We start from the raw sequence: 56,046 nt of genomic DNA, 5'->3' as shown, positions 1-56,046 counted from the left end.
TCGCGCTGCATACGCTCCGCAGCCTGCGGATCGCGCTCGCCGATATTGGTAGCGATGCTATCGAGATCGGCCCTCGCTTGCCGAGAGAGCCGCAGTTTCACGGCACACGCGACCGGAACGAGGCGGCCACGAGCTCTTCTGGCGTGCCCTCAACGAACTCGCCGCGTTCGAGCTGCGCCAGCCCCTCCAGGACGAAGGGTAGGTGCTCGGGTTCGATATCGAGCGGAAGCCGTCCCTCCGCCACAGTAAGGATGGCCTCGGCCATGCTGTCGCGGTCTTCCGGTGGCATCCGCCGCAGGGCCTCGACAGCCCGGTCCAGAACGTCGGTCATGGCTACCTCCGACGTCAGCCTAGCACGAACTCGGCTCGGACCTGAGAGGCGGCTCGAAGCGTCAGGCCGCCAGTTCCGCCACCACTGCGTTCAGCACTGGCGCCCCCCGCGGCGTCACCGCGATGCGTCCCGTGTCACGCTGCGCTACGAGCCCGTCCGCGACGAGCGCCGCGAGCCGGCTCGCATCGAGCGGGCGCCCCTTCAAGGTGGCGTAGCGAGCCGGGTCGATACCCTCGGCCAGCCGCAGGCCCATCATCAGGAATTCGTCGCCCTGATCCTCGGCCGACAGGCTCTCGGTCTCGACGATGCCGTGGCCGCCCTGCTCGACGCGGGCGAGCCACGCTTCCGGGGCCTTCTCGGTCAGCGTGCCGGTGCGGCCCTCGGGCAGGACGAGGCGGCCGTGGGCGCCGGGGCCGATGCCGGCATACTCGCCGTAGCGCCAGTAGAGCTGGTTGTGGCGCGACTCGGCGCCGGGTCGGGCATGATTCGAGATTTCATAGGCCGGCAGGCCCGCGCCCGCACAGATGTCCTGCGTCACGTCGTAGAGGGCGCGCGAGACGTCGTCGTCCGGCGTCACGAGGCGGCCGGTCTGGGCGAGGCCGAAGAACGGCGTGCCGGGCTCGATGGTGAGCTGGTAGAGCGAGAGGTGCTCGGCGGCGTGCGCGATGGCCTCGCGCAGTTCCTTCGCCCAAGCCTGCGGCGTCTGCTCGGGCCGGGCGTAGATCAGGTCGAACGAGAAGCGCTCGAAATGCGCCGCCGCGACCCGCACGGCGGCCAGGGCCTCCGTCACGGAGTGCAGCCGCCCGAGCCGCTTGAGGTCGGGGTCGTTGAGCGCCTGCACGCCGAGCGAGACGCGGTTCACCCCCGCCGCGCGGTAGCCACGGAAGCGGCTCGCCTCGACGCTGGTGGGGTTGGCTTCCAGCGTCACTTCCGCTTCAGATGCGACGCTCCAGGCGCCCGCCACTGCGTCGAGCAGGCCCGCCACCGTCTCGGGCGCCATCAGCGAGGGCGTGCCGCCGCCGAGGAAGATGCTGGTGACGGTCCGCCCCGGCGCCAACGCGGCGGCGTGGGCGATTTCCCGTCGGAAGGCCGCGAGGAAGCGCGGCTGGTCGACGCCGCCGTGGCGGACATGGCTGTTGAAGTCGCAATACGGGCACTTCGCCGCGCAGAACGGCCAGTGCAGGTAGAGGCCGAAGCCCGCGTCGCGGGTCGGATGGTCGGGCGGTGTCACGGAGGGCATTCTTTTGCTGGTCGAGCCGTCTCCCTTCCATCCAACCCCCTCATCCTGAGGTGCCGCGAAGCGGCCTCGAAGGAGGGCTTCCCAAGGATCGCGCGGCCGGCTGGAGCCCTCCTTCAAGGGCGACGCTGTGCGCCGCCACCTCAGGATGAGGGGGATGGTTGGGAGACGTGGATTCGAGCGTGATGTAGGCTCTCTTCGCCCCTACCGCAAAATACTATCCCGGCCGGCGCAGGCAGGCGGCGGCCAGCGTCACGAAGGCCCGCGCGCGGTGCGACAGGGCGTTGCCGCTCTGCCAATCGATGCCGTGCTTCTCTTCCGACGAAATCTCGCCGAAGGTGCGGTCCATGCCGTCAGGCCGGAACATCGGGTCGTAGCCGAAGCCGAGCGTGCCGCGGGGCGCCACGAGGTCGCCGAAGACACGGCCCTCGAACAGCTCGGTATGGCCGTCAGGCCACGCCAGCACCAGGGCGGAGACGAAGTGGGCGCGCCGGTCGGTGGCGCCGCGCTTGTCGAGTTCCGCCGCGATCCGGGCCATGGCGGCCGAAAAGTCCTTGTCCGGGCCGGCCCAGCGGGCGGAGAAGAGGCCGGGCGCGCCGTCGAGGGCATCGACGCAGAGGCCGGAATCGTCGGCGAAGGCCGGGAGCCCTGAGGCTTCGGCTGCGGCGACGGCCTTGATCGCCGCGTTCTCGGAGAACATCGTGCCGGTCTCGTCGGGCTCCGCGAGTCCGAGTTCGCCCGCCGAGACCGCCTCGACGCCGAAGGGCGCGAGCAGCTCGCGCATCTCGACGAGTTTTCCGGCGTTGTGGGTCGCGATGACGACCTTGCCGGAGAGGATGCGGTGTTCGCTCATGCGATCACCTTCCTCTGCATCTCGACCAGTTGAGCGATGCCGCCCTTGGCCAGCCCCAGCAACGCGATGAACTGCGCCTCCGAGAACGGCTCGCCCTCGGCGGTGCCCTGCACCTCGACGATGCCGCCCTTGGCCGTCAGGACGAAGTTGGCATCGGTCTCCGCCGCCGAATCCTCGGCGTAGTCGAGGTCGAGCACCGGCTGGCCCCGGTAGAGCCCGCAGGAGACCGCGGCGACATGATCCTTCAGCGGATCGACCGAGATGATCGAGCGCGACCGCATCCAGGCGAGGCAATCGTGCAGCGCCACCCAGGCGCCGGTGATCGAGGCGGTGCGGGTGCCGCCATCGGCCTGGATCACGTCGCAATCGATGGTGATCTGCCGCTCACCCAGCGCAGGCAAGTTGGTGACGGCGCGGAGCGAACGGCCGATCAGCCGCTGGATTTCTTGCGTGCGGCCCGACGGCTTGCCCGAATTGACCTCGCGGCGCGTGCGCTCGTGGGTGGCGCGGGGCAGCATCGCGTATTCGGCCGTGACCCAGCCCTTGCCCGAGCCGCGCAGCCACGGCGGCCCGCGCTCTTCGAGGGTGGCGGTGCAGAGCACGCGGGTGTTGCCGAAGCTCACGAGGCATGAGCCCTCCGCGTAGCGGGCCACCGCCCGCTCCAGCGTGACGGCACGCAACTCGTCGGGCGCGCGCTTGGACGGCCGCATCCGCGGGGTTCTCCAGGATCAGAAATCGGAAGTGGGCGCTCTTAGGCGCTGCGGCGACGGGCGGCAACTCCGGTTCGAATATGAGAAGGGCCGCCATCCCGGAGGATGGCAGCCCCGAAAGGCGTTTCCCAAGGGAAAGCGCCGATCCGCAAAGAAGCTTAGCGGTAGTGACGGTGATGGCGCATCATGTGGTGACGCATCATATGCCGGCGCATCATGTGGCGGCGGTGATGGCGCATGTGGTGGCCATGCATGTGCCGGTGACGGTGCATGCGGTGGCCGTAGCCGTAGGCGACCGGGGTGGCCTCGGTGGCGACCGCCGCCGTGGCCTCGGCCGGCACGGTGATCGGCGCCGCTTCCGCCTGATGCGGCGAGGCGACCAGGCCGAAGCCCGAGAGGGCGATCGCGACGGCTGCGGCCTTGAGAAGGTTCTTTGAGGCGCCGAACTTCACGGGCGTTCTCCACTTCCTGGGAATTTTATGGTGTCGGTCCGCCCGCCGGGAGGCGTTCGGTCCTGCGCTAACCGTGAGCGGGGGAAGAACGATCCCTCCGGCCGTCGAGATCGTTGACGGATCGTCGATCCCGTCGCGCGCTTTCGCGGCAAACGGGGAGGATTGATCGCAGGCGGCCTTGCGCCCACAATCGCCCCTTCAACCGAGTGCCCCGTGTCCGAAATCCCGTTCAACACCGTGCGTCACCCGCCCCAGGCGCTCGCCGCCCTCAACGAGCGCGCCCGCGAGATCTTCCGGCAGATCGTCGAGAGCTACGTCACCACCGGCGAGCCGATGGGCTCGCGCAACCTCGCCCGCATCCTGCCGATGAGCCTGTCGCCGGCCTCGATCCGCAACGTCATGGCGGATTTGGAGCATTCCGGGCTGATCTTCGCGCCCCACACCTCCGCGGGCCGCCTGCCGACCGAGCTGGGCCTGCGCTTCTTCGTCGATGCCATGATGGAGATCGGCGACGTCAACCACGAGGAGAAGGCGCGCATCGAGGCGCAGATGCAGGCGGCGGCCTCGCGCCACACCTTCGATTCCGCGCTTGCCGAGGCCTCGTCCCTGCTGTCGGGCATCTCGCGGGGCGCGGGCGTGGTACTGACCACCAAGGTCGATGCCGGCCTCAAGCATGTCGAGTTCGTGCGCCTCGACGCCGACCGGGCGCTGGTGGTGCTGGTCTCGACCGACGGGACGGTGGAGAACCGCCTGCTCGACCTGCCGCAGGGCCTGCCCGCGGGCGCGCTGCAGGAGGCCTCGAACTTCCTCAACGCGCGGCTGCGCGGGCGCACCCTCGACGCGCTCAAGGCCGACATCGAGGCCGGCCGCAAGGCGATGAAGCGCGAACTCGACGCCATCACCGAGCGGCTGGTCGATGCCGGGCTCGCCACCACGGTCGGTCCCTCGGAGGCGCGCCAGCTCATCGTGCGGGGGCAGGCCAACCTGCTCGACGACCTGCGCGCGGCGGAAGACCTCGAGCGCATCCGCCTGCTGTTCAACGATCTCGAGACCCAGAAGGACGTGATCGAACTCTTGGCCCGTGCCGAGCAGGGCGATGGCGTGCGCATCTTCATCGGCTCGGAGAACAAGCTGTTCTCGCTCTCCGGCTCGTCCATGATCGCGGCGCCCTTCCGGGACAGTGCCCAAAAAATCGTCGGCGTGGTCGGCGTCATCGGCCCGACCCGGCTGAACTACGCCCGCATCGTCCCGATGGTGGACTACACCGCCCGCGTGGTCTCGGGGCTCCTCGACCGGCCGCGATAGCCTGCCGGCCTCCGTCGATGACGGTGAACTGCGGCGGCGGTTTCGACGTTATCGCAACACCTTGCCATTCATCGACTTCGGAGACGCCGACGTGCGTTCCAACGCCACGACCCGCCTTGTCCTTGCCCTGACTCTCGGACTTGCGCTGCCCACGCTGAGCCTGAGCGCGCCGGCCCTCGCCGAGGGCCCCGCCGCGCCCTTCCTCGCCAAGGCGCCGGCCGGGACGCTGAGCGGCTCGAAATTCGTCGGCGTACCGGTGATCGGCATGGACCATGTCCGCGTCGGCGAGATCGAGGACCTGCTGATCGACGGCTCCGGCCAGATCCGCGCCGTGGTGATCGGCGTCGGCGGCTTCCTCGGGCTCGGCGAGAAGTCGGTGGCGGTGCCGTTCGAGGAATTCGCCTGGAACACCGGCGACGTCTCGCTCACCAGCGGCCCGTCCTCGGTGGTGAAGGTGGATTCGGCGCCGAGCCAGGCCGCCGCCGACAAGGCCACGCCGGACACCATGCCGGGCTCGCAGACGACGCAGGAGGTGCTCGGCGCGGTCCAGAACCAGCACAGCGACCGGGTGACCGACGCCACCGGCTCGGTCGAGCCGCAGAAGCCGCCGAAGACGCCCGCCACCGTGCTGGCCGGCGACAAGATCGTGCATGCCGAAGTGCGCCTGACGAAGGCGCAGCTTCAGGACGCGCCGGCCTTCAAGGCCAAGGGCGACTGACGCGGATCGGCCCGAGCGCCGATCCGGGACTTGCCGTTCGTCCTCACGAGACCGGGAGGTCCCATGCGTTCCCTCGTCTACACCGTGCCGATCTGGGTTTTTGGCCTCCATCAGGCACGCGCCCAACAAACCAACCCGGCGCCACCGATTCCCGAATCCGGCCCCTCCGGCTCGAACACGATTGCTGCGAACGCCGCTGCGACCGATTTCAACTGGATCTGGTTGAGCCTGCTGATCGCGCTGGCGGTGCTGGCGCTTTGGATGGTCGCCCGCCGCACCCAATCTCGGACGCCGCGATGAGTGTCTTGGGCACGACGCCGATGGATCACGATACTGTGTTCCACGCCGCGTCGCTTGTTCGCGCTGGGCTCCGCCTCACGCCGTCATCACGAGGCGAAGCCGAAGCAATCCGGGGCTCGGCCTTTTCGAAAGAGGGGCACCCTTACCGACATCGTGGCTGCGAGCGCGACCTTTTCTAAAGATGCGGAGCGCTGGATTGCTTCAGCTCCGCCGCGTAATGACGGGAGCTTGTCGGCTCGGTCCGAGCCAACCCGAGCCCGGCATGCGCGCAGCCGCGGTGCGTTGACGCTGGATGAATCCTGAAGTAGAAAAATTCCGCGCCGCGCAGCTGGCTCAGCTACTTGAGGTTTTTCGTTTCGGGTCTCTGGGTTTGTTGCAGCGCTCGATTTTAAAGGTGCCGTTCTTCGGCCGGTGATGGATACGTACCCGGTGCAGCATAGCATTCGGGTTCTGATTGCTCTCACGGAACCTTAGCTCTTCATGGGGCGGTACGGCCGACAATGGCCGTATCGCCCCTTTTCCTGTCATCAACCGGGCTTTGTCCCGTCGTGCAGGATGGTGGGGCCGCCGGCCCGATGGTAAGCCGGAGGCCGAGCTTGCCCGCGACTCGGGCGAAGCGCCTTTCGGAGACCGCTCACCCCATGACCGCCGCGCGGGAGATCGAGCTGAAGCTGGATTGCGACGCAGGCGATTTGGCCGCGCTCGCCGTCCATCCGCTACTCGATTCGGCCGACGCGGGCACCGTCGCCCTGCGGGCCACCTATTACGACACCGATGCGGGCGACCTGCGCGCCGCCGGCCTGTCGCTGCGGGTGCGCCGGGAGACCCGCCCGGACGGCGAGCGGGCGATCCAGACCGTCAAGGCGGGAGCCGACGGCGCCGGGCTGTTCGACCGGGCCGAGTGGGAGCGGGCGATCCCCGGTCCGGCGCCGGACCGCGGCACCCTCGACGATACCCCCGCGGGTAAGGTGCTGGCCGAGGCCGGCGAGCCGGAGATCGCGGCCCGCTTCTCCACCGTGATCGAGCGGGCGATGCGGCCGATCCGCTACGGCGCCTCGACGATTGCCGTCACCCTCGACCGCGGCCGGATCGAGACCCCGGGCGGCGCCGTGCCGGTCTGCGAGGCCGAACTCGAACTGACCGAAGGCGACCCGGCCGACCTGTTCGCGCTCGCCCAGGCGCTCGCCGAGACCGTGCCGCTGCGCCTCGGTGCCCTGGCCAAGGGCGAGCGCGGCGAGGCGGCCCTCGCCGGGCGCCTCGACCGGCCGAGCAAGGCCGAGCGGGTCGCGCTCGATCCCGAGGTCGACGCGGGCGAAGCCTTCGCCGCGGTGGCCCGCGCCTGTCTGCGTCACCTGCGCCTCAACGAAACGGTTTTTCTGGAAAACCGCGATCCGGAGGCGCTCCACCAGATCCGCGTCGCCCTGCGGCGGCTGCGCTCGGCCTTCACCCTGTTCCGGCCGCTCTTTTCCGCCGACCCCGCCGCCGCGACTTTGCGCGACGAGATCAAGCGCGTCACCGAGCCGTTCGGGCGAGCGCGCAACCTCGACGTCTTCCTCGACGAGACGCTGGCGCCGGAGATCGAGCGGCGCCCCGACGAGACCGGCCTGCACGATCTGCGCGCCCTGCTCCTGCCCGAGCGCGAGCGGGCCTATGCGGTGGTGCTGGCGATCCTCGACAGCGCGGCGTGGCGCGGTCTGATCATCGATCTCGTCGCCTGGATCGAGGCCGGGCCCTGGCGCCGCACCGGAACGGAGCGTGAGCGCCCGGCCCAAAAGTTCGCGGCGGAGGTGCTGGAGCGCCTGCGCCGCCGGATCAAGCGGCGCGGGCGCCGTCTCGACCGGCTGGAGCCGGAAGCGCGCCACCAAGTGCGGATCGAGGCGAAGAAGCTGCGCTACGGCGCCGAGTTCTTTGCCGGGCTCTATGCCGAGGGCAAGGCTCGTCGGCGTCACAAGGCGTTCGTGGCCGCGCTCGCGGCGTTGCAGGACCATCTCGGCGCGCTGAACGACATCAGCACTGCCCACGAGATCGGCGCCGGCCTGATCCCGCAGGAGGCCCGCTCCGCGGAGGGAGCGCCCGATCCGGCCGCCGTCCTGTTCTCCGCCGGCCTCGTCGCAACTGACGTCGAGGCCCGCAGCCACGCCTTGTTGAAGGACGCCGCAGAGGCGCACGCGGCGTTGCTGGAGGTGCGCCCGTTCTGGCGCTGATCAAGTATCTGAAGCGGGCAGCCGTGCCGCGACCTCGTTGCGGCGCAGAAAAGGAATCGAGAACGGCGGATCGTAGCCCATGAAGAAGGGCGGATCGGCCGTCCGCTTGCCCGCAGCGTCGAGCACCTGGGTCAGGATGCCGGATTGCTGCCGTCGCGCCTCCGGCGCCGCGCTGCCGGAGAAGCGCAACACCGCCAGCCGCTCCTGAGGGATGCGGACGATCCGCACCCCGGCCTCGGTCGGCTCGGGCGGGCCGGCTTCCGCCACCTTCCGCGGCAGGTAGAACCGCATCGTCCCGCTCGCGCCCTGCTCGACCGGCACCGTCATGGCGATCATCTGGCCGTCGGTCTCGACCGGCGTCGTCATGGCGATGCGGGCGCCGCCCCGGTTGGCGCCGGTGATGTAGCGAAACAGCCGCCCGAACGCCTCGCCGTCCTGCTGGCCCTTGGCGTCGGTCTCGACGGCGACGCGCGGCTCGTAGGCTCGCACCTCCACGCCGCGATCGAGACGTTCGACCACGGCATAGCGCGGCTCCTCGTAGGTCGCCCGGATGCCGACGACCGAGAGCGCCGATTCGAGGAAGGTGAAGAGGTAATAGAAGAGTTTTTCCAAGGGGCGGATTCCGGAGGCTCGCGCCCGATACGGGTGCGCGAACACGAAAAGATCGGGCGTCGATGGCCGTTCCCGCGGTAGGGGGGCCGGAATGCCGCGGGGTCGGTCGCGGCACCGACCCGGCTCTTCGGCATTTGTCGTGGACCGGCATTCAGGAGGCAACCGTGGCCCACGTCCTCGTCATCGGCGCAAGCCAAGGCATCGGCCTGGAGACCGTCAAGGCGGCGCTCAAGGCCGGCCATCGGGTGCGTGCCTTCGCCCGTTCCGCCGCCGGCATCGCGACCGCCGATCCCGGCCTGGAGCGCTTCGCCGGCAACGCGCTCGACGCGGGTGACGTCGCTGCCGCGCTGGAGGGGATCGACGTGGTGGTCCAGGCGCTCGGCGTCCCGGCCTCGAAGCTGCTCGGCCCGGTGACCCTGTTCTCGGAGGCGACCAACCGGCTGGTGCCCGCGATGGAGCGAGCCGAAATCCGCCGCCTCATCACGGTCACCGGCTTCGGCACCGGCGACAGCCGCGCGGCGATCGGCCTGCTGCAGCGGGTGCCGTTCCGCCTCGTGTTCGGCCGCGCCTACGACGACAAGGATGCGCAGGAGATGCGCATCCGCAAGAGTGGGCTGGACTGGACCTTCGTGCGCCCCGGCGTGCTGACGCCGGGCTCCGCCACCGGGCGCTACAAGGTGCTGGCCGACCCGAAATCCTGGCGCAACGGCCTGATCGCCCGGGCCGACGTGGCCCATTTCATCGCCGGCGAGATCGAGCACCCGGCTCACGTGCGGCAGGCGGTGGTGCTGGTCGGCTGATCGTCATCCCTCGGCGAGCAGCCGCGGAATGGCTGAGCGCAGCTTGAAGAAGCCGCGGGTCGAGAGCGGCCACGCCGCCTCGTCCCAGGTCCGGCGCACCCGCAGGCAGCCCTCCGGCAGCGCCTCGGCCGAGGGGCCGACGGGCGCCCAGGCCGCGACGACAGGCAACCCTTCCGTCCAACCGGGCCCGATGTTTTGCGCGACCTCGCAGCCGAAATGGGCGACGGCGCGCGCCAACCCGTCCGCCATCGCGGCCTCGTCCGCCGCTCGCACCTGTTCCGAGGCGCCCGGCGCGTGGGCGATCAACCCGCCGACGCGCCGGACCGTGGCGCCGTCGAGCGGCAGACTTTCCGGATGGAGGTCGTCGAGATGCAGCAGTAGCGCGACCTCCTCCGTCGGCGCAGGGTCGACGGGGCTAAGCCTTTCCTCACGCGGCGGCCTCTCTTCCTCAAGAGCGTCCGGGTATTCGTCGAGCCCGGCGGGATCGAACCGGCCCTCGGTGTAGCGGCGGATGTTGTCGGCCCGCGCGACGTAGTGCTTGCCCCGCGTGTGCAGGCCCGCCACCCAGCGCCAGGACAGGGTGTTGCTCGCCGGATCGCCGTCGAGCAGATGGCTCAGGAAGAAGTCGGCGCCGAGCGGCCAGGGCAGGCGCAGCGTAAAAATCCAGATCGAGGCGAACCACATCCGGGCGTGGTTGTGCAGCCAGCCGGTGGCGACGAGTTCGCGGGCCCAGTCGTCGAAGCCGTCGATGCCCGTGCAGCCCTCGACGGCCGCTTCGTAGGTGCGGCGTAGCCCCGGCTCGGCCTCCAGGCGCCGCCGCTGCGTCTCGACCTCTGCACGGTAGCCGGTCCAGGCCTCGGGATGGGTCTCGAGATGGCCCTTGAAGTAGGTCCGCCAAAACACCTCGGTGACGAATTTCTCGGCGCCCTCCGCGCCGAAGGCGGCGAGCGCGGCCTCCACCACCTCGGCCTCGGTGAGCAGGCGGCGGCGCAGGTAGGGCGACAGCGCCGAGGTCGTGGGGCTCTTCTCCGGTCCGCGGTCGGTGTTGCGGGCGGCGGCGTAGTCCGCGCCGGCACCGTCCAGGAAGGTCGCCAGCCGTTCGAGTCCGGCGGCGCGGGTCATGGGAAAGTCGCGGATCATGCCGCCGAGATAGCGCGGGACGCGGTGTGGGCCGTGCGACCCAATCGCCCTTCACCCGGCCTCCGTCCGCCCCTCTCCGCCTCGCAATAACGGGGTGAGGTGGGGGCCGTGGCGATCCGATCGTTGCGGCCCCGGCCGTATCGCGGCCGGGACCGTCGAAAAAACTACTTGTCGAGGGCGTTCTCGACCGTGTCCTTGGCCTTGCCCTGCTCCTGCTGGGCCCGGCCCTTGAGCTTCTGGGCGCTGCCCTCGGCTTTCAGTCTCTCGTCGTCCGTGAGGTTGCCGACGCCACGCTTGGCGCTGCCGAGCGCCTCGTTGCCGAGGCCTTTCAGCCGATCGACGGCACCCGCGGTGGTCGGCGTGTCGTCGGCGAGCGCCGGGGCGGCGGTCGCCAGCGCGAGGCCGAGGAGGGCGCCGCGAAGGGCAGAGATGCGGAGGCTGCTCATTCGGTTCTCCGTGGTTCGAGAGGGGAGCGTGGTCTTAACGGTCCGGCCCGGGCGAGCCATCGGATGCCCGTGCCGAATCGAGACATCGTGATGTCGCCTGCCGGCCGGTGCTTCGCCGGCTTACTTCTTCGGCTCGGAGCCGAGATAGACGTATTCCGGCGCGGCGCGGAGCTGGTCCTTGTCGGTGTCGATCACCGCGTCCAGCGCCCCGCCGTCCTTGCGGGTCAGCTTCAGCGTCTCGGAGGCGATGGCGACATATTTGGCATTGAGGCCGAGGAAGCCGCCGACGCTGACGACGTAGGACTTCACCGCGCGCTTGTCGTCGAACACGATGTCGGCGACCGAGCCGATGCTGTCGTTGGCGCCGTTGCGGATGGTGGTCCCGATCAGCTTGGAGGCGACCACGTCCTCGGGGGCCTGGGCAACGAACTTCGCCCGCAGGTCGTCGTTCATGGTCGCGGGCTGGGCCGGGATCGGGGCGGGCTCCTGCTTCGGTGCCTGCTCCTGAGCGACGGCCGGTGCGCCGGCCAGCAGGGTGAGGGCGCACAGGAGCGGGCGAAGGGTCATCGGGTCGGTATCCTCGTCTGGATCGGGAATCGGGTTCGGTCGGGCGCGGCGGCTCGGCTCGCTGTGAGCGGATCGGGCAACCGGGTGATGACGGTGGGGGCGGGTGGCGCCGCCCGCCCATGGTGCACCGCCGCATGAACGGATCGCGCGCGGCTCGGTTCCGGCGACGCTTGGGCGAAATCCGGTATCCGAGCACCATTCACGTCATCTTGAGAGACCGGTCGGCGCAGCAGCCGCTTATGCTGCGAGGTATGACCCGCTTCGCTCCCGGTGACGGAGCCGGATCGAGGCGGGCGTGTTGATCCCCGCATCCGCGTACCGACATCCGCACCACAGGACAGCCATGGCCGAGGGGCCCGAACTGACCGGCGAGGGTTGGACCCTCCAAAACTTCACCGGGGCGATCCATCGCGGCGGGGTCGGCCTGTGGGCGTGGTCGCCGACGCGGCGGCTCGCCCAGCTCGACGGCCTGTGCCGCGAATTCTGGGGCACCGACGCGACCGTGGTGCCGATCGACGCTTTGTTCGCCCGCGTCCACCCCGAGGACCGCGCGGCGATGATGCGGGAATGGATGGCGAGCGCCGACGACCCGCACGCCTACAGCTTCGATTTCCGCATCGGTGAGGGGCCGGACGCGCGCTGGATCTCGGCCCGCGGCGTCGGCGGCGAGACCGGGCGGGTCGGCGAATGGCTGCAGGCGATCTTCCTCGACATCACCGAGCGCAAGCGGGCGGAAGAAGCCGAGCGGCTGCTCGCCGACGAACTCGCCCACCGCGTCTCGAACATGTTCACGGTGGCCCGCGCGCTGACCGCCATCGTCGCCCGCGACGCGAAATCCGCGCCGCTCTTCGCCGAGGACCTGTCGCGCCGCTTCGGCGTCTTGCACGAGGCGACGACGCTGGCGACGCGTTCGCACCGGCTCGACCAGGGCAGCGTGCCGCTCCGGCACCTCGCCGAGCGCATCCTCACCCCCTACCGCGACGGCGCCGAGATCCGGGTCGAGATCGCCGAGGGCGCGGTCGTGGCCCCCAACCACGTCAACGACTACGCCATGATCTTCCACGAGCTGGCGACGAACTCGGCCAAGTACGGCGCCCTGTCGGGCTGCGGCACCCTGCGCCTCGACGGCCGCGTGGCGGACGGCACGCTGCGGCTGACCTGGGACGAGACCGGCACGCCTTCGGGTGGCCCCAAGGCCGACGGCACCGGCTTCGGCTCGCGCCTCCTGCGACAGACGATCGAGCGCAGCCTCGGCGGTCGCTTCGAGCGCGTCATCGACGCGGGCGGGCTGCATTTCGAGATGAGCGTGCCGGTGGAGTGAGGCGACGGCTTCACGCCGTCAGCCCGTCGTAGCGCGACAGGTCCGGCTCCGTGCCCTTCTGTGCGAAGAGTTTTGCGAACAGGCCGCGCAGGCGCGGCCGGCTGGCGAGACCCAGGCCGCCGTGCAGCAGGCGAATGCCGAGGCGGCTCTTCGGATGCATGATCCGCGGCCCGATCTTCGGCACGCCCGCGGCCTCTTCCACCATCGGCCGCATCGCCCGCTCGTAGGCATCCAGCCCAGCGACCACGTCGTCATTGCGAAAGAATTCGCCTGCGAGCACGGTGGCGCCGGTCACCGCCAGGGTCGCGCCGTTGCCGGCGAGCGGGGTCACGCACCACGCGGCGTCGCCCGTCAGCACCACGCGGCCGTTCGACCAGCGCGGCATCCGCACCTGCCGCAGGACGTCGAAGTAGAAGTCGTCGGTCTGTTCCAGTGCGGCGAGGATGCGCGGCGTCTCCCAGCCGGCGTCGGCGAAGCGTTCGCGTAGAAACGCTTTCTGGCGGGCGGCGTCCCAGTCCTGCGCGCCGGGCAGCGGCCCGTGCAGCGCCAGCATCGCCCGCGTGGTCCCGTGCGGGTCAGGCCGCAACTGCACGCTCCGGCCGCCGGGGGCGTTGTACCAGCGCCAGAACCGGTCGTCGGAGGGCGCACGGGGGATCGTCAGATAGGCGATGGTGAGGTCCATCGGGCGCGGCGTATTCTCGCCCGGAAACACGAGTTCGCGCGTGGCCGAGCCGACGCCTTCGGCGACGATCACCGCATCGAAGTTTTCGTTTCGGCCGCCAGCGAAGGTGACGGTCGCGGCCTCGGGCGTCTGCTCGATCCGCGCCACCGCTTCGCCGAACCGAAAGACCGCCCGCTCCCGCGCACCGTCGTAGAGCAGGCGGGCGAGGTCGCCGCGCAGGATCTCCATTTCGGCGGTCGGCCCGTCGCCCTCGGCGCCTCCGGCGGGGAAACGCGCGACGGGGCGGCCCCGGTCATCGACCCAGGCGGTGCCCTCCTCGCCGGTGCCGTGTTCGAGGGCGGCCTGTTCCAGCCCCATCCGGCGCAGGATCTCGCGGCCGACGCCGCGGATATCGACGTTCTGGCCGCCGTCGCGGAACGTGGACGAGCGCTCGACCACGGTGACGTCGAAGCCGTGCCGACCGAGCCACCACGCGGCGGTGGTGCCGGCGATGCTGGCGCCGGTGATCAGAATGCGACGCGCCACCGAAACCCTCCGTCTCGTGATCGGGACGGATAGAGGATTCGTCTCGCATCGCGGCAAGTGCGGCACTCGACCCCTTCCAACCCCACCCCCTCATCCTGAGGCGCGGAGCGCAGCATAGCCTCGAAGGAGGGCTCCAGCGGATCGCGCTATCCCTGAAGCCCTCCTTCGAGGCCGCTTCGCGGCACCTCAGGATGAGGGGGTTGGGGTTGGATGGGAGTGGAGCGGCCCGTCTCTCAGCCGCCGCGCGAGCGGTCCGAGACCAGCCGCAAGCCCGGCGACGCGCGGGCGGCCAGGGCGGTGGCGACCTTGTGCTCCAGTTCTCCGTCGCGAAACGGCTTGAGCACGATGGCGTCCGTCCCGTCGGCGCCGGCCCGGGCCAGGGCGTCGGTGTCGGCGAAGCCCGTGACGAACAGCACCGGCATGCTCGGCCAGCGCTTGCGGATCTCGCCCGCAGCCTCCGCCCCGTTCATGCCCGGCATGGCGAAGTCGAGCACGACGAGATCGACGTCGGAATCGGAATCGAGGGCGGCGAGCGCCTGGAGGCCGGAGGCCGCCTCGCGCACGGTGTAGCCGGCCTCCGCCATCCGGGTCGCGGTCACCTCGCGCACGCCCGCGTCGTCATCGACGACGAGGAGGACGGGCCGGCTCCCCGGCGGATGCGCCCGCGCGCCCTCCACGACGGCGGGCAACACGGGGGCGACCGTGTCCTCGGCCACCCGCGGCAGGTAGACCTTGATCGAGGTGCCCTCGGCCGGCACCGTGTCGATGCGGACGCCGCCGCTCGACTGCTTGACGAAGCCGTAGACCTGGGCGAGCCCCAGCCCTGAGCCCTTGCCGATCTCCTTGGTGGTGAAGAACGGCTCGAACACCCGCGCCAGCACCTCCGGCGTCATGCCGGTGCCGGTGTCGCTCACCGAGATCATCACGTACTCGCCGGGCTGGGGCTGCTCCGGACGGGTCGGCGCCTCGCTCACGGTGACGTTGGCGGTCTCAATGGTCAGCCGCCCGCCCACCGCCATGGCGTCGCGGGCGTTGATGGCGAGGTTGAGGATCACGAGTTCGATCTGGGTCGCATCGACGAGCGCCGGCCAGAGGTCGTCCTGCAGCGTAATCTCGATCTGGATCGCCCCGCCGATGGAGCTTTCCAGGAGGTCGCGCATCGACACGACCGTGTGGTTCAGGCTGACCGGCCGCGGCACCAGCCGCTGGCGGCGGGAGAAGGCGAGAAGTTGGGCGGTCAGCTTGGCGCCCCGCGCCGCCGCGCCGCGCATCATGGCGAGGCGCCGCTTCGAGCGCTCGTCGGTGACGACGCGGTCGAGGAACTCGATGTTGCCAGCAATGACGGTGAGCAGGTTGTTGAAGTCGTGGGCGACGCCGCTGGTGAGCTGCCCGACCGCGTCGAGGCGCTGGACGAGGCGAAGCGCATCCTCGGCCCGCTCGCGCTCGACGATCTGATCCTTCAATGCGGTATTGGAGGCGGCCAGTTCCTGGGTCCGCTCCCGGATGCGCGTTTCCAGCGTGTCGTTGAGCGCCTGAAGCGCGGCTTCGGCGGCGCTCTTGTCGTCGCGGGCGCGCTTCTCGGCCAGCGCGCGGACGATGGTGCGAGTCATGCGCCCGAGGCGCTGCTTGGTGACGTAGTCGGTGGCGCCGTTCTTGATCGCCTCGACCGCGACCTCCTCGCCGAGCGTGCCCGAGCAAAAGATGAACGGCGTGTCCGGGCATTGAAGGCGGGCGATGCCGAGCGCGCTCACGCCGTCGAAGGTCGGCAGCACGTAATCGGCCAGGATGATGTCGTGGCGGCCGGGCTGCGCGGCGGCCGCGAACTCTTCGCGGGTGATCACCCGTTCGATCACCACCGGATGGCCGAGATTCTCCAGCTCCGCCTCGATCAGCTCCGCGTCGAGGTCGCTGTCCTCCAGATGGAGGATGCGCAACGGGCCGGCGGCGGGTCCGATTATCCGTTCGATGGCCAGCCTCCCCGGTACGGCGGCGGCTCGTTCAGAAGCGCCCAGAACACGCCGATCTCCTTGATGGCGGCGAAGAACTCGTCGAAGGCGACCGGCTTCACCACGAAGGCGTTGACGCCGAGATTGTAGGACCGGATCACGTCGGTCTCCTCGCGCGAGGAGGTCAGCATCACCACCGGGATGTTGCGGGTGACGGGATCGCCCTTCACCTTCGCGAGCACTTCCAGCCCATCGACCTTCGGCAGCTTGAGATCGAGCAGGACCACGGCCGGGTCCTGCACCGCCCGGTTCTCGTGCGGACCGCGACGGTAGATGAAGTCCAGCGCCTCGGCACCGTCGCGGCAGATCACGATCTGGTTGGCGAGCTGGCTCGATTCCAGCGCCGCCAGCGTCAGCTCGATGTCGTTGGGGTTGTCCTCGACGAGGAGGATCGGCTTCAGGCTCGCCATGCGCGTCAGGCCTCCTCCCGGAGGGGTAGTGTGAAATAGAATCGGGCGCCGCGGCCCGGCTCGCCCTCGGCCCAGGTCCGCCCGCCATGGCGCTCGACGATGCGGCGCACGTTGGCGAGCCCGATGCCGGTGCCCTCGAATTCCTCGACCCGGTGCAGCCGCTGGAACACGCCGAACAGCTTCTCGACATAGGCCATGTCGAAGCCGACGCCGTTGTCGCGCACCACGAACACGGCTTCATGGTCCTGCGGCGGCAGCCGCTCGACCGCGACGACGGCGGGCTCGCGGCCACGGGTGTATTTCACGGCGTTGGAGAGCAGGTTCTCGAGCACGAGGCGCAGCATCACCGGGTCGGCATGGACGCGCCCCAAGGGGCCGATCTCCCAGCGCACCGTCCGGTCCGGGGGCACGTCGCGTAAGACCTTGCGCCGCACCTCCTCGACGAGGCCGTTGAGGTCGCCACTCACCTTGTTCAGCGCATGGCGACCCATCTGCGAGAAGGTCAGCAGGTTGTCGACCAGAGTGCCGGCGGAGAAGGCGGCCTCGATGATGGTCTCGACGTAGTGGCGGCCCTTGTCCGAGAGGTTAGCGCCCTCGCGATTCTTGAGCAGGTTCGAGTAGCCGACGATGTGTCGGAACGGCGCGCGCAGATCGTGGCTGACCGAGTAGGAGAACGCCTCCAGCTCCTTGTTGGAGCGCTGCAACTCCTCGCTCATCGCCGCGAGTTCTTCCGCGCGGCGCAGCACGATGCCGAGCACCGAGGCGCGCAGATCCTTGGCGGCCTCGACCTCCGGCACCGACCAGGGCATCGAGCGCCCCTTCACCGTCTCCTTCCAGATCTCGAAGGATTTTCGCGGGTGCAGGCGATCGGGACCGCCTTCCGGATCGGGATGGGCCGGCTTCACCGGGTTGCCGCCCCACTTGACGGTGCGCACCACCTCGGGGCGGAACCACAATACGTAGCTGGCGTATTTCTTCGAGATCGAGATGGCGAGCAGCCCGCTCGCCCGATCCGCAATGGCTCCGGCGCGCAAAAAGTCCTCGGAGAGGGCGTCGGTGGCGACTACGTCGTCAGCCTCGCCGCGCTCCGACAGCCACTCGTAGAGGGCGCGCACCTCGCGCTCGGGCGGGGTCGATCCGAGCAGGCGGCAGCGATCCGCCGTCACCACCGCCGCGCCTGACGCGTTGACGAGGGCCAGAACGTCGTCGGGGTGGTTGAGCAGCCCGTCGATGAAGCTTTCTTCCTCGGCCATGTAGGCCAGCAACCGCGCCTGCACCTGCCCGAGCGCGAGGCGCTGCTCGGCCTGCTCGCCGCGGACTTTCGCCGAGAGTTGAAGGGCGAAGATCTGGGTGAGGAAGTCGCAGGCGTTGCGGGCCTGGAGCGGCACCCGCTTCGGATCGTGGTTGTGGCAGGAGACGAGGCCCCACAGCGCGCCGTCGACGAGGATCGACACCGACATGGACGCCATCGTGCCCATGTTGCGCATGTACTCGACATGCACCGGCGAGACCGAGCGCAGCACCGACTGGCTGAGGTCGAGCGGCCGGCCCCCGGGCGTCGTGCCGGGGCGGATCGGCACGGGCCGGTAGCCGGCATCCGGGATGATGCGCAGGCGGTTGCGGCGGTAGAGTTCGCGCGCCTGGGCCGGGATGTCGGAGGCGGGAAAGCGCAGGTCGAGATAGCTCGGCAGCACCCCGTTGCCGGACTCCGCCAGCACGGTGCCGTGCCAGTCGCGGTCGAACCGGTAGACCAGCGCCCGGTCGAAGCCGGTGACGTGGCGGATGTCCTCGGCCAGCAACTGGCACAGATCCTCGACGCTGCCGGCGGCGTGCAGCCGCTCGACGAAGGCGCGCAGGCGCGGCGTCAGCGCATCGAGCCCGGCATTGCCCGAGGCGTCGTCGGTCTCCTCCAGTTCGAGCACGACGAGATCATCGACGCGGTGCGCGGCCACCTCGTAGAACAGCCGCGCCTCCTCCGATCCGAGCGCCACGGTGCGCAGGTAGGTGGCGCCGTCCTGGATCGCGCCGCCGTCGAGATAGCGGTGCACCAACGCATCGAGTTCGGGGAAGGCGGCCCCGAGCCGGGTGCCGATGGCGGCCGAGGCCGGGGCGTTGGTGCTGGCCTGGACGATGGTGCCCGCCGCATCGAGGGCGAGCAGGAAACCGTGCGGCTGGACGCTGCCGACGATGTGGATCGGCTCACGGTCGCACGCCGTCAGATCGAGGGAGAGCCGGGCCGCCGTGCTGTGCTGGTTCAAACCTGATTCCATCCCCGACGGATCGGTGCGGCGCCCTGCGATCGACGTGCGTCCCCGCGCGCCCTGATATCAGCCGGATGGGGGAGGGCGATATAGGCCAGAAGCACTGGTACGGCCGGTGATCCTCGGGCGGATCGTCCCAGGCGAGCCGTCCGGACTATGTCCCGGCCAACGGATTTGTCGCCGCCTTGGCGTCGATTCGCGCGACGGGTTCGGAGGGCAAGATGGTGGGCCCGGAGGGTAACCACCTTGCCCGTCTGTTCCAGGCCATCGGCCTGAAACCTCAGAAGCTCCCTGCCCCAAGTCCTTGATCGATCAGAGGACTGGAACCATGGGCACCGACCTTCCCCCGAACCTCCGGCAGCACTTTCCTACTTCCGCATCCCCGCCTCCGAAACCGCGGCGGCGTCCCGAGACGAAGCCATTCTGCCTGCGCTTCACGTAGGAAGCGCGCGCCCGGCTCGAAGCGGCGGCTGGCGGTCTGCCGCTCGGCACCTTCATCCGCGGCCTCGTTCTCGGCACCGAGGTGAAGCCGAACCGCACCCGCAACATACACCCCGTCAAGGACCGCGAAGCCATCGGCCGAGTGCTGGGGGCGCTGGGCCAGTCGCGCCTCTCCCAGAAGCTGAACCAACTCGCCAAGGCCGTCCATCTGGGCGTGCTGGAGGTGACGCCGGAGACCGAGGCCGAGATCGTCGCGGCGTGCGGCGGCGTCGCGCTCATGCGAGCCGATCTGATGCGGTCGCTCGGCCTGATCGAAGTGGGCTCCGCATGATCCTCAAGGGCAGTCAACGCGCGGGCGCCCGCCAGCTCGGCCTCCATCTCCTCGAGACGGAGGACAACGAGCATGTCGAGGTGCACGAGATACGCGGCTTCGTCTCCGACAATGTCGTCGATGCCCTGAAGGAGGCCTACGCCGTCAGCCGCGGCACGCGCTGCAAGCAGTACCTGTTCTCCCTGAGCCTCAGTCCGCCGGAGAAGGAGCGCGTGACGGTCCCGGTCTTCGAGAAGGCCATCGCCGCGATCGCAGCCAAGCTCGGCCTGTCCGGCCAGCCGCGGGTCATCGACTTCCACGAGAAGGAAGGCCGGCGCAACGCGCATTGCGTCTGGTCGCGGATCGATACCGATCGGATGCGGGCGATCAACCTGCCGCACTTCAAGGTCAAACTGAACGATCTCGCCCGCAAGCTCTACATTGAGCACGGCTGGGACATGCCGCGCGGGTTCGTGAACCGCGAGGAGCGCGATCCGCTGAACTTCAGCCGGCAGCAGTGGCAGCAGGCGCGCCGGGCGAAGCGCGATCCGCGTGCGCTCAAAGCGCTGTTCCAACAATGCTGGGCCGGGTCCGATTCGGCGTCAGCGTTCGGGCAGGCGCTGCGGACCCGCGGACTGTTTCTGGCCCGCGGCGACCGCCGCGGGATCGTGGCGGTGGACATGCAGGGCGAAGTCTATGCGGTCGCACGCTGGACCGGCATCCCGACCAAAGTGATCCGCACCCGGCTCGGCGACGGCGAGAACCTTAAGAGCGTCGCCGAGATGCGCGCGCATGTGGCGGCCCACATCGGCGAGCGGCTGACCGGCTTCGTCGCCGAGGCGACACGGGCGTTCAAGCAGGCGGCGGACGGCATCGAGGCGAAGCGACGGGCGATGGTCGCGCTACATCGCGCCCAGCGCCGGGCACTTGCCGGGATGCAGGCATTCCGCGCTGCCGAGGAGGCGCGCGAGCGGAACATTCGCTTGCGCAAAGGGCTGCTAGGCATCTGGGACCGCGTGACCGGTCGTCATGCCCGTTTGCGGCGACAGAACGAAACCGAAGCCGTGCTCGCGGAGCGGCGGGATGCCGAAGCGCGACAAGCGCTGATCGACCAGCAGCTTGCCACCCGCCGTCAGCTTCAGGGCAAGGTTCGCCAGACACGCGGCGCTCATCAGAGGGAGGTCGTGTCCCAGGGAGTGGTGTAGGAGCGGCCCCCCGGTGAGGTGGCCATCGCCGGACTTCGGGTAGGGTTCGAGTTGCGAAGCTTGAACTCACGCCGGAGGCGACGATGACCGAGGATAGGATGGCCTTGATCGATTGGATCGAGAAGGGGGCGGACGGCGACCTGGTGCGCGATCTGCTGGCCTACGCGGCCGAGCGGATGATGGAGTTGGAGGTCGAGGCGCGCACGGGCGCACCGACTGGCCAGCGCAGCGCAGAGCGGCTGAAGCAGAGGAACGGCTACCGAGAACGAGCCTGGGAGACGCGGGCCGGCCGGATCGATCTGGCGATCCCGAAGCTGAGGATGGGCAGCTACCTGCCCTCGTTCCTGGAGCCGCGGCGCACCGCAGAGAAGGCGCTCACGGCGATGATCCAGGAAGCCTACGTGCACGGCGTCTCGACGCGGGCGGTGGACGATCTCGTCAAAGCCATGGGCGGCTCGGGCGTGTCGAAGAGCCAAGTCTCGCGGCTGTGCGAGGAGATCGACGGGCGGGTCAACGCCTTCCTCGACCGGCCGATCGTCCTTCGAGAGCCTCAGGATGAGGGGCGCGTGGCCGTATCTCTGGATCGACGCGACCTACGTGAAGGTGCGCGAGGCGGGCCGGATCGTCTCGGTGGCGGTCATAGTGGCGGTCGGCGTCAACACGGATGGGCGGCGCGAGGTGCTAGGCGTCGCGACCGGTGCCTCGGAGGCCGAGGTGTTCTGGAAGAGCTTCCTGCGCTCGCTGGCCGACCGGGGCCTACGCGGCGTGAAGCTGGTCGTGGCCGACGACCACAAAGGTCTGCGGGCGGCCGCCGCCAAGGTGTTCTCGGCCACGCACCAGCGCTGCCGGGTGCACTGGATGCTGAACGCGCTGGCCCACGTCGCGCCCAAGCAACGGCCAGCTGTGGTGGCGATGCTCAAGACCATCTTCGCCCAGGACGGTGCGGCAGCCGCCCGAGAGCAATGCGCTACGGTGGCCGACACCCTGCGCGAGCGCTATCCGAAGCTGGCCGGCCGGATGGATGAGGCGCGCGAGGACGTGCTGGCCTACATGGCCTTCCCGCGCGAGCACTGGCCGCAGATCGCCTCGACCAACCCGCTCGAACGCCTTAACGGCGAGATCAAGCGCCGCTCGGACGTGATCGGCATCTTCCCCAACGACCAGGCCGTCCTGCGCCTCGTCGGGGCGCTGATGGTGGAACAGAACGACGTGTGGGCGGTCTCCCGCCGCTACATGAGCGTGGAAAGCCTCGTCGCCTTGAGCGATGATCCCGTCCTCAGGCTGTCGGCTGTGGCCGCCTGATCATCCTCGGACCCTGCCGAGGACCGGTGCTCCTACACCACATCACGGGATACGACCCTCACGGCGAGCGGCGGGCCCTACCGCTTTCGCTTGAGGACGTCCTGCAGCATGGAGCGGTCCAGCGTCAGATCGGCGACCAGCCGCTTCAGCTTGCTGTTCTCGTCCTCCAGTTGTTTGAGCCGTCGAATCTCCGGCACGCCCATGCCGACGAACTGCTTCTTCCAGTGGTAGAAGGTCGGCTCGGATACACCCATCTTCCGGCAGACCTCGTCCACCGGGGCACCGTTCTCCGCCTGCCGAAGGGCGAAGGCGATCTGTTCGTTCGTGAAGCGTTTGCGAGGCATGGCATCCACCCTCCTTCAGGGTGGAGGATGCCCGAAAAACTTGCGCTCAGCGCGGACCAGTTTGCTGGGTCAGGGTCACTCGTAGTCGGCGCCTACTGTGAGTTGGCCCACCTCGATGGTGCCGACTACGAGCAGGCCGGCCTGTGGACGCGCGGCCTGCTGATCCGCCGCAGCCTGGCTGACGGCGAGCGGGCGTACTTCACGACTTGGGGCCCGGCCGGCACGCCGCTCGCGACCCTTGCGGCGGTCGAGGGCCAGCGTTGGACGATCGAGGACGCATTCGAGACCGCCAGGACCGAACTCGGGCTCGCCCACAACGAGACCCGCTCCTGGCATGGCCGGCACCGGCACGTCAGCTTGGTGATGATGGCCTTCGCCCTGCTGACGGTCATCCGCCAACACGCCAACGCGCCGCCCCCAAAAAGTCGAGCCCGACCGAGACCGCGCGCCCGCTGATCCACTGGTCGATCCCAGAGATCCGCCGCATCGCCGTGCGGCTGGCACAGCGGCGCATCCAGCCCGCCCGCGTCATCGCGTGGTCGCTCTGGCGCAGGGCGCATCAGGCCGCCGCCCGGCAAGCCCACCTCGAGCGCCGTGCCGCGGACGTCCGAAGACGCCGACGCGCTGGAGGCCACAAGAAAGGGGGCAAACCTGCTCGCCCAAAACCGCAACTGTAATGCTAGGCCTCCTTGAAGCCGTATTCCGGCACGCCGTCGTCGTTGCCGTAGTACTTGTAGGGCAGGAACTTGCCGGACATGGCGAGCTTCACGCGGTCGCCCTTGTTGTTGGCCTCGCGCTCCATGGTCATGTTGAAGTCGATCGCCGACATGATGCCATCGCCGAACTCCTCCTGGATCAGCTCTTTCCAGGTCGTGCCGTAGACCATCACCAACTCGTAGAAGCGATAGATGAGCGGATCGGTCGGCGGCATCTGCGGGATCGAACCGCGATAGGGCGCTTCATTCAGCATCCGCTCTTCGGCCTCGGACAGTCCGAACAGCTCGGCGGCCTTCTTTGCTTGAGCCTTGGGAAGCTTCATCTGCCCCATGCAGGCGGCGGTGATCAGGATCGGCGAGATGCCGCCGATCTCGTCCTGGATGTACTTCCAGGTCCAGCCCTTCTCGCGCTTGATGTCGAGCAGCTTCTCGGTGAGGTCTTCGCGCTTCATCGGGACGTCTCCTTGGATGCGGACATGGGGGAACTCCCCCGCTTCCGGGCGGAAGCGAGTTCGAGGCGGTGCACTTGGGGCGGCTAGCTCAGGCCCGGCGGGCCGGAGGCTCGGTGGCGATGGCGGCGGCGTCCGCCTCGCTGAGAGAGGGGCGCACCACCGGCGGATGACGCGGGTCGTAGCCCTCCGGCATCGCGTCCCGCAGCGTCCGGGAGCGGGTCACGAGGAAGTCGATCAGGTGGTTGCGCAGGGCGTAGTAGCCCGGCGCGTGGTGGAGCTGCGTGCGGTCGCGCTCCTTCGGCAGCGGGTTCTCGACGATCTCGGCGACCTTGGCCTCCGGCCCGTTGGTCATCAGCACGATCCGGTCGGCGAGGTAGATCGCCTCGTCGACGTCGTGGGTGATCATGAACACCGTCTGCCCGGTCTCGACGCAGATCCGGCGCACCTCGTCCTGCAGCGTGCCGCGGGTGAGCGCGTCGAGCGCCGAGAACGGCTCGTCCATCAGCAGGATCTTCGGCTCGATGGCGAGCGCCCGGGCGATACCGACGCGCTGCTTCATGCCGCCCGACAGCTCCGACGGGCGCTTGTGCTCGGAGCCGGCGAGGCCCACCGTGGCGATCGCCTTAAGGGCGCGCGCCTCGATCTCTGCGCGCCGCGCTTTCCGCCAGCGCGAGGACACCGCGTAGGCGACGTTGCCGAGCACGCTGCGCCACGGCAGGAGCGCGTGGCCCTGGAAGATCACGGCGCGGTCGAGGCTGGTGCCGGTGATCGCCTGCCCATCGACGATGACGACGCCCTCGGACGGCGCGTCGAGCCCCGCGAGGATGTTCAGCACCGTCGTCTTGCCGCAGCCGGAATGGCCGATCATGCAGACAAACTCGCCGCGGCGCATCGGCAGCCACACGTTCTCGAAGATCGTGGTGGTTTTCCCTCCCGGCGCCCGGTAGCGCCGGGCGATCCCCTCGATCGAGATGAACTTTTCGGAATTCGGCATGCGGCTGGTCCCGGCCTCGGCCGTATCGGAAGAAGAACGGCGGGCGCGCCGCGCGAACGGGAGGAGCGTGCTCATCGGACGCCTCATTCGGGAAAGGTGACGAGGCGCTGAGCGCGGGCGAGCAATTGGTCGAGGACCATGCCGACGAGGCCGATCACGAGGATCGAAGTGATCACATTGGTGATCGAGAGGTTGTTCCACTCGTTCCAGACGAAGTAGCCGATGCCGGTGCCGCCGACCAACATCTCGGCCGCCACGATGACGAGCCATGCGATACCGATGGAGATGCGCATACCGGTGAGGATCGTCGGCGCGGCGGCCGGCAGGATCACCGTGAAAGCCCGCCGGACCGGGCCGACCTCCAGGGTGCGGGCGACATTGAGCCATTCCTTGCGGGTGCCCGCGACGCCGAACACCGTGTTGATCAGCATCGGCCAGACCGAGCAAATGAAGATCACGAAGATCGCCGACAGGCTCGAATCCTTGATCGTGTAGAGGGCGAGCGGCATCCAGGCGAGCGGAGAGACCGGCTTCAGGATCTGGATGTAGGGATCGAGCGCCCGGCTCATCAACGGCGACATGCCGATGAGGAAGCCGACCGGGATCGCCACCAGCACGGCGAGGCCGTAGCCCAAAGCCACGCGGCCGATGGAATAGGCCAGCTGGATGCCGATCCCCTTGTCGTTCGGTCCCCGGTCGTAGAACGGGTCCTTCAGGTGCTGCCAGATCGTCGCCCCGACATCGAGGGGACCGGGCATGGCCGATTTGCCGGTCGTCGCCGCCTGACCCATCAGGGCGGCGTATTCCGGGTCCATGGCCTGCGTGCTGGCGGTGCCGCTGACGGCGACCTGCCAGCCGAGCAGGATCAACGCGAGGAGCGCGAGCGAGAGGATGCTGGCGCGAAGCCGCAGGGTGCGTTGCATGGCACTAGCTCGCGCGCTTGATCTTGAAGGAGTCGAGATATTCGGCTGGCTTGGCCGGATCGAAGGTCTTGCCCATCACCACGAAGGTCTTGGTCGTCGACTCGGGCGGGGTGAGCCCGTCCTGCCGCATTAGCTTGGCCGCGTCGGTGGCGCGGTAGACTTGTTTGGCCACGCCCGCGTAATCGACATCGCCCTTGATCTGGCCCCAGCGCTTCATCTGAGTCAGCGTCCAGATCGCGAAGCTTTCGTAGGGGAATGGGTCGAAGGCGACGCGTTTGGGGTCCTTCTTCACGCTGCCGAGGCCGTCGGCATAGGTGCCGGTGAGCACCTGCTCCACCACCGTGACCGGCTGGTTGAGGTAGTTGGCCGGGGCGATGGCGGCGGCGATCTCCTTCCGGTTTTCGGCCTTGGCGGCGTAGGCGGTCGCCTGGAGGATGGCGCGCAGGAGCGCCGCGGTGGCGTTCGGCATCTCGCGGATCGTGTCCTGCGCCACCGAGAACGAACAGCAGGGATGCCCGTCCCAGATCTCCTTCGACAGGATATGGATGAAGCCGACGCCGTCGTAGACCGCGCGCTGGACGACGTTGTCGGGGGCGAGGAAGCCGTCGATGTTGTCGGCGCGCAGGTTTGCGACCATCTCGGGCGGTGGCACCGAGCGCAGCTGCACGTCGGTGTCGGGATCGATGCCGTGCTCGGCAAGGTAGTAGCGGAGCAGATAGTTGTGGTTCGAGTAATCGAACGGGATCGCGAGCTTGAAGCCCTTCCAGTTCTTCGGGTCGCGGTTGTCCTTGTGCTTGTTGGCGAGGCAGATCGCCTGACCGTTGACGTTCTCGATCGCCGGCACCGCGAACGGCACCGGGTTCGAGCCGAGGCCCAGGGTGATGGCGAGCGGCATTGGCGCCAGCATGTGGGCGGCGTCGTATTCCTTGTTCAGGGTCTTGTCGCGCACCACTGCCCAGCCGGCGGTCTTCACCACATCGACGTTGAGGCCCTGCTTCTCATAGAAGCCCATCGGCTTGGCCATGATGATCGGCGTGGCGCAGGTGATCGGTATGAAGCCGACCTTGAGATCGGACTTCTCGGGCTTGGTCTCCTCGGCGAAAGCCTCGGCTATGAAGCGCGTCGGCAGGAACTGACTGAGGGCCGCCGCCGCGGTCGCGGCACCAACGCTCCTCAGAAAGGCGCGGCGCTCGGGCGCGTGCGGGAACAGGGCGCGCAGCATCGTCGCTTCCACGGCCCGCTCGATCGCGGCGTCCCCCGTCGGCAGGGCCGCCTCATGGGCGGCTTGGCTGTCATGCGCCCCGCAGGAGCAGCCGCCACGCCCGAGGCGGCGTTTGGCGTCGAAGGGGTTGTCGAAGGGGGCCATCACGGTCTCCGGCAGGGCAGGTGAAGGTCTCTCAGCAACAGTCGCGCCAAGCGGTGGAATTTTTTATTTCTGTTGTTCGATCAGTGTCTTGCAGTTCTCGCGCCGGGCCGGCGGATCGCGCCTCTCCGACAATGTCGACCGATTGCCGACATTGTCGGCAGGCTCAGCGCACCAGCATGACGAGGCCGGCGGTGGCGATGAGCCCGGCCAGGACGGTGTCGAGCAGGCCCTTGCGGGCGGCGCAGGCCGAGCGCAGCCGCAATCCCGCGAGGCCGCCGCCGGCCCCGCCCGCCACGAAGGCCAGGACAAGGGGCCAGTCCACGAGCTGCGACAGGGCGTAGCTGAGGCCGGTGGTAAGACCGAAGGCGGTAATCACCACGAGCGAGCAGCCGACCGCGCTGACGAGCGGCATCCCGGTCGCGGCAACGAGCCCCGGCACGACGAGGAAGCCGCCGCCGATGCCGAAGAAGCCCGACATCAGCCCCGTGGCCCCGCCGAAACCGACGAGCTTCGGCACGCTCTCCCGCGCCGCGTTCGGCGCCGCGGCGGGCCGGAACCGGCGCCTGAGCATCATCGCCGCCGCCGCGAGCATGACAAGGGCGAACAGGGCCTGGAGCCGGGGCCCGTCGAACTGCTTGCCGAGATCGGCCCCGAGCCCGGCCGCGAGGATGCCGGCCATGCCGAACCATCCGGCGGCGCGCCACGGCACCCGTGCCACCTGCAGATGGCCAACGAGGTTGACGAGTGCGCAGGCCGCGACCGCGAACGCCCCAGTCCCAACCGCGACATGGACGTTCCTGAGCCCGACGACGTGGATCAGCATCGGGATTGCGAGGATCGAGCCGCCGCCGCCGGCGAGCCCCAGGATCAGCCCGACGACCAAGCCCGAGGTCGCTCCGAGCGCGTATTGGACGGGGTCCAGCATCGGCTCAGCCCCGGCCCGTGGTCAGCGGTATCTTGAGGTAGCGCGTGCCGTTCGCCTCCGGCTCCGGCAGGCGCCCGCCGCGCATGTTCACTTGGATCGACGGCATGATCAGCCGCGGGGCGGCAAGTGTCCGATCGCGGGCCTCGCGCATCGCCACGAAGTCGTCCTCCGCGGTCCCGTCGCGGACATGGACGTTGTCTCTGCGCTGGGCCGCGACGGTGGTCTCGGTGACGAAGCTGTCGCGACCGGGCGCCTTGTAGTCGTGGCAGAGGAACAGCCGCGTCGCGTCGGGCAGCGCGAGCAGGCGCCGGATCGAGCGGAAGAGGAGGCGGGCGTCGCCTCCAGGGAAGTCCGCCCGCGCCGTGCCGTAATCCGGCATGAACAGGGTGTCGCCGACGAAGGCGGCGTCGCCGATGATGTAGGCGAGGTCGGCCGGGGTATGACCCGGCACGTGGAGGACGCTTGCCTTGATCCCGCCCAAGGCGAAGCGGTCGCCGTCCTCGAACAGGCGGTCGAACTCGGTGCCGGCGCTGGCGAATGCAGTGCCCGCATTGAAGAGCTTGCCGAAGGTCTCCTGGACCTCGACGATACCCCGGCCGATCGCGAGGCGTCCGCCGAGCTTGCCCTGGAGGTAGGGCGCGGCCGAGAGGTGGTCGGCGTGAACATGGGTCTCTAAGATCCACGCGACTGTCAGGTTTTCGGCGCGGACATAGTCGATGACCTGGTCCGCCGCCGTGTAGGACAGGGTGCCGGCCGCCGGATCGAAACCGAGCACGGAGTCGATCACCGCCGCCTCGCGGCTTTCAGGATCATGGACCACGAAGGTCGCGGTATGGGTCGGCTCGTCGAAGAAGCCGTGGACGATCGGGCGCGGGGCTTGCCCCGAGAGGCTCGCGGTGACGTGTGTCCGCGCCCGGTCCAGAGCGGCGTCGGAGGGGGTCGGAGGGGTCATCGTCGTTTCCTCAGGCCGCGAGCCAAGCGGTGACGTCGCCGCCCTGCCGCTGCTCCATCGCGAGCCGGTGCTCGCTGTCCTCGACGACGTGCCAGGGCGCCCCGGCGACAGGCGTGCCGTGCAGGACGATCGGGGCCGAGCGGGTCTTCAGGCGGATGACCGGGGCGGCGTGGGCGTAGCCCGGATGGTCCCGGCCCAGGATCGTGGCCGCGATGGTCGCGGCTTGGCGGGCGACCGGCTCGATGAAGCGGCAGGGCCGCCCATCGATGCTGACGCAATCGCCGAGGGCGAAGATGTCCGGCCCGCTGGTGCGCAAGCTGGCCGAATCGACGACGATGCCGCGCTCGAAGGCGAGGCCTGCGCTCCGCACTAGGCGGGAGGGCGTGGCGAGGCCGGTCGCGGCGATCACGGTCGCGGCCGCGAGGCTCGTGCCGTCGGCCAGCGCCAGCGCGACGGTGCCGTCGGGCCTTCGGCTCAGGCCGCGGACGAGGCTGTTGCCCCGGTAGCCGATGCCGAGCCCTTCGAGGCCCGCCAGCAGGCGCCGCCCGGCCTGTTCCGGCAAGAGTTCGGGCAGCGGCAGCGCCTCCGCGCCGACGAGGGTGACCGCGTGGCCGGCCCCCGCCAGATCCTCGGCCAACTCGCAGCCGACCATGCCGGCACCGATCACCGCGACCGTGCGGGCGCCTCGCGCCAGTTCGGCGTGGAGCGAAGACCACGCGGCGAGGTCGTTCACCCGCCAGCACAGGGCCGGGTCGAGGCTCGCCGGCAGCGCAGGGCGGGCGCCGTGGGCAAGGACGAGATGGGTGTAGGAAAGGGTGCCGCGGGTGGTGCGCAGGGAGTGGCGTTCCGGCGAGAGGCCCACCGCGACCGTCTCGGCCATCAGGCGCAGGCCTAGGCGCGCCGCCGCCGTCGCGCCGGTCTCGCGTCGGAGAACCTCCGGGCTCAGGCCGCGCCCGAGGGCGACGGAGAGTTCGGGCTTGTGGTAGCGGGCGCCGTCGCAGGCGCTCACCAGCGTGATCGGCAGGCGCGCATCCTCGGCCCGGATCGCCTCGGCGACGCTCCATCCGCCGACGCCGCCGCCGACGATCACCACGCCGGGCCGCCGCTGCGGTGCGACGGAGACCGGCATCGGCGCGGCTTTCGCGCGCCTGACATACGGCTCGAAATCCGCCTTGGTGACGCCGCAGATCGGGCAGGACCAATCCTCGGGAATGTCGGTGAATCGTGTGCCGGGGGGCAACCCGCTGTCGGGATCGCCCTCGCCCTCGTCGTAGATCAGGCCGCAGGCCCGGCAGAGGAATTGCTGCCAGGGGCCGAGGCCGTCGAGAGGCTCCAGCACGCTCATGCCCGGTTTCCCTCGGCTTGGGGAAGCGTTTCCCGCGACAGCCGCGCCATCTCCCAGCGCAGATGCTTGATCGCCGGGGTGACGATGGCGACGAAATGCGCTTCGCGGATGCGGCGCTGGGGCGCGGCCGACATGAGGTAGCCCCGCGCCCCCTGATGCAGCAGCGCCGATTGCGAGGCGCGCAAGGCCAGTTCCGAGGTCTGGGCGCGGGCGTCGAGTACGTCGATCAGATAGTCGGTCGAGCCGTCGTAGGGCGTCCCGGCGAGCCGCATCACGCGGGCGCGCAACTCGGTGAGTTCAGCCGCGATGGTGTCGGGGCGGTCGTCGAGAAACTGGTTGACGTGGCCGAGGGTCTCCTCGACCGACAGCATGGCGTCGAGGCTGCCCTCGGCCACGCCCAGGCCCATGCCGCATTGGAGAAGGATGAAGGCGCCGCGGATGCGGCCGATGAAGGGGCGGGCCGGATCGGCGATGATCGCGTCGTGTCCGACGAAGAGGTCGTCCACCCGCACGCCCCAGGTGCTCGTGCCCTCCATGCCGGAGAAGTGCGGGCAGGGCCGCAACTCGGCCCGGTCGCAAGCCAGCAGAAACATGATCTCGTGGCTGATCGTGTCGCCCGCGCCGACCACGCCCGCGATGGCGCCGCAATACTGACCCGGCCCGATATGGCTGACCCAGGGCAGCATGCCGCTGACCCGGTAGCCGCCGGGGACGCGGCGGGCGCGCAGCAGGATCGGCTCGATCCCGGCGAACGCCTTCATCGGGTTGGACAGGGCCGTGCCGCCGAAGGTCCGGCCCGCGGCGTGGGCGTTGAGCACCGCGCCGGAGAGCGCCGGGTTGCCCGATTGCTCGAGGTAGAGGCCGCAAACGTCGTGGCACCACACCAGGAAGCCGGTGGCGCCGCAGGCCCGGCTCGCGGCCTGCATCGCGGCGATCGACAAGCCGAGGCGGGCGCCGTGGCGGTCGAGATGGACGCCAAGCGCCCCAGCTTCCCCAAGCCGGCCGAGGATGTCGAGCGGGTAGGCACCGCGGTCGATCTCGGTCGCCGCCGCGTTCAAGGGGCCGTCGGCGATAGCTTTCGTCGTGGCGAGGACGGCCGCGTCGGTCCAGTCGGGGCGGTCCGGCGCGGCCGCGATACGATCCTCCGCCAGCCGGAGAGCGAGGGCGCTCGGCATCGTGCAGTCTCCTCGAAGGTAGGGAAGACGGCGGGGTACGCCTGGCCCCGCCGAGGGCGTCAGGCGGCGAGTCCGATCCTGAAGGCGATCGGGTTGCGCATGGAGTTTGCGACCGGCGAGAACACGTTGGCGTGCTGCACGATGGCGTCGAGTTCCTCGCGGCTCGCATCGCCCTCGATGGTCACGGCGACCCGGATCTCCTGGAAGCCCATGTCGGCAGGCAGCTTCTCGGCGCCGCCGGCGCCCCATGCGGCCGGATTGCCGATGTCGCCTTCCAGATGCAGTTCGAGGCGCGAGAGGCGCACCTGCTTCCAAGTGGCGACCGCGGTGATGCCCACGGCGAGGCAGCCGCCGAGCGCCGAGAGCACGATCTCGCCCGGCGCCGGGGCGGTGTTCTCGCCGAAGAGATGGAGCGGCTCGTCCACCACGACCGGCTGATGGTCGCCGACATAGCTGAGGGTGCGGTACTGCCCCTCGACGACGGTGTGGACCCGGTTGGTGCCGCGCGAGCCGGGATTGCCGCGGCCCTTCTCGGCGAACTGCATCAGGCCGTCCCGGTCGATCGGGCGCAGATAGGTGGAGACGGTTTGGGGGGCGGCGCTCGCGCTCATCGGCAACTCCTGTTCGGCGCTGGCCCCTATTGTGTTGGGGCCGGCTCGAAGGGAATTGAGCAAGGCGGGTGCCAGACCAGGCAAGGGCGGGAAGATTTCGTAAATACGAGCGAGTTCAAAGACTTGTACGAAACTCCCGCGCGCGTTCCCATCGCGTTGCGTCGGTGATTGTCAACGCTTTGTCGATATTGTCGGGTTTGGCCGTCTCCGTCACGCCGTGGGCTGGAGCTTGCGCCAGCGATACGAAAATTGACGCTCGGTCAGCCCGAGCCGCTGCGCCGCGCGGGTCTTGTTGCCCCCGGCCTGGGTTAGGGCCATGCACAGCTCCGCGTGCCCGTGCGAGTCGGCGGGCAGGTAGGGCCGCACGGCGCCGAACGCCTGCAGCGCCGCCACGCGCTCTAGCGTCGAAGGCAAGGCCGGATACGGGTCCGCCGCGAGCGCAGTCGGCGTCGCGGCGAGGGCACCTTCGAGCATCGGTTGTACGTCGTCGACGTCGAGGACGCCCTCGTTCGCTAGCAGCACCAGCCGCTCGATGAAGTTGGCGAGTTGGCGGATGTTGCCCGGCCAGGGCTGCCGGGCGAGATGGGCGACCGCGGCTTGCGTCAGGTTGACGTTGCGCTGGTTAGCCTGGTTCGCCTGCGTGAGGAAGTGCAGCACCAGATCGGGGATGTCGCTGCGCCTCTCCGCCAGCCGGGGCAGGGTGATCGGCACGACGTTGAGGCGGTAGAACAAATCCTCGCGAAAGCGCCCATTGATGACTTCCGTGGCGAGGTCCCGGTTCGTTGCGGCGACGAGGCGCATGTCCACGCGGATCTCGCGCTTGCCGCCGAGCCGCACCACGGTCCCCTCCTGGAGGGTGCGCAGCAGCTTGGTCTGGAGGACCGACGGCATCTCGCCGATCTCGTCGAGGAAGATCGTGCCGCCGCTCGCCTGCTCGAACCAGCCGGCTCGCGCCTCGACCGCCCCGGTGAAGGCGCCGCGCTCGTGGCCGAACAGCTCGGACTCGAAAAGGCTGTCGGGGATCGCCGCGCAATTGACCTTGATGAACGGCCGGTCGCGCCGCGGGCTCGCGAGGTGCAGCGCGCGGGCGAAGAGTTCCTTGCCGGTCCCGGACTCACCAAGCAGAAGCACGCTCGCGGTGGCATTCGCGACCTTCTCCACCTGCGCGAGGGCGCGCAGCAGCGCGGGCGAGGTCCCGATGATGCCGTAGCGGGCGCGCTTGAGGCGCAGCTCCCGCGCCAGCATGTCGTTGTGTTCCTCCAACGCCCGCGTCTTGCGTTCCACCCGCTCGTTCAGGGTCAGCAACTGGCTGACCATGGTGGCGATGATGCGCAGGATGGTGAGGTCGTCCGAGAGCGCCCGCTCTCGGTGCCGGATGCGGTGGCAGGCGATGGCGCCGACCGTCCGGTGATCGACCCGGATCGGCAGCGCCAGGAACGAGACGGCGCCGCGGGGCAACTGCGCCCGTGCCACGGCGCGTCCGAGGAAGGTCGGGTCCTTGTCGATGTCCTGTACGATGATGAGGTGGCCGTCCTTGATGACGCGTCCGGTGATGCCCTCTCCCGGCGCGTAGCGGCCGCGCGCCGCCTCCGCGCGGGTCAGCCCGTAGGAATAGGCGATGCGGTGGCCTTCGCCGTCGGGGTCCCTCAGGACGATGCGCCCCCGGTTCAGCCCGACGATCTCGGACAGGAGATGAAGCATCTCGCGGGCGACCTGATCGAGGCGCAGGCCCTTGCCGATCAGGTTCATGACCTCCTGAATGAGGAACATCTCCTGCGTGCGCCAGTGCGTGCTCGACGCGGCCTTGCGGACAGTTCCATCCATTCTTCGGCAGGCCCCCCCCGACTCGCTGATCGGCACCTCACCAAACTGCAAGTTTCGTGCAAATCGGAAGCAGCTCTAGCCCTCGCTGCCGAACAGGATGCCGGCCCATTGATCCCGAGCTCGACAGAGCTGCGGATCGCACGACGTCCAGGATTGACAGCTCAGAAGCCGAAGGTCCGCTTTCCGCTTAGATGCCGAGGTCCGCTGCTGGCGCATAGCCGAACAAGCGGGGTGCGAATTCCTGCCCCGAGCAGACATTCGGAGCGCTGCCGCTCGCGGTCCAGATCGGGTGGCACGCGGCAGTCGATCCGATGTCTCGGAGCGTACGCCGTTCACCAAGCGACCATTCGCATAAGGGCAGCGTCGCGACGGCGGCCTCGCGGCCGGGCCGGAAGCGGGCCTGCGCGTGGAGGAGCAGGTTCATCAGCCCGCCCTGGCTGAGCGTCAGGCCGAACAGATCGGACAGCGCCGCCTGCAGCCGCTCGTAGGAGAGCGCTTGGAAGGTCTTGAGGTAGGTCGCCACCGCGTGCAGCCGCGGACCGAACGGCGTGCCCCGCGTCGCCTTCGGCACTGGCGCGACGGCTCGCGCTCCGCAGGACGGGCACTGCACGGCCAGTCGCCGATGCTGGCTCACCACCGGCGCCACCGCAGGCAGCTCGACGCGCTCGGACACGCTCACGACCTCGACGGAAAGGTCCCCGTGCCGGGGGCCGCCGCAGCAGGCGCAGCGATCCGGACGATGATCGACGACCGTGTCGGGATCCTCACTCATCACCCGGCTATGGCCCTCGTGACCGGACTTGGCCCCGCCCGGCTTGGCCTGCTCCCGCTGCTCCTTGCTGTCGGTGGACGGCGGCTTCGAGGACGTGCGCGAGGTCTTCTCCGGGCGCTGCAGCCGCAGCACCACCTCATCCTAAGCCTGTCGAAGGATCGATCAGTTCCTCCCGGCTCAGACGTTCGAGATCACTGCGGCTCATCCCGCCAAGGAATCAGCCAAACCACCCCCGCACAACCCCCGTGCTGCGGCCACCGCAGGTCCCGCGAACCTGTCGCGCAAACCGCGTGGGTTAATTACGGGTTGCCCTCTGCTCCACGGGCAACTTGGCCGGCGGAGCGGGCCGGGTGTGCCCAGCCGGCCAAGCGGATGAGGTCGTCACGAACATCTCCGGGGCGGGTGGCCGGTAGCCGAGTGAAGCGTGCGTGGAGGCCGCGGCGGCCTACGACCACGTCGTGTTCGGCGGTGCGGTGCTGATCTGGCTGTTCATCGCGCTGTCGGACGGTGATCCGCGGCACCGGCAACATGGCGCTGCCGGCCGGGGCAGCTGACCCTGTTTGGGGACGATGCTGTGAAGCAGGCGCGAGCCATCGGGTAGGATCGGGCAGCGTTGGTGAGTAGCCCCGATCAGGGCACTGCCATCCCCAATCCGAATGCCAACGCATTTTTCTTATCAAGAGAAAATTGTCTTGATTACGCGGCTCCCCCACGCGGCACCGCGCGAGGGATTTGTGGGTATTGTGGCATAAACTTTGCTGGGTCGAGGCGGCCGCGACGGCGTGAGCGTCGGCAACGACGCGACCGACCGTGCCCCCACACCAGGCGAGACCCCGATGCTCCAGACCGCGCGACAGGCGACCATCGATCCGACCGAAGCCGGGATCGGGGCGGACGAGGACCTCGCGGCCCGCCTCGTCGAGATGACGGTCGCGGATGTGCGGCAGGCGCTCGATGGCGGCACGGTTTCGGCGCAGGCGCTGACCCGCGCCTTCCTGGCCCGGATCGCCCGCTACAACCCGCGCTACAACGCGCTGATCGTGATGAACCCCCGCGCCATCGAGGATGCCCGCGCCATCGACGCCCGGCGGGCGGCGGGCGAGGCGCTGGGGCCGCTCGCGGGCGTCCCCGTTGTCATCAAGGACACGATGGACATGGCCGGCCTGCCGAGCACCGGCGGCTGGCACTTCCTCTCGTCGGCGGCCGGCGGCGTCGATCTGATCCCGGCGACCGACGCCCCGGTGACGGCGCGGATGCGCGAGGCCGGCTGCGTCATCCTCGGCAAGACCAACGTGCCGGTGCTGAGCCATACCGGCAGCCACGCCAACGACAGCTGGGCCGGGCCGACCCTCAACCCCGCCGCCCCCGACCGCATCCCGGGCGGCTCCAGCGCCGGCACCGCCACGGCGGTGGCCGCGAGCCTCGCGGTACTCGGCCTCGCCGAGGAGACCGGCGGCTCGATCCAGAACCCGGCCTCGGCGCAGGGGTTGGTGGGCATCAAGCCGAGCTTCGGCCTCGTGCCGAACGCGGGCGTGATGCCGCTGGCGGGCTCGACCCGCGACGTGGTCGGCCCGATCACCCGCTGCGTGCGCGACGCCGCCCTCACCCTCGACGCGCTCGCGGGCTACAGCGCTGCAGACCCCAAGACGGTGGCGGGCATCGGCAAGCGCCCGGCGGGCGGCTACGCCGCCGGGCTCGCGCCCGACGCGCTCGCGGGCAAGCGCCTCGGCCTGTTCGGACCGGGCTGGCGCGACCTGCCGCTCTCGCCAGAGGCCGCCGCCCTCTACGAGCGGGCACAAGCCGAGCTGACGGCGGCGGGCGCGACGCTGGTTGCCGATCCCTTCGCCGGCACCGGCTTTTCCGCGCTCGCCGAGCCGACGCCGGGGCTGGTCTATTTCGACGCCCGCGGTTTCGAATCCGCCCCGTTCGACCTTCAGCTCTACCTGGAGCGTATGGGCTCGGACGTGGCCCTGAAGAGCTTTGCCGCCTTCGCCGAGGCGACGCGGGCCGAGGACGCCTTCGCGCCGGGCGGCGTGCTGCATCCGATCACCAACTTGCGCCAGCTCGCCCCCTGCCTCGCCGACCCGGCCAGCCCGCCGGACCTGTCCGACTTCCTCGCCGCCCGCGAAGCCTATCTCGCGCTGTTCGACAGGGTGATGGACGCGCACGGCCTCGACGCCCTGGTCTTCCCGCAGATGCGAGCCGAACTGCCGCCGCTGCACGGGCCCGGCACGCTGCTGGAAACCACCGTCTGCGAGATCAACATCGCCGGGCTTCCCGGCGTGACGCTGCCCGCGGGCGCCTACGCCTCGGGCGCGCCGTTCAACCTGATCTTCGTCGGGCGGATGTGGAGCGAGGCCGACCTCCTGGCCTTCGCCTACGCCTACGAGCAGGCGACGGGCCACCGCCGCGCCCCTGCCCTCGACGCCTGAGCGGCCCGCCGATGCGCGTGACCCGTTTCGCCCCGCTCGGGCCCGCCCCGGCGGCATCCTGCCTTGTGCATGCGCAAAGATCGCCCGCGACCGAACGGCGACCGCGCCGCTATCCTGGGTCCCAACGCGCAAGGGGCCGGGATGCTGACCGATCATCGCCACGAGGAGATCCTCTCGCAGCTCGCCCAGACCGGGCGGGTCGGGGTGACCAGCATCGCGGCGGCGCTCGCGGTGTCCGACGAGACGATCCGGCGCGACCTGAAAATGCTGGAGGAGCGCGGCCTGCTGCGGCGCATCCACGGCGGCGCGGTGCTGCCGCGGCTCGATCAGGAGCGCCCGCTGGTGGAGCGCAGCCAGCTCAACAGCCGCGAGAAGGGGCGCGTCGCGGCGCTCGCCGAGGGGCTGGTCGAGGACGGCATGTCGATCTTCATCGACACCGGCACCACGACGCTGGCCTTCGCCCGCCGCCTGACCACTCGCAAGCTCACGGTGACGACGAACTCCATCGACATCGCCCTGCTGCTCGCCGACAGCCCGGCGCGGATCAACCTGACGCCGGGCACCCTGCGGCCGAAGGACAACGCGCTCGTCGGCTACGACACCGTCGACTACGCCCGGCGCCACTTCTTCGATCTCGCGGTGATGGGCATCGCCGCCTGCGATCCCGCGCAGGGGTGGATGGACTACGAGGAGCACGAATCCGTCCTGCGCCGGGCCCTGCGCGGCCAGAGCCGGCGCCCGGTGCTGCTCGCCGATTCCCGCAAGTTCGGGCGCCAGGCCAACCTGCAGACCTTCGAACTCTCCACGCCGCTGACCGTCGTGACCGACCGGCCGCCGCCCGAGCCCTTCGCGGATCGGTTCGCGCGCCATGACATCGACCTCATCGCGACCTGACGCGGGCCTCCACGCGCTGCTCGCCGCCTTCTCGGCCTGCGGCGCGACCGCGGGCGGCGGCATCACCCGGCTCGCCGCGAGCCCCGAGGACGGACAGGCCCGCGACCTGATGCGGGACTGCTTGGCGCGGATCAGTGCCGAGATTCGGATCGACCGGGTCGGCAACCTGTTCGGGCTCGTGCCGCTGGCGCAAAATCCGCATGCGCCTCTGGTGATGCTGGGCTCCCATCTCGACAGCCAGACCCGCGCCGGCCGCCTCGACGGCACCTATGGCGTCGCCGCCGCGCTCCTCGCCGCCGAGGCGCTGGTGGGGGAGGCGCAGGCCGGCCGGATGTTCTCGGCCAATCTCTGCGTCGTGAACTGGACCGGCGAGGAGGGGGCGCGCTTCCGCCCGAGCCTGCTCGGCAGCGGCGTCTATGCCGGGCGCCGCGACGCAGACGCCGCCCTGGCCCTGCGCGACGAGGCCGGCATCGCGCTGGGCGAGGCGCTCGCCGTCATCGGCTATGCCGGCACCGACGCCCCGCCGCCGATGCCCACCTGCTACCTCGAACTCCATGTCGAGCAGGGGACCGTGCTGGAAGCCTCCGGTGCGGTGATCGGCGCAGTCACCGGCAACTGGGGCGCGGCCAAGCTCGACGCGGTGTTTTCCGGCGCGCAGGCCCATACCGGCCCGACTCCGATGGCGGACCGCCGCGACGCCCTGCTCGGGGCGGCCTACGCCATCGCCGACCTGCGCGCGCTGGCCGACCTTTTTCCGGGGCGGCTGCACACGTCGGTCGGGCGCATCCGGGTCGCGCCGAACTCCGCCAACGTCGTGCCCGACCGGGTCGAGATCGCCGCCGAACTGCGCTCGGCCGACGATGCGCTGCTGGCCGAGGCGACGGCGCTCGCCGAAGTCGCGTTCGAGACCGCCGCCGCGCGGGCCGGCGTCGCGGTGTCGGTCCCGACCCGCGAATTGCGCGGCATCCGCGCGTTGCCGGCCGCCGTGAGCGACCTCGTCGCGGCCTGCGCCGAGGCGGAGGGGCTGGCCTGCCGCCGGCTCGATACGGTCGCGGGTCACGATGCCCTGAGCCTGCTCGAACGCTGCCCGACCGGGCTGATCTTCGTGCCGAGCCTCGGCGGCATCGCCCACAACGAGGCTGAGGCGACCGCCCCGCGCGATCTCGAAGCCGGGCTCGCGGTGCTGACCCGCGCCGCCCGCCGCCTGTGCCGGGCTGCTGGCTCGCCGGAGATCGCGCTGCAGGGAGAGAGCGCATGATCGCCCTCGGTTCCGCCTCGGACCCGTTCGAGCGCCGCGTCGAGGCGGCGCTCGCCCGCCTCGGCTGGAGCGGGCGCCCCGGCCGCTACGCGCTGGCCGCCGCGCCGGTCGCCTCGCCGACCCACCGCGCCGTCGCCTCCGACTGCGTGCGGGTCGAGATCGAGGGGCAGGCCCCGGCCTTCCTGAAAATCCGCCACGACGACATGGCCGGTGACGTGCTGCCCTGGGCCGGCGCCGCCGCGGCGCGGGCCGCCGCCTGCGGGGTCGGCCCCGCGGTGATCGCCGCGGGCGCGGGCGTGCTGGCGCTCGAATGGCTGCCCGAGCCCTGGACTTACGCCCGCCTCGGTGATCTCCAGTCGTCCGCGGTCGCCGCTTCAGTGCTTGATGCCAAGGCGCGGCTGCACGCCTCGGGGCCGCTCGGGCACGCGGTCTCGCCGTTCGAGCGGGTGGCGGCGCTGGCCCGCGAGGCGCAGGATGTCGGCGCGCCGCTGCCGACCGACCTCAACCGGATGCTCGCCGCCGCCGACCTCGCCCGCGCGGCGATCACGGCGGCGGGCTTCGATCCCACCTTCTGCCACAACGACGGCATCGCCTCGAACGTGATGCTCGACCGTGCCGGCGGCGTCCGGCTGGTCGATTTCGATCTCGCCGGCGACAACGACCCGTGGTTCGATATCGGCGCCTTCCTCAACGAGACGTGCGAGTTCGACGCCGACCGCCGCGCGCTCATCGAACACCACGCCGGCACCTGCCGCGAACCCCTGTTCGCCCGCGCCCGGCTCTACGGCTTCCTCGACGATCTGATGTGGGGTTTGTGGGGAATCACCCGCGCGGTCACATCGGTCCGCCCCACCATCGAATTCCTCAAATACGCCCAATGGCGCCACCTCCGCGCCCGCACCACCCTCAATCAGAGGGACTTCGAGACATGGCTGCGAATCCTGTGATTTACCAATGAGTTGGATCGATCTGGGAGCGGGCCGCAGCCCGTCGGAGCGCGCCGTCGAAGCGGTGCTCGCCCGCTTCTCCGACTGGCGGGAGCGGCCGCTGCGCTACCGCCCGGTGACGGGGGGCATCAGCAACACCAACTGGTGCGTCTCGACCGGTGAAGCACAGGACTTCTTCGTCAAGGTACCGGGCCGCGGCACCGAGATGTTTATCTGTCGCGACCATGCCAACGAGGCCAGCCGCCGGGCGCAAGCCTGCGGTTTCGGCCCGGCCGTGCACGGCTACCTGCCTGACGAGGGCGTCGAAATCTTCGCCTTTGTCGAGGGTTACCGCGCCTCGACCAATATCGACTTCCTCGATCCCACCATCCGCAGCAACGCGGTGACGGCTTTACGCGCCTTCAACGACGCCGCACCGTTGAGCCTGACTAAGACCGTGTTCGACATGATCGAGGAACACGTCGCGCAGGTGACGCAAGTCGGCGGGCGGATGCCGCCGGACTTCGCCTTCCTGATGCGGGGGCTCAGTGAGGCCAAGGCGGCGCTGACGGCTTCGGGCCTCGACCTCGTGCCGTGCATGAACGACACGCTGGCCGGCAACTTCATGATCGGGCCCGACCGCCGCATCATGCTGGTCGATTTCGAGTACGCCTCGAACAACGAGCGCGCCTACGAGATCGCGCTGTGGTTCACCGAGATGGCCTTCCCGGATGCGGTCGAGCGCGAGATGATCGAGGCCTATTTCGGCCGGCTCGATCCGGCGATGGAGGCGCGCATCAGCGTGCTCAAGGCGCTCGCCGACCTGAAATGGGCCACCTGGGCGATGATCCAGGAGGCGGTCTCGACGCTCGATTTCGACTTCTACAAGTACGGCACGTGGAAACACATGCGCGCCCGCACCCAGTTCCACCATTCGGACTGGGCGCGCTGGCTGCGGCGGCTGTGAGCGGAGCGATGCACCCGGAGCTCGTCACTTTCGCCCTGCATCTGGCCGACCTCGTCCGCCCGTTGGCGCGAGCGCATTTTCGCACGCCGCTCACCGTCGAGGCCAAGGCGGATGCGAGCCCAGTTACCGAGGCCGACCGGGGCATCGAGGCGCTGCTGCGCGCCGAGATCCGCCGGACCTATCCGAGCCACGGCATCCTCGGCGAGGAAGAGGGCGGCGACCTGCGCGCCGCGCGCACCTGGGTGATCGACCCGATCGACGGCACCAAGAGCTTCGTCACGGGGCTTCCACTGTTCGGCACCCTGATCGCGCTGGCCGAGGCCGGGCGCCCGGTTCTCGGCGTCATCGACATGCCGATCCTCGGCGAGCTCTGGCACGGCACGAGCGGCAGAGCCTGGTTCGGGGAGATCCCGGCCAAGGCGAGCAGGCGGCGGCTCTCCGATGCGCGGATCTTCATCGCCTCGCCCGACCGTTTCGCGGGCGAGGACGCCGCCGCCGTCGCGCGATTGAGCGAGCGGGCCGCCCTGCGCCGCTACGGCGGCGATTGCTATGCATACGGCCTGCTCGCCTCGGGCCATTGCGACCTCGTCGTCGAGGCGGGGCTCGCGATCTACGACGTCTTCGCGCTGGTGCCGGTGGTGGAGGGCGCAGGCGGCGTCATCACCGACTGGCAGGGCCGGCCACTCGGGCCGGACTTCGACGGCCGGGTCCTAGCGGCCGCCAACCCGGCCCTCCACCTCGACGCCCTCGACAGGCTCGTGGGCTGAGCCTCACCCGGCCCGCCGGAACAGGAAGACGTGGCGGCCCTCACCGGGGAGCGCCGCCGCACCCTGGCGACCGCAAATCCAGTCGCGCACCATCGTGGCCGCAACGGCTGAGACAGCGGGCTTCCACAGCCAGATGTCGCGGGTCTGGTCAATGCCGTGCTCGCCAAACAGGGCGGCGGGAGCGTCGTCGCAGACGCCGACCGACCAGGCGGAGAAGTCGGCGCCGAACTCCTTCACGTAGCTGATAAACTCGAACTTGATCTGCTGGACGCTGTAGGCAGTCATCGCGAGAGCCCCGCTCAGGCCGGAATCGGCGCAAGGCGGCCGGGCTCGGTGCGCCGGCTCTGCGCGCGGGCGGCGCCCTGGCGCTTCTCGTCCGCCGACATCTCGGCGATGACCGCCTCCAAGGCGGTCAGCGCCGTACCGACGCCGTGGCCCGCCGCGAGTGAGAGCCACGCGAAGGCCTCGACCCGGTCGCGCGCGACGCCGATACCGTGGGCGTAGAGATGGCCGAGCCGGGCCTGGGACGGGTAGTGCCCGGCCTCCGCCGCGCTCCGAAAGAGTTCCGCGGCGCGGGCCGGGTCCGCGGGCAGGCCGTCACCCTTGGCGAGTAGGGTGGCGAGGTTGTACGCCGCCATGGCGTCGCCGCCCGCCGCCGCGCGCTCCAGCCAGCGCGCGCCCTCGGCCCGGTCCTGCGCCACCCCTTGCCCCATGGCGAGCATGGCGCCGACATTGGTCGCGGCCGGGCCGTGGCCCTGCTCAGCTGCCCGGCGGTACCAAGCGAAGGCCTGCGGCAGGGACGCCGGCACGCCGGTCCCGCCCGCATGGAGCGCGCCGAGCCACGCCTGCGCCTCAGGGTCACCGGCCTCGGCGAGCGGCCGGAACACCGCCAGCGCCCGGTCGTAGGCGCGAGCGTGGAAGGCCGCGACGCCCTCCGCGAGGGTGGGCGCGGGCGCGATGGTCTGGGCAACGGTCATGAACATCTCCCGCACGATCAGCAGCCGCGGCCCTGGGCCGTGACGTAGAGGGGTTGGGTCTGCGTCGGCACCGCACGCGCGCCGACGCGCTCGGCGATGCGCTGCTGGAGCCAGAGGCCGGCGGAGCTGGCGGCAGGTGGGGTCGCGAAGTTGCCGAGCGCGGCCTGCACCGCGACAGCCGAGGCGAGCCGGGCGGCGATCTCGGCCTGCCACGTCGACCAGGACGCTTCGAGGTCGGATGGCGCCGCGCCCTCCGGCCCGAGCAGGCCGATGCGTAGCAGCGTCTGCCCGAGGGCAGTGGGCTGGAGCATGATCGCGCAGGTCTCGGGGCCCGACGCGATCAGGATGAGGTTGGGGAAGTGCAGGGAGATGTCCGCGGCCGCTCCGGTGGTGAGCCGCCCGGTCAGGTCCAGGCTGTGCTGGCCCTCTGCGCGGGGCATGCCCTCGGCTAGGGCCTGGGCGGCGAGCTTCCAGTTGGCGGAAAACTCCGCGCGTCGGGTCTCGCCCACGAGCGCGGCGAGGCCTTGCTGCGCGGTCTCAAGCGGCTCCGCTTCTGGGTCGAGGTTGATCCGGATCAGCGAACCCCAGGGGCGGACCGCTACCGGCAGCAGCCGTTCTGGGCGCAGGCCGAGATATTGGTGCATCGCGGGCGTCGAGCCGCCGTCGGCGGGCAGCACGGTGCCGTCGCGGCTATAGCCGCAGGCTGTGAAGGAGCAGCGGGTCCGGGTGCCGGTGCGGCATTGCAGCGGCACCGCCCGACAGCCGCCGTGTTGGGCCTTGTTGAAGCGCCCCACAAAGCCCCCCGCCTCGTCGCGCTGCACATGGATGCCATGATGGCCGGCGGTGAAGGGCAGAAGGTCGCCCGGCGACGGGATCTCGGCGGCGAGCCCGATTGCGAGCCACGCGCGGGTCCAGACCACGTCGTCCTCCAGTTCGGCAAACGCCAGCGCGCGGTAGGCGGCGGGCGGCAGCAGGCGCGGGGCGGACGGGTCGAGGCTGCCTTCGAAGAAGGCCGGGTCGGCGAGGTCCCATCCCTCTGCGCGGTGGCCGAGATCGGGGCGGTCCGGCACGAAGCCGGCAGATGAGGCTGGAAGGGAGGCTGCAAGTGCCATCGGCTCATCCTGGTGAGCGAGGAGACGGTGGCGGCGCCTTGGGGGCGTCGGCGCCACCACCGCAGCTCCGCCCGCGGAACGGGCGGGCGGAGCATCCGGACGGCCCCCGCCGGAGCGGAGGCCGCGACAGGTCAGGCGGGAAGCGGCTCGCCGCGCTCCGTGCGGCTGCGGTGCTCCATCGGGGTCGGATCGTAATCGGCCCGGCCGCGATGCTTGACCGCGCTTGCAGGCGGGGCCGGTAGCGGGCCGTCCATGGCGAAGCGGTCGAGCACGTTCTTGGTCAGCCGCGAGATGTTGTTGTCGCAGTTGTTCCAGGGCAGCGAGCCGCAATAGGCGATCGACGAGAAGGCGAAGCAGGCGCCACCGTTGGGCGTCTCGTGATAGGCGATATCGCCGCGCACCCGCGGATGGGTGGTGCCGTCGAGCCCCTGCTGGTTGAAGCCGAAATCCTCCATGACGAGGAGATAGGCCTCGGTGTGCCGCCCGGCCGAGGTCGCGACTGTCAGGGTGTGCGGCGGTGAGCCCAGCATCGTGTCGACGATATCGAGTTCGAGGCCTGCCGCGCCGCCGCCGACGAGACCGAAATTGCCGAGTTTTTCGTCGTAGGTGATGCCCTCGAACGCCCACGAGACGCGGGTGTCGAGGCTGTCCGGCGTGCGTGAAAAGTAGCTCGATACGTCGAAGCCTTCCGACGACATGCCGACGCCGGCCACCGAATGCAGGTAGCGCCCGCGGAAGCGCCACATGCCGCCGAGTTCGCCCGTGCCCTGGTGGTAGTACTCGCCGGGATCCGCCCGCCACGTGCGGATGCCGGATTCGCAGCGGCGCATCTCGGTGACGACGCCGCGGCCCTTATCCTCGTAGCCCGGATGGTACGAGTGGACCCAGTACCACGCGTCGGCGCCCATATACATCAGCCGCCCGCCGCGCTGGGTGTAGTTGTGGAGCGCGTCGAGCTGGGTGCCGGAATTGTGCTCCGGGTGCGAGCCGGTGATGATGACGTTGTAGTTCTCGATCCGCGCGAGTCCGTCGTAGGTGATATCTTCGTCGGTAAAGACGTCGTACTCATAGCCCATTGTCTCCAGCCAGTAGATCAGGTGGAGGTCGGCCGGGTACTGCCATGGCGCCTGGGCGAGGAAGTGATCGTATTTGGGCCGGATCGACAGGATTGGCCGCAGGCGCGACGAGATCGAGATGCCGGTGCCGTCGGTATGGGTGTCGTAGATCGAGCCGCCGTATTCACGGTGCTCGGACAGGAACATGTTCTGCTGCTGCATGATCGGCACGCGGTAGATAAACAGTTCCGCGCCGCCCGCATTGCAGGCCACGTGCTCGTTGGCATATGCCATGTAGCTGATCGTCGGCACCATCACGGCGATCTTAGCGGTTTCCTGGCCGAGGCGCGGCACCACCCAGAACGGGATGAACTCTTCGTCACCCTCCGCCGTCGTCAGCTTGGCGGCGTAGAAGCGGCTCTTCACGCCGGTCTCGGGCACGCTCCAAGCGAAGTCCGACACCCAACGAGCGTCGTCTACGTCGTCGTCGTGGAAGCTGATGGCGCCGTATTCCCCCGGGGCATGCTTCCAGTCGAAGTTCTGGCCGGACCAGTTGTGGCCGGTCATGCCGCGGTTGGGGCAGTTCACAAGGGTGGCGTCGAAGTGGTACGGCCCCTCGTCCTTACAGGTGAGCGTGTCGATGCCGACGGAAAAGTTCCAGGCGGCGACGATGCACTCGGAGAGCTTGCCGGTCGGACCGGCATTGCGCCGCTCGGTCAGGCCGGGCTGGGCGCCGGCCTTCATGGTTTCGATCTCGGCGCGCGAGAGCGCCCGGTTGCAGATGCGCGGGCTATCAATCTTGCCGTTATACTTGCCGGCAAAGACCACGCCGGCCGGCTTCGACGAGGCGGCGAGGGAATCGTCGGGGGCCACCTTCTCGACATAGGCGCCGAGCGCCGCGGGCACGGGGGCGTGGGCGATGGCTAAGTTCAGGCGCGCCTCAACCGGGGCGATCTCGGGATCGAGGGCGTAGACAACCTGCGGCTCGTGGTAGAGCGTGACGAGGCCGGTCGCCGCGTCGAAAGTCGCCGCGCAGAAGTGCCAGGCATGGTCGCGGAGCGGCACGCCGGTGGTGATCCGGTGCTCGTTGATACGCAACTCCAGGCTACCGTCCTCGCCGATGAACAGGCCGTAGCCACACTCGTTCGACCATTTGGTCACCAACCCTTGTGGGCCGTGCTTCCAGTAGCGGAGATGGGTTTTCGGCGCCGTCGGCCAGATCCAGCATTGAAGCGTGAAGCTCTCGACATGAAACGGCTTGGCGTCCGGCACATAGGCGTAGGAGCCGCCGTGGATGATTTGCTTTTTGCCCACGTAGGTTCCGTTGACTGCGGCCTCGACCGGCTTGTCGATGTAGCCCGGCCCGCGCGGGTTGGTGTCGCCGTTGATCATCTGGACGATCTCGACCTTATAGTCGGCCGGGCCGTCGCAATTGATATAGAACTGGATCGTGTCGCCGGGATGCACGCCGAACTTATCGGCGTAGCCGGTCAGCCTCATGGTGGTCATCGGGTCAATCCTTCGGGGAACGTCTCTAGTTTGCGCCGGCTCTCGCGCGGGGGCGCCGGGCGGCGTCGTTGACCGCCCGCTGATCGACTTCAGTCCGGCCGGCTCAGGTGATCGGCCAGTTGTCGTCCTTGCGCTTCCAGCCCTCGTGGTAGTGTTCCGGGAATCCGTAATTCTCGGAGAGTTCGTCGAGGCGCATCAGGAAGATCGTGTGTTGGATCTCCTGCTCGTCGATGTAGATCGTGTCGTCGACGAAGACCGGCGGCACGCCGCGGATGCCGGACAGGCGGGCGATCCGCCACTCGGCATCGACCTTCGTACAAATCACGATCAGCTTGCCCTTCGGGCTCTCGCCGCGCATGCGCAGCAGCACCCGCTTGAGGACCGGGTCGGCGTGGACGCCACCGGTCACCACCGTGGTGTCGCCCGGCGTCTCGCACAGCAGCACCGAGTTGCCGGCGACCCCCTTCATCGAGTCCATGCAGGCCTTGTGCGCCGCGATCAGGCGCTCACGCTCGGGCGTGCCCTTCCTCGGGATCGGTTCCATCGTCGTCGCTCCTCGTGATCCCGGCTGCCTCGTTGCGGCCGGACAGGGTTGCAGGCGCGCGCAGACCGCCGGGATTTTCGGCTGGCCACCCGTTCCGACGGAGCAACGCCGCTCCGCTGAGAATTTTTTTCTGTTTACGTTCGTATTATTCGGTATACTATATATGAATGCATTTATACGCCCTATGACTGAGATTAAATCTGATCTGGATCGTCGGTCAAGTCTATAATTATTCTCAATAATCGTTTTTTACGCTGAGGCGAGCCACCCGCGCCTCTGCCGTTGGTTCAGATCGTCATGTGCCGCTCGATCAGTTCGTCGATCATCTCGCCGATTGGGCCGCGGGCGACGATGCGGCCGTTCTCCATCATCAGGAAGGCGTCGCCGAGCTTGCGCGCGACCTTGATGTGCTGCTCGGTGAGGATCAGCGTGATGCCGAATTCCTTGTTGAGCCGCCCCAGCGTCTGGCCGATCTCGGCGACGATGTTGGGCTGGATGCCCTCGGTCGGCTCGTCGAGGAGCAGGATGCGCGGGTTGGTGGCGAGCGCCCGCGCGATGGCGAGTTGCTGCTGCTGACCGCCGGACAGCAGCCCGGCCTTCCGGTGGAGGTTCTGCGCGAGGTAGGGGAACAGGGAGAGGCACAGCTCCGGCACGTCCTGGCGCCCGTCTGTGCGGGCGAAGGTGCCGAGCAGGATGTTCTCCTTCACCGTGAAGTGCGGCAGGATCTGGCGCCCCTGCGGGATGTAGCCGAGGCCGTACTTGGCCCGCACATGGGTCGGCGCCGTTTCGATCGGATCGCCGCCGATGCGGATCTCGCCGGAGGTGCGGTCGGTCAGGCCCATGATGGTGCGTAGCAGCGTGGTCTTGCCGACGCCGTTGCGCCCGAGCACGCACAGGCACTGCCCCTCGGGCAGGCCGAAGCCCAGATCCTTTAGGATCGGCGTCTTGCCGTAATAGGAGGTCACGCGGTCGAGGGCGAGCAGCATCGTCAGACCTCCGGCTCGCCGAGATAGACCTCGCGCACCCGCGGGTCGGCCTCGATCTCGCTGAGTTTTCCCTGCGCCAGGAAGGCGCCCATGTGCATGACGGTGACGACGTCGGCGATCTGCCGGACGAAGCCCATGTCGTGCTCGACCACGATGAGGGTGTTGGTGCGCTTGAGCCGGTTGAGGAAGACGATGGTCTTCTCGATCTCGGCCTCGGTCATGCCCGCCACCGGCTCGTCGAGGAGCAGGATCGCCGGGTTCTGCATCAGCACCATGCCAATCTCGAGCCACTGCGTCTCTCCGTGTGAGAGGAAGCCGGCCTCGACGTCGAGGCGGTCCTTGAGGCCGGTCAGGCTCACCACCTCGTCGAGCTTCTCCGAGAAGCCGGGCGGGCGCCGCCGCAGCATGTTGCGGAACGGGTTGACCTCGCGGGAATAGGCCACCTCGAAGTTCTGGCGCACGCTGAGTTCGCGGAACACCGCGGGCACCTGGAACTTCCGGCCGATGCCGCGCTGGGCGATCTCGTGCTCCGAGAGTGCGGTGATGTCGTCGCCGCGCAACGTGATGGTGCCGGAGGTGGGCTTCTGGCGGCCGGTGATGAGGTCCATCGTCGTGGTCTTGCCGGCGCCGTTGGGGCCGACGAGGCAGCACAGGGTCAGCTCCGTCACCTCCAGGCTGAAGCCGTTGATGACCTTGGTGCCGCCGAAGCTCTTGTGCAGGTCGCGGATTTCGAGAACGCCCACGGGTCCCTCCCTCACTCGCCCGCCGCCGGCAGCCCGGCGGGCTCGGGCCGGGCGTGCTTGGCGGGCTGGCGCGCCGCGTGGCCCAGGATCTTCTCGAGGAGCCCGGCCAGCCCCTTGGGCAGGAAGCGCACGACGACGATGAAGAAGGCGCCGAGCATGAGCAGCCAGGTCGCCAGGAACTGGTCGCCGAGATAGCTCTGGCCGCCCTGGATCAGGAAGGCGCCGAGGATCGCGCCCAAGAGCGAGAGCCGCCCGCCGATCCCGGCCCAGATCACCATGCCGATGCTGAAGGTGGTGTCGAGCTGGGCCGGCGAGACGTACTGGATCAGCATCACCCACAGGCAGCCCGCCACCGCGGCGATGAAGCCGGAGATCGCGTAGATGCAGGTCTCGTAGAGGGCGACGTTGTAGCCGAGGAAGCGCACCCGCTCGGGATCGCCCCGCAGCGCCTGCACCACGAGGCCGAACTTGCTCTGCGTCAGGAGCTTGGCCCCGACCGTGACGGCGACGAGTCCGCCGCAGACGATCCAGTAGGCGGCCTTCCCGTAAGGGTCGATGTCGGTGCCGAACAGGCTCAAGGGCGCGGGCGGCGACAGGCCGTTGGCGCCGTTGGTGTAGGGCTGCATGTCGAGGATCAGCGTGGCGAAGGCCGAGAGCATCGCCAGCGACATGATCGCGAAGAACGGCCCCGAGACCCGAGCGCGGAACATCAGCGTGCCGAACACGACGTAGAACAGCGTCGGCACGACGAGCGCCAGCAGGATGCCGCCGCCCGTGCTCCAGAACGGCTGCCAGAACCACGGCAGGTGCTCGAGGCTGTTGTTGAGCATGAACGGCGGGATCGGGTTCGAGTCCGGATCCTGCGACTGCATCTGCATGGTCATCGCCATGCCGTAGGCGGCCAACCCGAAGGCGATGCCCTGGCCGAGATTGAGGATGCCCCCAAACCCCCAGCACAGGCTGATCGACAGCGCCAGCATGCCGTAGATGCCGTAGACGGCGAACTGGTTGAGCAGGAAGCCGTCGGTAACGAAGGTCGGGATTAGGGCAATGCAGGCGAAGAACAGGCCGTAGACCGCCCATTGCGCCGGCTTGCTGTGGTAGAGGTTCTGCTTCGTCGTCATCGGACAAGACACTCTTCGGACGGCGAGGACGAGTGGGAGCCGGGGGACGGCTCCGTCGATTGCGGATGCCTCATCGGCGGGCTTTGGCGACCGCGAACAGGCCGCGCGGGCGGAAGCGCAGGAACACGACGATCAGCACGTAGAGGAGGAAGCGGGCGAAGGTGTCGTTGGTCAGGAAGGCGAAGACCGACTGGAGTTCGCCCGTCAGTCCCGCCGCCGCGACGCTGCCGAGCAGCGTGCCGCCGCCGACCACCACGACGAGGAAGGCCTGCACCACGTAGGCCGTGCCCATCGTCGGCAAGACGATGGCGAGCACCCCGAAAAGGGAGCCTGCGAGCCCCGCGAGCCCGGCGCCGATGGCGAAGGTCGTCATGTAGACCCGGTCGGCGTTGATGCCGAAGGAGGCCGCCATCTCCTTGTTCTGCATGACGGCGCGCACCTGCATGCCGAAGCGGGTGCGGTAGAACAGCCACGCGGTCGCCGCGACCACGAGCGCGGTGATGCCGATCACGACGAGGCGGAACACCGACAGGCTGGCGAACCCCACCTCGACGTTGCTCTGGAACATCTCCGGCACGGCGATGTATTTCGGGTCCGAGCCGAAGATCAGCCGCACGCCCTGCATCAGCACCAGCGAGACGCCCCAGGTGGCGAGCAGGGTGTCGAGCGGGCGGTTGTAGAGGTAGCGGATCAGCCCGCGCTCGATCGCGAGCCCCACCAGCGCCACCACCACAAAGGAGGCGGGCAGGCACAGCAGGAACGGCAGGCCGAGGAAGGATTGCAGGGCGTAGGAGGTGTAGGCGCCCAGCATGATGAACTCGCCGTGCGCCATGTTGATGACCCCGACGGTGCCGTAGATGATCGTCAGGCCGATCGCGGCGATGAGCCAGATGCTGGCGATGCTGGCGCCGAGCACTAGGGCGTTGGCGAATGGGGCGATGTCGAGAGACGTCACGGGGCCTCCGTCGGGTGGTCCCGGCCGCGGATCGCCCGCGGCCGGAAAGGGGCGCGGAACAGCGTCAGATGACGTTCTTGCGGCTCTTGCCGTCGGGAGCGACGAGGCCCGCGGCGGTGCATTTCCCGGCATTCGGGTAGATCGAGTACGGGTCGGGGGCGACGTGCTCCGCGGCCTGAGAGACGACCTTGAAGCTGCCGTCGGCCTGGCACTGGCCGATCTTGGGCTTCAGCCACGTGTTGAAGTTGTCGCCATCGATCCAGATCAGGCCTTCGGGCGAGACGTTGTCCTCGACCCGCACGCCGCCGCTGACATCGCGGATCATGCGCGAGGTGACCTCCTCGATGTTGCCGGTTTTCTTGATCGCGGCTTCGAGCCCGGCCTTGAACACGTAGGCCGAGAGGTAGGTCTCCTCCATGTTGTAATGGGTGGAGCCATTCTTGCCGTACTTGCTCTTGAGGAAGCTCTCGACGAACTTCTGATTGGTCGGGTTGTCGAGCGTCTGGAAATACGGCGCCGAGAGGAAGTGGCCGGCACCGAATTCGGGGCCCATTGCCTTGGTCTCGATCTCGCCGGTGGTCAGCGAGGCAATCGGCATCGCATCGACCTTGAAGCCTTCCTGCTTGAACTGCTTGTGGAACGCGATGTCCGAGGCGCCGACCACAGTCGAGAAGATGAAGTTCGGCTTGGCGTCGCGGATTTTGCCGAGCACCGGGCCGAACTCGGAGCTGCCGAGCGGGATGTATTCCTCGCCGAGCAGCTCGCCGCCGGCCTCCTGCAGCCAGATCTTGGCGTTCTTGTTCGACTCCTTCGGCCAGACGTAGTTCGAGCCGACGAAGAAGACCTTCTTGCCGAAGTTCTTGACCATGTACGGGATCAGGTCTTTCGAGTGCTGGTTGGCCAGCGGACCGGTACAGATCGTGTTCTGGGTGCATTCCGCACCCTCGTAGCAGGTCGGGTAATAGAGCAAGCTGTTCTGTGACATCACCACCGGCAGGATCGCCTTGCGGCTGGCGGAGGTATAACAGCCGAACAGGGCGATCACCTTCTCGCGGATGATCAGTTCCTTGGCTTTTTCCGAGTAGACGTTGAAGTCCGACTTGGCATCGACGATCACCGGCTGGATCGGATGGCCGGCGATACCGCCGTTCTTGTTGATCTCGTCGATCGCGTACTGCATCACCAGGGTGGAATCTTCCTCCGGAACTGCGAGTTGGCCCGTGAGCGAGAACAACAGCCCGACCTTGATCGGCTCGCCCTTCTTGAGCGTCGCACCCCAGGCCTCGCGGGCGGTCGGAAGCCAAAGATGCGGCGCGGCGATCGCCGCCGCCGCGAGCGAAGACCGCTTCAATAGATTGCGACGCGTGAGGTCCATGTCCGTCACCTCGATTTTGGGGCAAATGCCTGGATTTTCATCGCGCTGCCGATGAAAGCTGCAAGAGATCGCAACTCGTCTTGCATCCGAACGCTACGTCCTGATTTTGCACTGCGTCAAGCGCTATTTTCTCAAAGGGACAGATTTTTTCTCCAAAGGCAACGAAGCGGGCGCGCCAAGGCGGTTGATGGCCCGTGTGGCATCTCTGCAAGGAGGATGCCTCAAAAGCCAAAAATACCAACTACGGTGTTGACCGCATGTCCAAATCGATGTCAGCCTAATAATTGTGGAAGCGGTTGATCAAAAACTACGCATTAGCGCAGTATTTAATCAACATGCATCCGGAATGGACTGCACGTCCGGCGAGCCCAGGCTATGGCAGTCCCAGATTATAACCAGAAATACAACATCAGCCGAAACACCGCTCACGGTTGGCCTCGCGCCGGACGGAGGATCGCGGTGAGCCCCTTTTGTGCACCGCACACGACGGGACCACTCAAGATCTTCCAAGTCTTGTACGAGGCCGGTGCAACAAGGGGACGACGACGATGCGACGCGACGGGCAGGGGGCGGAACGGAGGTTTTCGCGACGAATGGAGAGGTGTGGGGCAGCCGGGTTGCTGCTGGCCGCGGGACTTGCCACAGGAGGCCTCGCGCTCGGCGGGACAACGGCACAGGCGCAGCAGCCCTCGCCGGTCGGCCAGTTCAACGATCAGACGCAGCCGCGCACCGATCCCGCCATCGCCGCCAAGCCCGGCGACCCCGTCCGCGTCGGCCCGCTCGCCCCNTCGCCGGTCGGCCAGTTCAACGATCAGACGCAGCCGCGCACCGATCCCGCCATCGCCGCCAAGCCCGGCGACCCCGTCCGCGTCGGCCCGCTCGCCCCGTGGGCGACCGACATGGCCGCCCGAGGGCTGACCTTCGACATCAACATCTACGACTTCTACCAAGCCAACCCGACCGCGGGCCTGCGCCGCGGCGAGCAATCGAACTCGGCCTATTTCGTGCTCAGCATGACCGCCGACATGCAGCGGCTCGCCAACATCAGCGGCGGCACGATCAAGTTCACCCAGACCTTCTTCGGGCTCGTCCGCAACACCAACCACGCCGCCGACATCGGCGACACCACCGTCGGCTACCAGCCGCCGTTCACGCCCAACAACAACCGCCTGTCGCTGCTCACCTACGAGCAGAAGCTCCTCGACGACCGCCTCGTGATCGAGCTCGGCCGCACCCATCCGGATCGGTATTACGGCCTGCCGCCGTGCAACTCGATCAACTCGTGCTTCCAGGACCTGTTCTACTTCAACGCCGGCTTCACCTCGCCGCTCTTCGCGGTCTGGGGCGCCAACGTYGCCTACCAGCTCTCGCCGGAAAGCTACATCCAGGCCGGCGCCTTCACGGTGAACCCCAACACCAACGTGCTGTCGGGCTACGACTTCGGCTACGAGCGCATCGCCGGCGCGCTGGTCATGACCGAGATCGGCACCAAGACCACCTACGCGACCACCGCCTATCCCGGCCGCGTCTCGCTCACCGGCTTCGTCAACACCGCCGACCACGAGGACAACTTCAARACGATCTTCGGYACCTCGAAGGGCCTCAACCCGGGYGATCCGGTGCTGCAGAAATCCGGCACGTCGGGCGTCGTGCTCACCGGCGCGCAGACGGTGTGGCGGGCCGATGGCGGGCTGATCACCAAGGGCGACCTCAACCTGCACCCGACCGCGATCTCGGTCTACACCGGCACCGGCTACGCCTTCGACCCGACGATYCCGATCCGCTTCAACTCGTTCGCCGGCGTTCTGCTGGAAGCCCCCGACCCGAGCCGGCCGAACGACACCTACGGCCTCAAGGTCAACTGGCAGCGCCTCAACGAGAACTACACCCAGTTCCTGGCGGACGCGAACTTCATCTCCGGCGGCTCGGGCGCCCCGTATTCGCGCGACAAGCTGATCTTCGAGGCCAACGCCCATCTCGACATCGGCAAGGGCGTGATCCTCGAGCCGGTGGTCCAGTACGTCGTCAACCCGAACTCGTTCTGGAACCCCTACACGGCGCGCCGCGCCAAGGATGGCTTCTACGGCGGCTTCACCCTGGTCGTGCCGCTCGGCACCCTGCTCGGCCTCGCGCCGGGCTGACGGGCTCACTCGAATGCAGCAGCCCGAAAGTGAGTATCCATTTCGGGCTGCTACCATGAGGAACTTGCGGTCATCGGACCCGCACGTGGTGTCAGACGTTTGATCGTATCCATGACGGTAACGCCATCGAATGTCGATACGATTGGGATTTGATACTGTCTTTATAGTTCTTAGGAGATACACTAATCTTCTCATGCTCTGTCTTATATCAAAAAAATGTATGAACCGTAGGCAGAAGGCGAAAGATCGACGCCGTTTTTTGCAATGGATCTGTGAGTGACCACGGCCGATCCGAACCCACGTAAATACCGACAAAAACTGTCGTGTATTTAATATAAATTGCTGAACATAAGAAAAGAATCGGGCCAACATATCTGCAGCGTGCATGCGCTCCGGGCATCATTCGCGGCGATGGGAAGAGGATAATACTGACATGGGCGACATCACGACGGTTGCAAAGACTTTCTTCGACTCCTGTGAAACGGGTGGGGGCTGAGAAGCCTGCGAGCGCTATTGCACGGCTGACGCAACTTTCGCAGCCCAAGCCGATGCCTTGGCCGGCATCACTTCGTTGAGAGACTACACTGAATGGATGAAGGGGCTCCTAACCTTCGTTCCCGATGGTCAGTACGAAGTAAGATCTTTCGCTGCAGACGAGAAACGCCAAAACGTTGCTGTTTACGGGGTTTTTCACGGAACCCATACCGGCGAAGGCGGCCCCTGCCCACCAACGGGCAAGAGCACATCAACCGACTACGTCTATGTCATGACGTTTGAGAGAAAAAAATTGTAAATTTGACGAAAATATGGAACGATTGTCTTGCAGTGAAAGAATTAGGCTGGGCTTAGCAGTTGCAGTCTTCGGGCGACGCAAGGCGTCCGTCTTTGTCGTTGGGCGGGGCGAGCGTCAAACGACCGCCCGACCCTCCACATCGCGACTGCAAAAGCCCCACCGAACCCCAGCGCCACAAGCAACAGATCTCAGCATTAGGGTAGGCCTGTGCGATGCCATGGGCGTTCCAAGCCTATCTCCACGAGGTCCAGATCACGTTGGGTGGCCGTCCTATGCTTTTGGACATCGAACTTGTACTAAAGCGTGGCCACTTATCCGGTTAACGGAGCCCGCAAGACTACGCTGCTGCGCGTTCGGGCGGCTCTGGTCCCGCCCGGCCGAGGCCGCGTGACCATCGATGGTCACGCGGCCTCGGGTATGAGCCGCGACGAGAGGGTGCGCCGCATTGCAGTCCTGTCCCAGGGCGCCGTGATCGGCGGGCCCATGCGCGTGCGCGAGATCGTGGCGCTCGGTCGTCTGCCGCGCCGCCGTGCTCTGGTACGAGGAGGTCGGCGACCCGCTCGACTACGCCCTGCAAGCGGCTTTGTCCGAGTACTGCCCCGGCCCGATGGCGACCGGCGAGAACCTGTTCTCGCATCAGGATGCCCGCAACCTCCTGCGCTACGGCGGCATGCGTCCGGACCGGGACTACCTGCAGTTCGACTGCGCCCTGTCCTACGGACTGGTCGAGTACCTGTGCACCCTCGACGTGCTGCACCAGTTCGGCTGGTCGCCCTCCCGCTGCATCCCGCACGGAGGTCACCAGATGTCGCTCAACATCGCGGCCGGCCTCGGGCTTGGCGGCAATGAGAGCGGTCGTGTCCCGTGACGTGGTGTAGGAGCCCCGGTCCTCGGGAGGGTCCGAGGATGATCAGGCGGCCACGGCGGACAGCCTGAGGATGGGATCCTCGC

General features: G+C 68.6%; 51 protein-coding genes and 6 pseudogenes (1 of these 57 only partly in view). 20 read left to right on the top strand and 37 right to left on the bottom strand.

Annotation, left to right across the window (positions count from 1 at the left end; all coding sequences use genetic code 11):
• The 6 genes from ASG52_RS09145 to ASG52_RS09120 all read right to left on the bottom strand — a co-directional run.
• Positions 1-101, bottom strand: partial view of a type II toxin-antitoxin system RelE/ParE family toxin gene (locus ASG52_RS09145; protein WP_056242003.1) — the 5' end (the start) only. The gene continues 181 nt to the left of window position 1, outside the view; only the first 101 of its 282 coding nucleotides appear in the window; it begins with the start codon at positions 99-101; the stop codon falls past the left edge of the window.
• Positions 98-331 carry a hypothetical protein gene (locus ASG52_RS09140; RefSeq protein WP_056242000.1) on the bottom strand — a complete coding sequence of 78 codons (234 nt, stop codon included), beginning with the start codon at positions 329-331 and terminating at the stop codon, positions 98-100. Before ASG52_RS09140 ends, ASG52_RS09145 begins: the two co-directional genes overlap by 4 nt.
• A 61-nt stretch (positions 332-392) precedes the next feature.
• Positions 393-1,571: a radical SAM family heme chaperone HemW gene (gene hemW / locus ASG52_RS09135; protein WP_056241998.1), complete on the bottom strand. Its 1,179-nt coding sequence runs from the start codon at positions 1,569-1,571 to the stop codon at positions 393-395.
• A gap of 214 nt (positions 1,572-1,785) precedes the next feature.
• Complete coding sequence (rdgB, locus tag ASG52_RS09130; RefSeq protein WP_056241995.1) at positions 1,786-2,421, bottom strand: RdgB/HAM1 family non-canonical purine NTP pyrophosphatase; 636 nt, start codon at positions 2,419-2,421, stop codon at positions 1,786-1,788.
• Positions 2,418-3,131 carry a ribonuclease PH gene (gene rph / locus ASG52_RS09125; protein ID WP_056241993.1) on the bottom strand — a complete coding sequence of 238 codons (714 nt, stop codon included), beginning with the start codon at positions 3,129-3,131 and terminating at the stop codon, positions 2,418-2,420. The genes rdgB and rph overlap by 4 nt, the downstream gene beginning before the upstream one ends.
• A 158-nt stretch (positions 3,132-3,289) precedes the next feature.
• Positions 3,290-3,583 (bottom strand): hypothetical protein, encoded by a 294-nt coding sequence (locus tag ASG52_RS09120; protein WP_056241990.1) that lies wholly within the window; start codon positions 3,581-3,583, stop codon positions 3,290-3,292.
• A 213-nt stretch (positions 3,584-3,796) separates the two neighbouring features.
• On the opposite strand from ASG52_RS09120, the gene hrcA reads away from it, so the two are divergent.
• The 4 genes from hrcA (at position 3,797) to ASG52_RS09100 (ending at position 8,110) form a co-directional block, all read left to right on the top strand.
• The gene (gene hrcA / locus ASG52_RS09115; protein WP_056241987.1) at positions 3,797-4,888 is read left to right on the top strand and encodes a heat-inducible transcriptional repressor HrcA; all 1,092 of its coding nucleotides are present in this window, start codon (positions 3,797-3,799) and stop codon (positions 4,886-4,888) included.
• Positions 4,889-4,979: 91 nt separating this feature from the next.
• On the top strand, positions 4,980-5,606 hold the full coding sequence (locus ASG52_RS09110; RefSeq protein WP_056242133.1) for a PRC-barrel domain-containing protein: 627 nt from the start codon (positions 4,980-4,982) through the stop codon (positions 5,604-5,606).
• 63 nt (positions 5,607-5,669) lie between these two features.
• Positions 5,670-5,906: a hypothetical protein gene (locus tag ASG52_RS09105; protein WP_056241986.1), complete on the top strand. Its 237-nt coding sequence runs from the start codon at positions 5,670-5,672 to the stop codon at positions 5,904-5,906.
• A gap of 641 nt (positions 5,907-6,547) precedes the next feature.
• On the top strand, positions 6,548-8,110 hold the full coding sequence (locus tag ASG52_RS09100) for a CYTH and CHAD domain-containing protein (protein WP_056241983.1): 1,563 nt from the start codon (positions 6,548-6,550) through the stop codon (positions 8,108-8,110).
• Here the strand turns inward: ASG52_RS09100 and ASG52_RS09095 are convergent, their stop codons facing one another.
• Positions 8,111-8,722 (bottom strand): SOUL family heme-binding protein, encoded by a 612-nt coding sequence (locus tag ASG52_RS09095; protein WP_056241980.1) that lies wholly within the window; start codon positions 8,720-8,722, stop codon positions 8,111-8,113. It lies immediately after the preceding gene.
• A 164-nt stretch (positions 8,723-8,886) separates the two neighbouring features.
• Between ASG52_RS09095 and ASG52_RS09090 the strand changes: the two genes are divergently transcribed.
• A complete protein-coding gene (locus ASG52_RS09090) occupies positions 8,887-9,522 on the top strand; it encodes an NAD(P)-dependent oxidoreductase (RefSeq protein ID WP_056241976.1) in 636 nt (211 codons plus the stop codon).
• Between the two features lie 3 nt (positions 9,523-9,525).
• Here the strand turns inward: ASG52_RS09090 and ASG52_RS09085 are convergent, their stop codons facing one another.
• From ASG52_RS09085 to ASG52_RS09075, 3 genes are all read right to left on the bottom strand, one after another.
• Entirely contained in the window at positions 9,526-10,644 is a 1,119-nt protein-coding gene (locus ASG52_RS09085) for an FAD-binding domain-containing protein (RefSeq protein WP_082552461.1), read from the bottom strand.
• A 182-nt stretch (positions 10,645-10,826) separates the two neighbouring features.
• Positions 10,827-11,108 (bottom strand): CsbD family protein, encoded by a 282-nt coding sequence (locus tag ASG52_RS09080; protein ID WP_082552460.1) that lies wholly within the window; start codon positions 11,106-11,108, stop codon positions 10,827-10,829.
• A 120-nt stretch (positions 11,109-11,228) separates the two neighbouring features.
• Complete coding sequence (locus ASG52_RS09075) at positions 11,229-11,675, bottom strand: PRC-barrel domain-containing protein (protein WP_056241971.1); 447 nt, start codon at positions 11,673-11,675, stop codon at positions 11,229-11,231.
• A gap of 343 nt (positions 11,676-12,018) precedes the next feature.
• Here ASG52_RS09075 and ASG52_RS09070 point away from each other — a divergent pair, with 343 nt between their 5' ends.
• Positions 12,019-12,996: a sensor histidine kinase gene (locus tag ASG52_RS09070; protein WP_056241969.1), complete on the top strand. Its 978-nt coding sequence runs from the start codon at positions 12,019-12,021 to the stop codon at positions 12,994-12,996.
• A gap of 10 nt (positions 12,997-13,006) precedes the next feature.
• Here ASG52_RS09070 and ASG52_RS09065 read toward each other — a convergent pair whose 3' ends face one another.
• The 4 genes from ASG52_RS09065 to ASG52_RS09050 all read right to left on the bottom strand — a co-directional run bounded on the left by ASG52_RS09065 (position 13,007) and on the right by ASG52_RS09050 (position 18,877).
• Complete coding sequence (locus ASG52_RS09065; protein ID WP_056241966.1) at positions 13,007-14,203, bottom strand: FAD-dependent monooxygenase; 1,197 nt, start codon at positions 14,201-14,203, stop codon at positions 13,007-13,009.
• A gap of 233 nt (positions 14,204-14,436) precedes the next feature.
• On the bottom strand, positions 14,437-16,161 hold the full coding sequence (locus ASG52_RS09060) for a response regulator (protein WP_056242127.1): 1,725 nt from the start codon (positions 16,159-16,161) through the stop codon (positions 14,437-14,439).
• Positions 16,158-16,619: a response regulator gene (locus ASG52_RS09055; RefSeq protein ID WP_056242126.1), complete on the bottom strand. Its 462-nt coding sequence runs from the start codon at positions 16,617-16,619 to the stop codon at positions 16,158-16,160. Before ASG52_RS09055 ends, ASG52_RS09060 begins: the two co-directional genes overlap by 4 nt.
• 5 nt (positions 16,620-16,624) lie before the next feature.
• The gene (locus tag ASG52_RS09050) at positions 16,625-18,877 is read right to left on the bottom strand and encodes an ATP-binding protein (RefSeq protein WP_082552459.1); all 2,253 of its coding nucleotides are present in this window, start codon (positions 18,875-18,877) and stop codon (positions 16,625-16,627) included.
• Positions 18,878-19,403: 526 nt separating this feature from the next.
• Here ASG52_RS09050 and ASG52_RS09045 point away from each other — a divergent pair.
• The 3 genes and pseudogenes from ASG52_RS09045 (at position 19,404) to ASG52_RS09035 (ending at position 22,138) form a co-directional block, all read left to right on the top strand.
• The gene (locus ASG52_RS09045) at positions 19,404-19,652 is read left to right on the top strand and encodes a hypothetical protein (protein WP_200945589.1); all 249 of its coding nucleotides are present in this window, start codon (positions 19,404-19,406) and stop codon (positions 19,650-19,652) included.
• The gene (locus tag ASG52_RS09040) at positions 19,649-20,836 is read left to right on the top strand and encodes a relaxase/mobilization nuclease domain-containing protein (RefSeq protein ID WP_056241960.1); all 1,188 of its coding nucleotides are present in this window, start codon (positions 19,649-19,651) and stop codon (positions 20,834-20,836) included. Before ASG52_RS09045 ends, ASG52_RS09040 begins: the two co-directional genes overlap by 4 nt.
• Positions 20,837-20,919: 83 nt before the next feature.
• Positions 20,920-22,138, top strand: a pseudogene (locus ASG52_RS09035) (IS256 family transposase).
• An 83-nt stretch (positions 22,139-22,221) separates the two neighbouring features.
• Here the strand turns inward: ASG52_RS09035 and ASG52_RS09030 are convergent.
• Positions 22,222-22,482 (bottom strand): annotated as a pseudogene (locus ASG52_RS09030) (transposase); the annotation flags it as partial.
• Positions 22,483-22,494: 12 nt separating this feature from the next.
• On the opposite strand from ASG52_RS09030, the pseudogene ASG52_RS09025 reads away from it, so the two are divergent.
• Positions 22,495-22,938 (top strand): annotated as a pseudogene (locus ASG52_RS09025) (IS701 family transposase); the annotation flags it as partial.
• A 223-nt stretch (positions 22,939-23,161) separates the two neighbouring features.
• On the opposite strand, the gene cynS reads toward ASG52_RS09025, so the two are convergent.
• The 12 genes and pseudogenes from cynS to ASG52_RS27035 form a co-directional block, all read right to left on the bottom strand.
• On the bottom strand, positions 23,162-23,650 hold the full coding sequence (gene cynS, locus ASG52_RS09020) for a cyanase (protein ID WP_056241954.1): 489 nt from the start codon (positions 23,648-23,650) through the stop codon (positions 23,162-23,164).
• Positions 23,651-23,738: 88 nt separating this feature from the next.
• On the bottom strand, positions 23,739-24,719 hold the full coding sequence (locus ASG52_RS09015; protein WP_056241951.1) for an ABC transporter ATP-binding protein: 981 nt from the start codon (positions 24,717-24,719) through the stop codon (positions 23,739-23,741).
• An 8-nt stretch (positions 24,720-24,727) separates the two neighbouring features.
• Positions 24,728-25,567 carry a nitrate ABC transporter permease gene (gene ntrB, locus ASG52_RS09010; RefSeq protein WP_056241950.1) on the bottom strand — a complete coding sequence of 280 codons (840 nt, stop codon included), beginning with the start codon at positions 25,565-25,567 and terminating at the stop codon, positions 24,728-24,730.
• Positions 25,568-25,571: 4 nt separating this feature from the next.
• Complete coding sequence (locus tag ASG52_RS09005; protein ID WP_056241946.1) at positions 25,572-26,933, bottom strand: CmpA/NrtA family ABC transporter substrate-binding protein; 1,362 nt, start codon at positions 26,931-26,933, stop codon at positions 25,572-25,574.
• Positions 26,934-27,096: 163 nt separating this feature from the next.
• A complete protein-coding gene (locus tag ASG52_RS09000; RefSeq protein ID WP_056241944.1) occupies positions 27,097-27,858 on the bottom strand; it encodes a sulfite exporter TauE/SafE family protein in 762 nt (253 codons plus the stop codon).
• A gap of 4 nt (positions 27,859-27,862) precedes the next feature.
• Positions 27,863-28,810, bottom strand: a complete 948-nt coding sequence (locus ASG52_RS08995) for an MBL fold metallo-hydrolase (RefSeq protein WP_056241941.1) — start codon at positions 28,808-28,810, stop codon at positions 27,863-27,865.
• 10 nt (positions 28,811-28,820) lie between these two features.
• Positions 28,821-30,155 (bottom strand): FAD-dependent oxidoreductase, encoded by a 1,335-nt coding sequence (locus ASG52_RS08990; protein ID WP_056241939.1) that lies wholly within the window; start codon positions 30,153-30,155, stop codon positions 28,821-28,823.
• Positions 30,152-31,330, bottom strand: coding sequence for an acyl-CoA dehydrogenase family protein (locus tag ASG52_RS08985; RefSeq protein WP_056241937.1), 1,179 nt, complete (start codon positions 31,328-31,330; stop codon positions 30,152-30,154). The genes ASG52_RS08990 and ASG52_RS08985 overlap by 4 nt, the downstream gene beginning before the upstream one ends.
• A 59-nt stretch (positions 31,331-31,389) precedes the next feature.
• On the bottom strand, positions 31,390-31,941 hold the full coding sequence (locus ASG52_RS08980) for an OsmC family protein (protein WP_056241935.1): 552 nt from the start codon (positions 31,939-31,941) through the stop codon (positions 31,390-31,392).
• A gap of 210 nt (positions 31,942-32,151) precedes the next feature.
• A complete protein-coding gene (locus ASG52_RS08975) occupies positions 32,152-33,765 on the bottom strand; it encodes a sigma-54-dependent Fis family transcriptional regulator (RefSeq protein WP_056241933.1) in 1,614 nt (537 codons plus the stop codon).
• 358 nt (positions 33,766-34,123) lie between these two features.
• Positions 34,124-34,742, bottom strand: a pseudogene (locus tag ASG52_RS08970) (IS66 family transposase zinc-finger binding domain-containing protein); the annotation flags it as partial.
• A 90-nt stretch (positions 34,743-34,832) separates the two neighbouring features.
• Positions 34,833-34,964 (bottom strand): annotated as a pseudogene (locus ASG52_RS27035) (IS3 family transposase); the annotation flags it as partial.
• 1 nt (position 34,965) lies between these two features.
• On the opposite strand from ASG52_RS27035, the gene ASG52_RS28270 reads away from it, so the two are divergent.
• From ASG52_RS28270 to ASG52_RS08940, 7 genes are all read left to right on the top strand, one after another.
• A complete protein-coding gene (locus ASG52_RS28270) occupies positions 34,966-35,091 on the top strand; it encodes a hypothetical protein (RefSeq protein WP_286158997.1) in 126 nt (41 codons plus the stop codon).
• Between the two features lie 369 nt (positions 35,092-35,460).
• Entirely contained in the window at positions 35,461-36,969 is a 1,509-nt protein-coding gene (locus ASG52_RS08965; RefSeq protein ID WP_286158999.1) for an amidase, read from the top strand.
• 141 nt (positions 36,970-37,110) lie between these two features.
• Complete coding sequence (locus ASG52_RS08960; RefSeq protein WP_056241922.1) at positions 37,111-37,863, top strand: DeoR/GlpR family DNA-binding transcription regulator; 753 nt, start codon at positions 37,111-37,113, stop codon at positions 37,861-37,863.
• Positions 37,838-39,121, top strand: coding sequence for a Zn-dependent hydrolase (locus ASG52_RS08955; RefSeq protein ID WP_056241914.1), 1,284 nt, complete (start codon positions 37,838-37,840; stop codon positions 39,119-39,121). The genes ASG52_RS08960 and ASG52_RS08955 overlap by 26 nt, the downstream gene beginning before the upstream one ends.
• A complete protein-coding gene (locus ASG52_RS08950; RefSeq protein WP_056241912.1) occupies positions 39,118-40,068 on the top strand; it encodes a phosphotransferase family protein in 951 nt (316 codons plus the stop codon). The genes ASG52_RS08955 and ASG52_RS08950 overlap by 4 nt, the downstream gene beginning before the upstream one ends.
• A 7-nt stretch (positions 40,069-40,075) precedes the next feature.
• Complete coding sequence (locus tag ASG52_RS08945) at positions 40,076-41,014, top strand: phosphotransferase (RefSeq protein ID WP_056241909.1); 939 nt, start codon at positions 40,076-40,078, stop codon at positions 41,012-41,014.
• Positions 41,015-41,022: 8 nt separating this feature from the next.
• Positions 41,023-41,781 (top strand): inositol monophosphatase family protein, encoded by a 759-nt coding sequence (locus tag ASG52_RS08940; protein ID WP_056241906.1) that lies wholly within the window; start codon positions 41,023-41,025, stop codon positions 41,779-41,781.
• A 3-nt stretch (positions 41,782-41,784) separates the two neighbouring features.
• On the opposite strand, the gene ASG52_RS08935 is transcribed toward ASG52_RS08940, so the two are convergent.
• The 10 genes from ASG52_RS08935 to ASG52_RS08890 form a co-directional block, all read right to left on the bottom strand.
• Positions 41,785-42,066 (bottom strand): hypothetical protein, encoded by a 282-nt coding sequence (locus ASG52_RS08935; protein ID WP_056241903.1) that lies wholly within the window; start codon positions 42,064-42,066, stop codon positions 41,785-41,787.
• A gap of 14 nt (positions 42,067-42,080) precedes the next feature.
• Positions 42,081-42,758 (bottom strand): tetratricopeptide repeat protein, encoded by a 678-nt coding sequence (locus tag ASG52_RS08930; RefSeq protein WP_056242123.1) that lies wholly within the window; start codon positions 42,756-42,758, stop codon positions 42,081-42,083.
• Positions 42,759-42,775: 17 nt separating this feature from the next.
• Positions 42,776-43,870 (bottom strand): Rieske (2Fe-2S) protein, encoded by a 1,095-nt coding sequence (locus ASG52_RS08925; RefSeq protein ID WP_056241901.1) that lies wholly within the window; start codon positions 43,868-43,870, stop codon positions 42,776-42,778.
• Positions 43,871-44,001: 131 nt separating this feature from the next.
• Entirely contained in the window at positions 44,002-46,434 is a 2,433-nt protein-coding gene (locus ASG52_RS08920) for a N,N-dimethylformamidase beta subunit family domain-containing protein (RefSeq protein ID WP_082552457.1), read from the bottom strand.
• A gap of 103 nt (positions 46,435-46,537) precedes the next feature.
• Positions 46,538-46,978, bottom strand: coding sequence for a N,N-dimethylformamidase alpha subunit family protein (locus tag ASG52_RS08915; RefSeq protein ID WP_056241899.1), 441 nt, complete (start codon positions 46,976-46,978; stop codon positions 46,538-46,540).
• A gap of 287 nt (positions 46,979-47,265) precedes the next feature.
• Positions 47,266-47,964 (bottom strand): urea ABC transporter ATP-binding subunit UrtE, encoded by a 699-nt coding sequence (gene urtE, locus ASG52_RS08910; RefSeq protein WP_056241896.1) that lies wholly within the window; start codon positions 47,962-47,964, stop codon positions 47,266-47,268.
• 2 nt (positions 47,965-47,966) lie between these two features.
• On the bottom strand, positions 47,967-48,707 hold the full coding sequence (urtD, locus tag ASG52_RS08905; protein WP_056241894.1) for an urea ABC transporter ATP-binding protein UrtD: 741 nt from the start codon (positions 48,705-48,707) through the stop codon (positions 47,967-47,969).
• 11 nt (positions 48,708-48,718) lie between these two features.
• A complete protein-coding gene (urtC, locus tag ASG52_RS08900; protein WP_056241893.1) occupies positions 48,719-49,831 on the bottom strand; it encodes an urea ABC transporter permease subunit UrtC in 1,113 nt (370 codons plus the stop codon).
• A gap of 70 nt (positions 49,832-49,901) precedes the next feature.
• Positions 49,902-50,786 carry an urea ABC transporter permease subunit UrtB gene (urtB, locus tag ASG52_RS08895; protein WP_056241889.1) on the bottom strand — a complete coding sequence of 295 codons (885 nt, stop codon included), beginning with the start codon at positions 50,784-50,786 and terminating at the stop codon, positions 49,902-49,904.
• A 64-nt stretch (positions 50,787-50,850) separates the two neighbouring features.
• Complete coding sequence (locus ASG52_RS08890; RefSeq protein WP_056241886.1) at positions 50,851-52,161, bottom strand: transporter substrate-binding domain-containing protein; 1,311 nt, start codon at positions 52,159-52,161, stop codon at positions 50,851-50,853.
• Positions 52,162-52,949: 788 nt separating this feature from the next.
• On the opposite strand from ASG52_RS08890, the gene ASG52_RS08885 reads away from it, so the two are divergent.
• The 3 genes and pseudogenes from ASG52_RS08885 to ASG52_RS08880 all read left to right on the top strand — a co-directional run.
• A partial coding sequence (locus tag ASG52_RS08885) for a carbohydrate porin (RefSeq protein ID WP_286158996.1) occupies positions 52,950-54,302 on the top strand: 1,353 nt, incomplete at its 5' end.
• Positions 54,303-54,855: 553 nt separating this feature from the next.
• Entirely contained in the window at positions 54,856-55,095 is a 240-nt protein-coding gene (locus ASG52_RS28265; protein ID WP_286158995.1) for an ester cyclase, read from the top strand.
• Between the two features lie 529 nt (positions 55,096-55,624).
• Positions 55,625-55,948: pseudogene (locus ASG52_RS08880) on the top strand (mandelate racemase); the annotation flags it as partial.
• Positions 55,949-56,046 lie beyond the last annotated feature (98 nt).

Origin of the sequence: Methylobacterium sp. Leaf456, assembly GCF_001425465.1 — a bacterium.
GTDB lineage: Bacteria > Pseudomonadota > Alphaproteobacteria > Rhizobiales > Beijerinckiaceae > Methylobacterium.
Note: the sequence above shows the minus strand (reverse complement) of the source record. Positions and strands in the feature narration are given on the sequence as shown.

What these genes read in the sequence shown, in the direction of transcription:
- ASG52_RS09140 (WP_056242000.1), bottom strand. Translation starts at nt 331, where the DNA reads ATGACCGACGTTCTGGACCGGGCTGTCGAGGCCCTGCGGCGGATGCCA.
- hemW (WP_056241998.1), bottom strand. Translation starts at nt 1,571, where the DNA reads ATGCCCTCCGTGACACCGCCCGACCATCCGACCCGCGACGCGGGCTTC.
- rdgB (WP_056241995.1), bottom strand. Translation starts at nt 2,421, where the DNA reads ATGAGCGAACACCGCATCCTCTCCGGCAAGGTCGTCATCGCGACCCAC.
- rph (WP_056241993.1), bottom strand. Translation starts at nt 3,131, where the DNA reads ATGCGGCCGTCCAAGCGCGCGCCCGACGAGTTGCGTGCCGTCACGCTG.
- ASG52_RS09105 (WP_056241986.1), top strand. Translation starts at nt 5,670, where the DNA reads ATGCGTTCCCTCGTCTACACCGTGCCGATCTGGGTTTTTGGCCTCCAT.
- ASG52_RS09100 (WP_056241983.1), top strand. Translation starts at nt 6,548, where the DNA reads ATGACCGCCGCGCGGGAGATCGAGCTGAAGCTGGATTGCGACGCAGGC.
- ASG52_RS09085 (WP_082552461.1), bottom strand. Translation starts at nt 10,644, where the DNA reads ATGACCCGCGCCGCCGGACTCGAACGGCTGGCGACCTTCCTGGACGGT.
- ASG52_RS09080 (WP_082552460.1), bottom strand. Translation starts at nt 11,108, where the DNA reads ATGAGCAGCCTCCGCATCTCTGCCCTTCGCGGCGCCCTCCTCGGCCTC.
- ASG52_RS09075 (WP_056241971.1), bottom strand. Translation starts at nt 11,675, where the DNA reads ATGACCCTTCGCCCGCTCCTGTGCGCCCTCACCCTGCTGGCCGGCGCA.
- ASG52_RS09070 (WP_056241969.1), top strand. Translation starts at nt 12,019, where the DNA reads ATGGCCGAGGGGCCCGAACTGACCGGCGAGGGTTGGACCCTCCAAAAC.
- ASG52_RS09055 (WP_056242126.1), bottom strand. Translation starts at nt 16,619, where the DNA reads ATGGCGAGCCTGAAGCCGATCCTCCTCGTCGAGGACAACCCCAACGAC.
- ASG52_RS09040 (WP_056241960.1), top strand. Translation starts at nt 19,649, where the DNA reads ATGATCCTCAAGGGCAGTCAACGCGCGGGCGCCCGCCAGCTCGGCCTC.
- cynS (WP_056241954.1), bottom strand. Translation starts at nt 23,650, where the DNA reads ATGAAGCGCGAAGACCTCACCGAGAAGCTGCTCGACATCAAGCGCGAG.
- ASG52_RS09015 (WP_056241951.1), bottom strand. Translation starts at nt 24,719, where the DNA reads ATGAGCACGCTCCTCCCGTTCGCGCGGCGCGCCCGCCGTTCTTCTTCC.
- ntrB (WP_056241950.1), bottom strand. Translation starts at nt 25,567, where the DNA reads ATGCAACGCACCCTGCGGCTTCGCGCCAGCATCCTCTCGCTCGCGCTC.
- ASG52_RS09005 (WP_056241946.1), bottom strand. Translation starts at nt 26,933, where the DNA reads ATGGCCCCCTTCGACAACCCCTTCGACGCCAAACGCCGCCTCGGGCGT.
- ASG52_RS09000 (WP_056241944.1), bottom strand. Translation starts at nt 27,858, where the DNA reads ATGCTGGACCCCGTCCAATACGCGCTCGGAGCGACCTCGGGCTTGGTC.
- ASG52_RS08995 (WP_056241941.1), bottom strand. Translation starts at nt 28,810, where the DNA reads ATGACCCCTCCGACCCCCTCCGACGCCGCTCTGGACCGGGCGCGGACA.
- ASG52_RS08990 (WP_056241939.1), bottom strand. Translation starts at nt 30,155, where the DNA reads ATGAGCGTGCTGGAGCCTCTCGACGGCCTCGGCCCCTGGCAGCAATTC.
- ASG52_RS08985 (WP_056241937.1), bottom strand. Translation starts at nt 31,330, where the DNA reads ATGCCGAGCGCCCTCGCTCTCCGGCTGGCGGAGGATCGTATCGCGGCC.
- ASG52_RS08980 (WP_056241935.1), bottom strand. Translation starts at nt 31,941, where the DNA reads ATGAGCGCGAGCGCCGCCCCCCAAACCGTCTCCACCTATCTGCGCCCG.
- ASG52_RS08975 (WP_056241933.1), bottom strand. Translation starts at nt 33,765, where the DNA reads ATGGATGGAACTGTCCGCAAGGCCGCGTCGAGCACGCACTGGCGCACG.
- ASG52_RS08965 (WP_286158999.1), top strand. Translation starts at nt 35,461, where the DNA reads ATGACGGTCGCGGATGTGCGGCAGGCGCTCGATGGCGGCACGGTTTCG.
- ASG52_RS08960 (WP_056241922.1), top strand. Translation starts at nt 37,111, where the DNA reads ATGCTGACCGATCATCGCCACGAGGAGATCCTCTCGCAGCTCGCCCAG.
- ASG52_RS08955 (WP_056241914.1), top strand. Translation starts at nt 37,838, where the DNA reads ATGACATCGACCTCATCGCGACCTGACGCGGGCCTCCACGCGCTGCTC.
- ASG52_RS08950 (WP_056241912.1), top strand. Translation starts at nt 39,118, where the DNA reads ATGATCGCCCTCGGTTCCGCCTCGGACCCGTTCGAGCGCCGCGTCGAG.
- ASG52_RS08945 (WP_056241909.1), top strand. Translation starts at nt 40,076, where the DNA reads ATGAGTTGGATCGATCTGGGAGCGGGCCGCAGCCCGTCGGAGCGCGCC.
- ASG52_RS08940 (WP_056241906.1), top strand. Translation starts at nt 41,023, where the DNA reads ATGCACCCGGAGCTCGTCACTTTCGCCCTGCATCTGGCCGACCTCGTC.
- ASG52_RS08935 (WP_056241903.1), bottom strand. Translation starts at nt 42,066, where the DNA reads ATGACTGCCTACAGCGTCCAGCAGATCAAGTTCGAGTTTATCAGCTAC.
- ASG52_RS08930 (WP_056242123.1), bottom strand. Translation starts at nt 42,758, where the DNA reads ATGACCGTTGCCCAGACCATCGCGCCCGCGCCCACCCTCGCGGAGGGC.
- ASG52_RS08925 (WP_056241901.1), bottom strand. Translation starts at nt 43,870, where the DNA reads ATGGCACTTGCAGCCTCCCTTCCAGCCTCATCTGCCGGCTTCGTGCCG.
- ASG52_RS08920 (WP_082552457.1), bottom strand. Translation starts at nt 46,434, where the DNA reads ATGACCACCATGAGGCTGACCGGCTACGCCGATAAGTTCGGCGTGCAT.
- ASG52_RS08915 (WP_056241899.1), bottom strand. Translation starts at nt 46,978, where the DNA reads ATGGAACCGATCCCGAGGAAGGGCACGCCCGAGCGTGAGCGCCTGATC.
- urtE (WP_056241896.1), bottom strand. Translation starts at nt 47,964, where the DNA reads ATGCTGCTCGCCCTCGACCGCGTGACCTCCTATTACGGCAAGACGCCG.
- urtC (WP_056241893.1), bottom strand. Translation starts at nt 49,831, where the DNA reads ATGACGACGAAGCAGAACCTCTACCACAGCAAGCCGGCGCAATGGGCG.
- ASG52_RS08890 (WP_056241886.1), bottom strand. Translation starts at nt 52,161, where the DNA reads ATGGACCTCACGCGTCGCAATCTATTGAAGCGGTCTTCGCTCGCGGCG.